Origin of the sequence: Fischerella major NIES-592 (assembly GCF_001904645.1) — a bacterium.
Taxonomy (GTDB): domain Bacteria; phylum Cyanobacteriota; class Cyanobacteriia; order Cyanobacteriales; family Nostocaceae; genus Fischerella; species Fischerella thermalis.
In genome coordinates, this window is record NZ_MRCA01000018.1 from 1 (window position 1) to 57671 (window position 57671).

The following is a 57671-nucleotide window of genomic DNA, read 5'->3' on the forward strand; positions in this document are numbered from 1 at the left end:
ATAAAGCACCTGGCGTCCAAGACTGCGACCCCCTCACCGCTACCGCGTCTACACACTCCTCACACCGCCAATCACCTACTACTTCGGCACCTGCAACCCCCGGCGCTCAAGAATTTGCCGCACCTCTGGACTAGGAGTATAGCTGTAGCCATAAGATGATTTCTCAGAATCATCCATAATTTGAGGTGTAAGTAATACAACTACCTCATTGCGCTGATTCTGTTTGTTTGTACTTCTAAATAGTGAACCAATCAAGGGAATATCACCTAAAATAGGAATCTTGGAGACAGTTGTCCTGTCTGTGTCTTGAATGATGCCACTGAGAATTAAGGTCTGCCCATCACGCAGGCGAATTAAACCGGAATTAAGCGACCTTTGAGAAACTAAGAATATTTGCTGGCTACCTGTACCTAAATTAAGGTTAGTAGCAGCTTGAGGTGCTTTGACAGTAGGAGCCACCGAGAGAGAGACAAATCCATTGTCATCAATCCGATCAACTTTGATAGCTAGGGTTAAACCCACATCTTCTTTCTCTGCTGTAACTGTTTGTGTAGAACTGCCGTCACCTCGTGTAATTTCGTTCTTAATATTTCCCACTACTTGTTGAGTCAAGTTGACATTAGCTGTTTGACCTTCTTGCACAATCAAAGTCGGGTCAGTCAAAATTTTGGCGTTACCACTTTGTACCTGAGATTGCAAACTGAGGAGAAAACGTTTGGGGAACTGGTACAAAGAAGGCAGAGCAGATGTTACTGTTCCTGTACTGCCAGGGGAAACACTGATGGTACCCTCTGCATCAACAGTAATCACATCATTTGTGCCACGGTCAACGTTGGTAATACCTGGTTGTAATGGGTTAGTTGAAGATGGTGGGATTGGTTGATAAGTTGTAGCATCTCTGTTGGGTAATACTGTTGCAGAACCAGGTTGGACAGTAACTCCACCAATTGTAATGGGATTTGAAGATTGGTTAACTATTGTTGTACCCGAACCTCCACCTGGAATAATTAACTCGTTATTTACATCCAAGAAGGGTGTTCCTGTAATTGGGTTGCTGGTTACAGGCGTACTACTCACACTAGTTCTTGCTTCTGCACTAGTAGCTGGTCTAGAACCGCCAAAATTTAAAGCTGCTGCACCGCCGTCATTGACGAAAAAGTTATTGCCAATACCAAAGGAAAAGCTGGTGTTAAAGTCTTTAGTATTTAAAAGGTTAACATCAATAATTTTGACATTAACTGCTACTTGCCGACGGCGTACATCTAGTTGAGTAAGTTGAGCCATTGCAATTTCAACTAATCTTGGTGGCCCAATCAAAGTCAAAGAATTTGTCCGCTCATCTCCGAGTGCCTGCAAACCTCTAAGTAAAGGTTTAGAATCCTGAAAATCTATGCGTTGAGTTTCAACTCTTGTTTCTGTAGTGGTCTGAGTTTGAGTAATCGGAGCAACTCCATTACCCACAGGAACAGCACTGACATTAGTGACTTGGCGTTCGCGGTTAACGGCACTTTCTGCACCTAAGGAGACCAAAAAGTTGAGAGCAGTCCCCACTGTTACCTGATTCAGTCGCAAGTTCCGCATGACGACATCACGAGTGGAATTGGGAAGTCTAGGCCCCACAAAAACTGTACGACCACTACGGTTTGCTTCCAAACCACTCAGACGCAAGACATAGTTGAACACATCCTGTACAGGTTCGTTTTCTATATCCAAAGAAATTGTTTGTCCAGTAGTTTGTCCCCCTTGTCCTCCAGTTGTTTCTGTTCCTGAATAAGCCAAATTCAAACTAGCAGCACGAGCCAACAATGATAATACTTCTCTGACTGGTGCATCTCGCAGCACAAGCCGGGGTACACGTTCTTGAGATCCTAAGTCAACGCTGCTCGGAGAAGCATCAATATTAGAAATGGCAATATCTCCTACTGGTGGTGCAACAGCTCTAGGTAAGAAAGGCGGAGCTTGGGTTTGGACTTGTCCTGGGCCAGCTGTTTGCGCTGGTGTGCCGTCAATACTGACTTGTGGGTTCGGAACAACAGGCGGAACTGATGGACTGAGGTTAGGAGTCGTTGCTTGGGGAGGTGTGGATGCTGATGCTGTGGTTCCTGTACTGGGAGTTAAGCCAAGAGTAATGTCGTTTGTTCCACGCATCAAAGGCTGAGTATTAGGAGCACTGTCAGTACCAATTGCCAATACTCTGATGCTATTGGTATCTAGTTGAGTCACCTCAATCGAGGCAATTCCTGGAATGGGATTATCTTTGCGGAAACTATTACCTTTGGGTAAACGTAGTTGAGTGTTGATAATATCTGCAACTAAAGTTTTGCCCCTCTGGATCGTAAAAATTTGCGGTCGAGAGCCAGAAGAAGTTTTTAAAACAACATTCACTCCGCCATTGACATTTTTTAGCTGCACATCTGTAATTTGAGTAACCTGTGCTTTAACTGGTTGAGCAGCTAAAAAAACTATTGTACTAGCACCTAATATAAAAAAATCTAAACCTTTACCGTGAAGCTGTCTCACAGTTCATTCCTCACATTTCACCAATTTTTTTGACTATTTTTGCGACCAATTTCTTGGTATTTATACGTAAGTGCGATCGCTGCTAATTGTGTTTATAGTTTGTATATTTCCCAAAAATTCTGCTGAGATATCACAGTGTCACTAAATTAAGTGGTTAGTAGTTAGTGGTTAGTAGTTAGTAGTTATTCCCCTACTTCTCACACTCCACCCTTACGGGAAGCCGCTACGCGTCTACACACCCCACCCTTACGGGAAGCCCTCCGGGTACTCTTCGAGAAGCCGGGCGAAGCCCGTCTACGGGGGTTCGCAATCGTGACGGAAAGCGGAGCCAGTGCGGTGGTGAGACAGCGCGGTCTTGGGGGTTTCCCCCATGAGCGACTGTCGAAAGGGTCTCCCGGCATAAAGCACCTGGCGTCCAAGACTGCGACCCCCTCACCGCTACCGCGTCTACACACCCCACCCTTACGGGAAGCCGCTACGCGTCTACACACTGCTCACCACCCCATCACTTCTTCAGTGCTGCTTGAAGGGCTGCGATATCTTCTGGAGTCATTGGCATCAGCGCCTGTAATTGAAAAGATGTAGAAATAGGTGCTGGTCCTATCCGCAATAGCGTTTTGCCTGGTTCTGAAGCTGGTTGGGGAGCTAAGGTAGATTGATAGTCTTTCACTATCAATAAAGGCTGCAAACGCTCAATATTGCGGAGTATTGATTGCGTTTGTTCATAAGTTGCGATAATTTCCACATTCACACTTCTACGTTTCAGTTTGCCGTCTACTTGTTTCCCTAAAGAACCATCATTAATTGGTTCAGCTTTATCTGAAACTGGTACAAATTTCCTCAGTTCGGCTCTGGTAGCATTGATAGCAACTGTGGCGTTGTTAGACTCTACTAAACGATTCAAGTCCAGCAGTAAGGTGTCTAAGGTTTTCTCATTCGCAAACAAACCTAAAACTTGGGTTTGTTGCTGTTTGGCATCTGCGAGTTCCTGTTTGACTTTATCCATCTGTTTGATGGTGGCTTTCTTTTGGTCAACTTGTCCTTGTAGTTCACTTTGTTTAGCTTGGTTTTGTCCAAAGGTTTCCCAAGTCGGCATGACTAAGTTGAACAACATGTAAAGCGCGCCAGCAAATCCCAACACCCCTACTAAGATGCCTATAACTTTGGGTGTAAAGCTAATACCAAAGACAACGGGATAGGCTGATGCAGCCTCTAGTAATTCCCCATCTTCCACAAAATTAATATCTTGACTCAGCGTCATTTTTGAATGACTCCTGTTTTTTGCAAACTGCGAATACGTGCGACTAATCCCACTGTGCCTTTTTGTTCTAATTCTCTGATGAGATCCGAAGCTGGAATGTCGCTGAGAGTAGTTTGAATAGTGTATTTGGCTACTTTTGGAGGTTTAATGACTACACCTGTTTGAGTACCAGGATTTTTTACTGGTGCATCTACTAGTTCTGTGGAAATAATTTTGACATCACTAGCTTTAAAGAAACGAGATTGTTGCAAACTAAGCACAAAATCATTGACATCATTAAAAGAGCGAGCTAAACCAGTAATTTCTACTCCCCCGGCGGGATTTGGTGGTGGCTGTCCCTCGGCTGCGACAGCAGGTGCTATTTGCTTGACATTTTCTATTTGTACTGTAGCTGGAATGCGATCGCGCAAATCTTGTAACATTGCAGACCAAGGACGAATCTGATCAAATACAGCCACTAAAGATTGAGTTTCCGCCTTAACTTTATTGGTTTCTTCCTTAATCTTGTTAATACTACCGATTTGGGCATCTAAGCTTTTGCTCTCCTCTTCCAGCTGTGCAACTATTTGCTCCAACTCAGCATTTTTTGCTTGCAAAAGCCACCAACCAGTTGCTACAAAAGCCGGAAAAATAACACCAATCGCCACTCCAATAAACACAGGTGCTAAGTTTCCTGTTTTAATCGCTACTTTTACCTTTTTTTCACTATTTTTCGCAAAATTTGGCCGATCATTGAGAAAATTAATATCTAAACTATACATTTTTCGTCATTTGTAATTGGTTAGTAGTTAGTGGTTAGTGGTTAGTGGTTAGTTGTTAGTAGTTAGTGGTTAGTTGTTAATGGTTAGTTGTTAGTAGTTAGTAGTTGGTGGTTAGTGTTAATGGCTTACTACTCCTCACACTCCACCCTTACGGGAAGCCGCTACGCGTCTACACACCCCACCCTTACGGGAAGCCCTCCGGGTACTCTTCGAGAAGCCGGGCTTCGCCCGTCTACGGGGGTTCGCAATCGTGACGGAAAGTGGAGCCAGTGCGGTGGTGAGACAGCGCGGTCTTGGGGGTTTCCCCCATGAGCGACTGTCGAAAGGGTCTCCCGGCATAAAGCACCTGGCGTCCAAGACTGCGACCCCCTCACCGCTACCGCGTCTACACACCCCTCACACCTCCCGCATCCCAAGACCCAGCACTATCCCCAACCCAGGACGTTGCACACTGGGAAACTTTTCTTCGTCAACTTGCAAAGACAAAGATCCTATCGGGTCTATTTGGGAGGTCGGTAAACTCAATCTTTGTGTGAAGAACTCATCTAACTGTGCCAATCCTCCACCCGGACCTGACAAGAAAATTTGTGCTACCTCTAAATTTTCAGTTTGGTTGAGATAAAAATCGATGGAACGGCGTAGTTCATCTGTCAGTTCTCCCAACACCCGCATCATTGCTGCGACACCAGAATTAGCTTCGGTGACACCCGTTTTTGCGCCTTCCATAGTATTGAGAGGAATACTCATCCCCTGCAATAATTCCATATCTCGTGATGCAGGTAAACTCATTGCTCTGGCCAGTGCCATTTGCATTTGATAAGTTCCCAAGGGGACTGTCCGTGAAAATTGTGGTACTCCGTTGACAATAATGGCAATTTCTGTACTGTCGAATTCTATATCGACTAAAACTGCTGCTTCCTGTGGCCCGTATTGCCGCAACTGGTCACGAATTGTCCGAATCAGTGCAAAAGAATTGATTTCTAAGACATCAATTTGTAACCCTGCCTGCTCGAATGTATTTATGTAGGTATCAGTAATTTCCTTGCGAGTTGCAACCAGTAGCACTTGTACTTTTTCAATCCCATCTTCATCTATAAAGTACCCAAGTTTCTGATAATCTACATCAGCTTCTTCACGAGGATAGGGTAAATATAAGCTTGCTTCATGGTTTAACACCATCTCGCGTAGCTCTTGATCATCTAATTCTGATGGAACGGGTATCAGGCGCACAATTGAATCTCGTCCTGTGACAGCAGTGGCAACCCGAGAAGCTTTTATTTTACTCTCTGTGAGTGCCTGCTGAATGATTTGTGCCATTGCTGGAGGATCAGCAATTTGACCATCAACAAAAACACCTTCTGGAACCGGTACTGATGTTAAAGCGTCTAGTTTCAGACCTTGGCGTTGTTTGCGTAAACGAGCGACCTTGACGCATTGTGGCGCCAGTTCGATGCCAATTCCACTTCTAGATTTGCTAAACAGATTATTGATGCTTTTAACCACTGTTTTGTCCGCATGAATGCTAAATTGAAAAGTTTAAATATTAAAAGTCAATTGTTAAGAGTCGTGACCATTGACAATTGACCACTCATCAACTTTTCACCCTGATTTAACTGAAAAACTATAAGCACAATGATTCAAGTTCAAAAATTCAAAAGATTAACTATTTGGGCGTTAGTTGGCTTACTGACAAGTTGGATTGTCAGCTGCAGTACAGGTAACGTTAACCCAAGCACAAAACAGGCATCTTCAGGAGCGGCAAAAATTGAGTTTTGGACTATGCAACTCAAACCTCAATTTACCGACTACTTCCAAAGCCTAATTGCGACTTTTGAATCGCAAAATCCAGGTGTAAAAGTTAACTGGGTGGATATACCTTGGGCGGAAATGGAAAACAAAATTTTAACAGCTGTCTCCGCAAAAACGCCACCTGATGTTGTGAACCTAAATCCGGATTTTGCATCTCAGTTAGCAAGTAGAAATGCTTGGTTAGACTTGGATACAAAAGTCCCAAATAACGTACGCTCTTCATATTTACCGAATATATGGAAAGCTAGCACACTGAATGGTAAGAGTTTTGGAATACCCTGGTATCTCACCACACGGCTAACTATTTATAACACTGATTTATTAAAACAGGCAGGTATCAATAAGCCACCTGCTACTTATACTGAATTGGCACAGGTAGCTCAACAAATTAAAGATAAAACTGGTAAGTATGCCTTTTTTGTCACTTTTGTTCCGCAAGATTCTGGTGAAGTTTTAGAATCTTTTGTGCAAATGGGAGTCACCCTAGTAGATGCCGAAGGAAAAGCTGCTTTTAACTCTCCGCAAGGTAAAGCAGCATTTCAGTATTGGATAGATCTTTATAAAAAAGGGTTACTTCCCAAAGAAGTATTGACACAAGGGCATCGTCATGCTATAGAGTTATATCAATCTGGAGAAACGGCGTTACTAGCTTCAGGTCCGGAATTTCTCAAACAGATAGCTAATAATGCACCTGCGATCGCTAAAGCTTCTGCGATCGCACCTCAAATTACTGGTGACACGGGTAAGAAAAATGTCGCTGTGATGAACGTAGTTATTCCTCGTGACACAAAGCAACCAGATGCTGCTGTCAAATTTGCGCTGTTTCTAACCAATGATGAAAATCAGTTAGCTTTTGCGAAACAAGCAAATGTCCTACCATCCACAGTCAAGGCTTTATCTGATAGCTATTTCAAGAATGTATCAGCAAATGCCTCAACAATAGATAAAGCTAGGGCAATTAGCGCTAGTCAAATGCAACAAGCAGAAGTTCTAACCCCTACTTTGAAAAATTTCAATATTCTGCAAAAGGCTATTTATGAAAACCTGCAAGCAGCAATGTTAGATGAGAAGACTGTGGATAAAGCTGTAGAAGATGCAGCACAGGAGTGGAATAGCCGTATTTAATAGTCAATGGCCATCTGATTTTGGATTTTGGATTTTGAATTACTCCCACAGAGAAATCTACTTTCTTGTACCATCAAGGAATTATAGGTCATAGATATGTAAAAGTCATTTTGTTTAGAAGCATTCAAATCCTGATTTTGCGAATTTTACCGCCTTGGAATAAATTCCAAGGCCAATAGCTAAAGTCATTTTTAACTGACTGAAATCAAGACAAATTTAGCTTGAACCCCCTTTAGCAGGTTTTAGCTATCAGCCGGAACTTTAGTTCACGGCGATTTTATTTTTAACTATTGGCTCTTAATCCTTTTAAAAAATACCCAATTAAATACAACGAACCACATAAAACAACCAAATCATCTGTCGAGGAAAAAGCGGCTTCTAGTGCGGATGTGACATCTGGAAAAGTATTACAAATACTCAATTCTGGACAAATATCCCTAGCTAGCTTTGCTAATTCCTCAGGATTAGCTGAACTATGATCGGGTACTGGTACTAAATACAATTGGTCATTTGGTCGGAGTAAGGCTTGAAAAATTTCCTGATGATCCTTAGTTGAAAGCATTCCCATTACCCAAGTTACACCGATTTTGGATGGGGTATCAGAGAGTGGGAGAATATCAGTTTCTTCAGGCTTTAATAAAATATCTACATAATTTCGCAAAACTTGAGCAGCTGCCGGGTTATGAGCGCCATCAAGCAATAGTTTATAATTTTTCCAATTAATCCATTGCATTCGCCCCGGCCACTGGGTTTTAGCCATACCATTAATAATGGCTTGCTCAGAAATCTGCCAACCCTTTTGTTGCAAAATTTCCAAAGCACATAAAGCTATAGCTGAATTTGTCAACTGAATTTGTCCCTGTAGCGGCAAAGGGTATTTGATAGGGTGATCTTTCTCCCCACCACCCAATCTTTCATATTCTGCCCATCCCGCATCAATTTGACGGGCTGGTTGTGGTGTGTAGATGGGGCATTGTAATTCCAAAACGCGCGATCGCACAACTTGTTCTGCATCTGGTGGCAAGGGGCCAATCACAGCCGGACATCCCACTTTGAGAATACCCGCTTTTTCTCTAGCGATATCGGCAACGGTAGGGCCGAGTCGCTGCCAATGTTCGCGACTAATGGATGTAATGACGGTAATTAGAGGTTGTTCACAGACATTAGTAGCATCTAAGCGTCCTCCCAATCCAACTTCTACTACCGCTACATCAACTTTTTCCTGAGCAAAATATAACCAAGCTGCTGCGGTAATCACCTCAAACTGAGTCGGTAAGTCATCATTCGGGAAAATAGCAGCTTTAACTTCTTGCAATAATTTGCAAAATTCCTTAGAAGAAATTGGCTGTTGATTAATGCAAATACGTTCTGTCCAATCAACTAAATGGGGGGAGATGTAGCGTCCCGTGCGATATCCTGCCTCCGTAAGAACTGAAGAAATATAGGCACAAACAGAACCTTTGCCGTTAGTACCAGCAACATGAATTACTGGAACTTGATGATGGGGATTACCAAGATTTGCCAACAATTTTTGGCTGGTTTCAAGTCCCAAACGGACGCCAAACTGTTGGAATGGTTGTAATAAGGAGTCGATATCCACAAGTTTTTAAAGGTTGGTGCTTGATGGTTGATGGTTGGTAGTTGATTGTCAACAAACAACCAACAACAAACAACTAAATAATAAAACCGACTGCTTTGATGAGAAACAGCCGGTATCAGACTGATGATGTTGAGTATATTTTATGCTTCTTTATTCAAAAAGCTTTGTACTTGTCTTAAAGCAGCAGCGCCAATATTAAACAATGCCCAACCAGCCGCGATCGCAACTGGCGCTAATACGATAACCACACGCATATCTAAGTCCATATTTAATACCCCTCTCTTAAGTACAACTTAAAGTATTGTCAACACTTCTCATTTTTTTATTTTTAGCTGAAGTGGACAATTTTTCCCAAATCATATGTAAAGATTCTTTACAAACTTAGTCAATTGTCATTTGTTGGTTGTTGGTTGTTGCTGGTTGGGAGTTAGTGGTTAGTGGTTAGTTGTTGGTTGTTGATTGTTAGTAGTTATCGATTTACTACTCCACCCTTACGGTAAGACCTCTGGGTACTCTACCTTGAAGCCGATGGGCGCGTCTACACACTCCTCACACTCCACCCTTACCTTAAGCCGCTACGCGTCTACACACCCCTCACACTCCCTTACTCTCTTCCTAATGGGTGAATATTGAATTTTGTTTTCTCCCCTCACCCCATCACCCCATTGCCCCCCAACCCCACCTTGTGGGGACCCCTAGCCCCCACTTCCCCATCTTCCTCACTCTGCGCTAAAACCAATATCAGTCCCTTTCCCAGCATGGACTAAAGCTAACTTTTTGTAACGTTCAGCGTGTTCAATCAATTCTGCTGCCTGAGTGTCTGTGACTTGACGTAATACCTTTGCAGGAGTCCCAACTACAAGGGATTGAGGCGGTACATCTTTGGTGACAACTGCGCCAGCCCCTACAATGCTGCCAGCCCCGACTCTGACTCCATCTAAAATAATTGCCCCAATTCCAATCAAACTTCCACGTTCAATGTAGGCTGAATGTACCACAGCACGATGGCCTACGGTAACATGGTCTTCTAAGATTGTGGGCTTACCCGGATCTCCGTGTAGAATTGCTCCATCTTGGATGTTGGTGCATTCGCCAATTTCAATCCGTTCTACATCTCCCCTAATGACTGCTCCATACCAAATGCTCACCCCTGCCGCTATATTCACTGAACCGATAACAACGGCGTTAGGTGCAACGAAGGCAGCTTGAGAAATATTAGGAGAAGACCAGTAGAAAGTGTTAGACACGATAGAATATGAATATGAATATGGTACTCAGGAACACTGGAAAATTTCCAACCTTGGAGGCTGGTCGCAAAACCAGAATATCATGGCTTCGAGCCTGTTCGCTGAGGCAGCAGTCAGTAAATACGCTTATGATGTGGCGCAGAAGTGTAACAAAAACCAACGTCACTGGTGAAGACAAAACCATTCTTCTTATATGCACTTCATGATGAATCCAGGCTTGCAGTACCCAATATTTGGCCCTGAAATACAGTGTCCCCACTGCCGACAGACAATACCGGCACTTACACTGACAGATACCTATCTGTGTCCCCGTCATGGCGCATTTGAAGCCAACCCTAAAACCGGAGAGTTGATTCATTTGCAGTCTGGACGACATTGGCGCAGATGGAATGGAGAATGGTATCGGCAACATACTCATCCCGATGGCATTCGCTTTGAAATTCACGAAGCCCTAGACAAGTTATATACACAAGGTTATAGAGCAACACGGGTGATTATCGCTCGCCGCTATCTGGAGTTGATGAGTGGGTATTTAGAACGCAGCACTCCTTGGCGGGGAGGACAGTCGGAAGGGACTGCGGCACGGCTATATGGTTTGCCAGTAGAATTTAGCCCAGATTCCACAGAAGAACCCTGTTGGGAAGTAATTAATTTTGATTTGGAAAAAGAACCTGGCGTGCCTGTGCGCTACCCTTATTTTCGATTGTTTGAATAATAGTTATTAGTTCGTTGTAGGTGGTTGGTAGTTGTACAGACGTGCCATGGCACGTCTGTACATTGGTTATTGGTTAGTGGTTAGTAGTTGGTTGTTGTTTATGGAGTATTCCCAATGCCCAATTACCAATTACCAATTACCAATTACCAATGCCCAATTACCAATTACCAATTACCAAATTATGCACCACGCTTCCATTCGCACTGCTAATATCCATAAAGCGATCGCCTTCTATGAACAACTAGGGTTTACAGTTTGCGAACGCTTCACCACCGGTTATACTCTTGCTTGTTGGATGGAAGGACTAGGCGGCAGAATAGAGCTGATTCAAATACCAGAACCAAAACCAGCGCCAGATGCCTTTACCGATGAACATTATGTAGGCTACTATCACTTGTCTTTTGACCTGACTGAAGTTACTCCCGATTTACCTAGCTACTTGAAAAATTTAACAGAATCTTTTGCTCTAGCTGCACAAGAGCAACCAGAATATCTACAACCACTGAAGATTTTGTTAGAACCCACACAACAGCAAATAGGCGATCGCGTTTATGAAGTCGCTTTTATTGCTGATACTGATGGCTTACCCCTGGAATTAATTCGAGTTTTAGCAACACTAGGAAACAGGGGATAGGGAATCGGGAAAAGGGGAAAGGTAAAGAACTTAGACTCGTCCCCCTTCCCCAACCAAAACTTCACCCCTCAGCTAGTTGTCATTTTATTACTTTCTCAGTAGAATATTCTTTCTCTGTAGTGTTGCTGAGGTAACAAAATCCCTAGCAGTAATACACTATAGTCATAGAAAATTCTGTAATTTAATTTACAGATACATTAAGCAAATACATGTCTGTGTTTAACAAGTTGCATAGATATCGTCTTTCTATTTTTGTGTTAACTCTCTGGTTAATTACGGTTTTGCTACTAAGTGATGGATCAGCTACTAGTCACACGACCGCAAATTTTTTCAAAGTAAAATCACTTAAAGAAAATGTTTTAAAAAAGACAATAAAAAAATACGTGACAGAGAACGTCTCCCAGACAGTACTGGAAAATGGTTTGATGGTGCTGACAAAGGAAGTCCATTCAGCACCAGTGGTATCGGTACAGATGTGGTATAAGGTTGGCTCGCGCAATGAACAACCAGGTGTAAATGGTATTGCCCATCAATTAGAACATATGATGTTCAAAGGCACAAAAAACCGTCCAATTCAATTTGGACGTTTGTTTAGTGCTTTAGGTAGCGACTCCAATGCTTTCACTACCTATGATCAGACCGCATACTATAACACAGCAGAACGTGACAAGCTCAACGCTCTGCTGATATTAGAAGCAGACAGAATGCAAAATGCTCTAATTGATGCAGAGAAACTAGAAAGTGAAAAACGGGTAGTGATTTCTGAGTTGCAAGGCTACGAAAATAGCCCAGAGTATCGCCTAAATCGTGCGGTATTACAAACAGTATTTCCTGAACATCCTTATGGCTTACCTGTAGGTGGCACTAAAGTTGATGTTGAGAAATTTCAAGTTAAACAGGTACAAGAATACTATCGGAAATTCTACAGTCCCGATAATGCTGTTTTAGTAATTGTTGGTGATTTTGACACAGCCAAAACCCTGAAAGTTGTGAAAGATATATTTGGGAAAATACAGAAAAGCCAAGTATCAAGTGTCAAAAGTCAAGTATCAAGCGTCAAGATTCAAAAAGTTTCCCACTCTCCTATAATCTTGCGCGAACCGGGAGCAAACGCATTGTTGCAAGCGATATATCCTTTACCAGATGTAAATCATCCTGATATACCAGCGTTAGATGTGATGGATTATATCTTGACAGAAGGGCGGAACTCTCGGTTGAATCAAGCATTGGTGGAATCTGGTATAGCAACCGATGTGACAGGTTCCATTGTGAGTTTGCACGAAGCTGGTTGGTATGAATTGTCTGTGACTGCTGCACCCGGCGAAAATTTGAAAAAAATTGATACAGCGATGCAAAAAGCGATCGCATCTGTTGCTGTGCAGGGAGCAAAAGCAGAAGAAGTGAATCGCGCCAAAGCACAGTTAGAAGCTGCTGTCATTTTGAATAACCGTGATATTACCAGTCAAGCAATGCAGCTGGGTAACGACCAAACAACGGCTGGTGATTATCGCTACACAGAACGCTATCTAGCAGCCGTCCGTCGGGTAACAGCTACAGATGTGCAACGTGTCACAAATAAATATTTGCAACAGAAAGCACGTTTTGTTGGCAATTTTGAACCCACTCAAATCCAAGCATTAGAAAAGAGCAACACTAAATTACACTCTACACTCATCACTGAAAATTTCTCTACTGGTACACCAGAAGTAGCTTCCGAGGTGGTGAAATATTTGCCACCCGTGGATATGAAAACAGTTCCCACTGGGCTATCCCTAACTCCACCAGAGCAATTCAAATTATCTAATGGCTTGGAAGTGTTGTTGTTGCCAGACAAAAGTACGCCAACAGTGACTTTGAGTGGCTATATAAAAGCTGGTAATGAATTTGACCCAGAAGCGAAAGCCGGACTCGCATCTCTTGTGGCAGAAAACTTGATGAACGGGACTAAAACGAGGGATGTATTGGCGATCGCAAAAGCTTTGGATGAACGCGGTGCTAGTTTAGATTTTGAGTCATATCGTGAAGGTGTAGAAATTCAGGGTAGCAGCTTAGCAGGAGACTTACCTGTTGTTGTGCAAATCTTAGCAGATGTAGTCAAAAATCCGACTTTTCCCAGTAAAGAATTAGAACTGACTCGACAACAAGCTTTAACAGACTTGAAAGAGGAATTAGACGATCCGACAGAAGTTGCCAAAAGAACATTTGTGCAATCTGTGTATCCGAAAACTCATCCATTGCACAAATTTGCTACCCAAAAGAGTTTGCAGCGCATTCGTAGAGAAGATTTAGTTGCTTTTAAAACACAACACTACCGTCCAGATGCAATGGTGCTAGCACTGGTGGGAGATTTTGATCCTCAACAAGTGCGATCGCTCATCGAAGCTGAATTTGGTAACTGGCAAGTTAGCGGTCAAGCTCCAAAATTAGCATACCCTGTAGTATCACTACCAGACAAAATTGTGCGTGTGAATCCGATGTTACCAGGTAAAGCCCAAGCTGTTACTTATATGGGTAACACAGGGATTAATCGCCGAGACCCGCGATATTATGCAGCATTGGTGTTAAATCAGATACTGGGCGGCGATACTCTATCCAGTAGACTAGGGGCAGAAATACGCGATCGTCAAGGCTTGACCTACGGAATTTATAGCACCTTCCAAGTTGGAAAAAACGTTGGTATATTTTTAATTGAAATGCAAACAGCACCAGAAGACACAACTCGTGCCATCAACAGCACTCGCCGACTTCTAGAAGAAATTCATCAGCAAGGTGTCACCCCTGAAGAATTGGAAACAGCAAAGCGTACTTTGATCAGTAACTACAATGTTTCGCTTGCCAATCCAGACGAGTTGTCATACAGAATATTGATGAACCAGGTGTACGGGTTAGATAAAGAAGAATTGCGCTCTTTTGTTAGTAAAATTGCCTCAGTCACCCTTGAGCAAGTCAATCAAGCAGGTCGTGAGTTACTCCATCCCGATAAAATCGTTGTGGTGACTGCTGGGCCAACTATAGTAGCGGATAGTCATTAGTCATTGGTTATTGTTTATTGGTTAGTAGTTAGTGGTAAATAGCTAATAACTAACAATCAACAAATGACAAAGAACAAAGGACAAAGGACAAATGACAAAAATATTCCTAAAGATTTTACAATTTATATGCATTGTACTGGTGCTACTAAGTTTCACTATTGTCACAGCTATTCCAACAGAAGCAGCAAGTTTATCTGGGGATTTACTGAAGCAGCCGCCTACAGAAATTACAGTTAGCCTTGGTAACTCTGCCAACGAACTGAAATATGAGCCAAATCATCTAGAATTTTTGGCAGGTAAACGTTACAAGTTAAAGCTGATTAATCCTAGTAATCAAAAGCACTACTTTACTGCCAAAGACTTTGCTGATGGAATTTGGACACAAAAAGTCGAAGCTGGCAAAGTAGAGGTAAAAGGAGCTATTCATGAAGTGGAACTGAAGCCAGGGGCTGAGGCTGAGTGGGTATTTGTACCGATTAAGCCTGGTAAGTATGGCTTACGTTGTCCAATTGCAGGACATACTGAAGCTGGGATGACAGGAGATATTGTTATTCAGTAAACAGTTATCAGTTACCAGTTGCTAATATGCGAATGGTGAAAAAGGCGGAAGTCACAAGGTAAAAATACGTTAACTTAAAATATAGATACTATTTCCCAACTAACCTTAGCCTGCTCATACAGTAGTTAGTAGTTGCTTCAAACAACAAATAATGAACAACTAACAACTAAAAATGAAAAAAGCAGCAAGGCGCAAATAACTACTAATTCCCCATGAACATTCTAAGTAACCTGCTTTCTCAACCAACTCAAAATAACCGTCCCAAGAGACAACGCAGAGGTATTGAAATTAAGTCGCCACGTGAAATTGAAATTATGCGGCAATCAGCTAAAATTGTGGCAACTGTGCTGAAAGAAATTTCTGAGTTGGTACAGCCAGGAATGACCACAGCTGACTTAGATGCTTATGCGGAAAAACGCATTCGGGAGATGGGTGCAACACCCAGCTTTAAAGGCTATCACGGCTTTCCTGGTTCTATCTGCTCCAGTATCAATAATGAAGTGGTGCATGGCATTCCTAGCAAGAAGAAAGTTATTCGATCTGGGGATGTTTTAAAAGTAGATACAGGAGCTTATTATGAAGGTTTTCATGGTGACTCTTGCATTACTATTGCTGTCGGTGAAGTCACTCCAGAAGCTGCGAGATTGATTCGCGTTGCTGAAGAAGCACTTTATAAAGGTATCGAACAGGTAAAAGCAGGAAATTACCTGATGGATATTGCAGGTGCCATTGAAGACCATGTGAAAGCTAACAAGTTAAGCGTAGTAGAAGACTTTACTGGTCATGGTGTCGGTCGTAACCTCCATGAAGAACCTTCCGTGTTCAATTTTCGGACTCACGACATGCCAAATGTGAAGCTACGGGCGGGAATGACACTGGCAATTGAACCAATTTTAAATGCTGGATCTAAGTATACACGGATACTAGCAGACCGTTGGACAGCTGTAACTGTAGATAATGCTTTGTCGGCTCAATTTGAGCATACTGTGTTGGTGACAGAAACAGGCTACGAAATCTTGACAGACCGTTCTCTGGTCTAATTGTTGTACCGATTTGAAAAAAAGGGCATTGCTGAATCAAGATATGAATTTACAATTCACGGATATGTAGAGACGTAGCAATGNCTACGTCTCTACATAAATGTATACAAACATAATTCATGACCAGATTCAGCAACGCCATACAAGCGATCGCTCAAATAAGATTTTAGTAATATGTCAACAATTTAGCTACGCGTTAACATCCATCAATCGCGATGTTTGTAATCTATCCATCCACTTTTCTAAATAAACTCGGTTAAGTTCCTGTTCTTGTGGATCTTGAGTATCCGCAGGGTAAGGCATAAGTCCCAAAATAGCTGCTGTAGTCACACAGAACATAGACTTTTGGAAACTCATACATATTTGTACTCGCAAATCATCTTCTCCCCGAAGACTACGGCGATATACTTCATGCAAATACTCTGGCAAAAAGTGACGCATATCTTGCATTAACAATGTGGGGGGAATACCCGCGCCGCCGATGGGTAGAGGATCAGCATACAAAGCACCGTACTGAAATCTACCTTGATCTGGTGGAATTTGATATGCTTGGGCATTGTAAGAAACTGTGCCAGGAAAAGGTGTTCCTCGAAAGAAGACAGCTTCTACATAGGGAATTGCTGTATCTGCAAGGAATGTTAAGCCAAGGCTAGCGGGAAGAATTTCGTAAACTTTATCCTTAATTTTGACAGAGTAGGTAATCGGCTTATGTGCAGCTTTTACTAAACCAAGTTTGATGTGATCTACAACTTGCGGAATTGATTTAATTTTGCCTTGATCATAGAGGTCTGATAAGCTGAGAAAAATATCAGCCATCACCCGCCAAAATTGACCTAACCCACTGTAATAACAAGAAACGCGCAACTGCTCAATTAAAAAATCAGGAAAAAGTTGATGGATTCCCATCATTATGGGATTATTTTTAAACTTAGCTGCAATCACAGCTTCAGCTCTTTGCTGAAAATCTTTTGTGTCTAAATATTGATCTAGTCCACCCCCACCATGCCAAAACATGGCTTTCATGCAATATTCGGCGTATTCAAAATTAATGCGATCATGCCACCAGTGACGCAGTAATTTCTGGAAAGAAATTTCGCCATTAAAATATTTGAAAAAAGGGAAAAAAACTAAAAATTGATTTTCAGCAATATAGATAAGATTTTTTGAATAAGCATCTAAAACAACGCCGTAGCTTTTGAGAATACCAACTACTTCTAATACATTTTCTGGGGTGTCGCGAAGTAGCGCTTTGCCTGTTTGCAACCGTTGAATAAACTCCGTTAATGGATGGCGAGTACGATTATTTGTAGTAGTTACCATTGCAGTTCTCCTGATTAAAGGGAGTGGGGACAGGAAGTGCGGGGAGTAATGTAGAGACATGCTGTTTGAAGCGTCTGGGAGTGTGAGGAGAATAAATAGTGACAAATAACCAATGGATCACTAATTCCTGATCCCTTGCACTGAAACATGAGCAACAACGCTTTGAGTATTGGCTATTGCTGTTGTTGTTGCTTCACTCCAACGGGTTAACCAAGCAGGTTGGATACCTAAAATGACAATCAATACCGCTAGAATGATGGCTGGAGTGCGATCGCTCCAATATACTCTTGGTAGGTTGATGACTTGTGCTGATAAGCGCCCAAAAAAGGCGCGGTTGGTGAGAAGTAAGAAGTAAACCGCAGTTAATCCTGTACCGACCATGCATAACAAAGTTTGCACTGGATAAACTGCAAAACTGGCACGAAAAACGACGAATTCTGCAACAAATCCTACCATTCCTGGAATGCCCGCACTAGCCATAACTCCAATTACAATCAAGCTACCAACTACAGGCATTCCTCGTTCTGGGTTAAACAGTCCCCGCAGTACATCTAAATCACGGCTACCCGCTTTTTTATACACTACTCCCACTAATAAAAACAGTAGTGCAGAGATTAAACCATGACTAATCATTTGCATGACAATTCCCAATATGCTTAATGGGGTAGCAGCAGCAGCAGCTAACAAGATGTAACCCATGTGTCCAATTGAACTGTATGCCACCATTTTTTTCATGTCTTTTTGGGCGATCGCACAGGATGCACCATAAAGTACACTAACTACTGCCCAAGTAGCCAAAGCGGGAGCTACATATCTCCAAGCATCTGGTAATAAGTACATGCCAAAACGCAGTAAGCCGTATGTTCCCAACTTTAACAATACCCCAGCCAACAGGACTGAAATTGGTGTGGAAGCTTCTACGTGAGCATCTGGTAACCAAGTATGGAAAGGAACTAAGGGAATCTTGATGCCAAAACCAACTAAAATCCCTGCCAACAGCAAAATTTGGGTTGCTAAAGGTAAACCCTTGCTGTTGAGACTTTCTAGGGCAAAGCTAGGGGAACCACTCAACCACACTAACCCAAGAAAACTTGCCAAGATTAAAATGCCAGAAAAAGCGGTGTAAATCAAAAATTTAGTCGCCGCATAACCGCGCCTTTGACCGCCCCAAATGGCAATTAATAGATAAAGAGGAATCAGTTCTAGCTCATAAAACAGGAAGAATAGTAGTAAATCCTGTGCTAGAAATGCTCCACTGACGCCCGCACTTAACAGCAATAGTAAAGAGTAATAAAATCGTGGGCGTTGTATATCTTCGTCTGTACTATAAATGGCAATGCCAGTTAAAAGTCCATTCAAAAATAATAAAGGCAAAGATAAACCATCTATACCCAAGTGATAGTTTAAACCCAAAGCATCTATCCAAGGTAGGAATTCAGCAAATTGTTGACTAACTATGGTGGGGTTAAACTGAACTGCGAGGAAAACTATCCAGGCAAAAGCCAAACTAGCAAAGACTAGAGCAATAGTACGGGATAGTTTTCCATTTATGCCGACAGGCAAGAAACCAATTAAAGCCGCACCTAATAACGGCAGTAAAATTAAAGCACTGAGCATAGGGGATTGGGGATTAGGGAAGTAAAGGGAGGTGGGGAGATGGGGGGAGTGTATGGACGCGCCGTGCGCGGCTTCCCGTAGGGTGGAGTAGTAAGCCATTAACCACTAACCACTAACCACCGTAGGCCGCGTGCATTTGTAACAAGATATTTAGTTTTCAGCAAAGATACTTATACAAATGCTTCGCCCCTACTAACCATCAACAACCAACAAACAACAATCAAGCATTGACAATTGACAATTGACTAAAAAGGCAATTTCTCTAATAAACCTAGTGACCAGCTAATGAAGAAACCTAGTATACTGATGCCGACAAGGATAGTGAGTAAATACCCTTGTGATTGCCCAGATATGCTATATCTCAAGCTTTGTCCACCGAAAATTGCTGCAAATCCTATCAAGTTAACCAGACCGTCTACTAGATAGCGATCGCTCCAAGCGGATATTTTAGAAAATAAGGCAACTGCACCAACTACTGTAAATTTATAGATCCGATCTATGTAAAAGTCGTATCCCAGCAAATCTTGTACCAGTCTCCAAGCCAATATTCTAGAACGTGACCAAGCTTTGTGCAGGTACATTGTAGAGCCAATACCTACTCCTAAGAGAGTAGACAACACCAGCATCGCCACTACATACCAATTGACGCTTTCCCAGGTAGGTAGGAGATACCACTGCTGCAACATCATGGGTAATAATAGGGTAAGAATTGTGAGAGTTACCATCGGGAAAGCCATTGGCCAAGGCGCTTCTGGGGCGCGACGGGTCTTTTGTTGTGGTTCTCCCCAGAATACTAACCGGAATACTCTTGTTAAATTTAATGCTGTGAAGCCATTCACAATTACTAGTACCCACAGTACCCAAGGGGTGACTATTGCCAAGCCGTCAGCCCACGACAACATCGCCCAGAAGCTTCCTAAGGGTAACAGACTTACCATCCCAGCAGAACCAACTACAAAAGCGGTCGTAGTTGCCGGCATTCGTGACCATAAGCCGCCCATTTCTGTTAAATCTTGACTGCTGGTGGTGTAAATTACTGAACCACTACTCATGAATAATAGTGCTTTGGCTATCCCATGGGTAAACAGTAAAATCAGAGCCACGCCTCCTTGCTGTAAGCCGACTGCCAAAAACACCAAACCCATGTATGCACTAGTGGAGTGAGATAGTGCCCGTTTGATATCAGTTTGAGCGATCGACACTAAAGATTCACCAATTGCCGTTACTGTACCAATAATTATGAGAGTATTGAGAGCAAAGGGCGATAGTGCTAAGATAGGCTGCATTTTGTAAAGCACATAGGCCCCACCAGCTACTACCATTGAGTTCCGCATCACTGAAGCTGGATTCGGCCCTTCCATTGCTTCATCTAACCATAGGTGGAGCGGGAATTGAGCACATTTACCCGCAGGTCCTGCAATCAATGCTAATCCTAACAAACTTGAAGTTAATGGGCTAAGGTGCACTGTTTGCGCCCATTCATATAAATCAGAAAAATTCAAACTCCCTGCTTTCGTAGACAGAGTTACCACCCCCATTAGCAACAACAAGTCTCCTACACGCTTAGTTAAAAACGCATCTCGTGCTGCTGTGACTACCAGTGGTTGAGCGTACCAAAATCCTACAAGCAAGTAAGTCGAAAGAGTCAGCATTTCTAGCAACGCATAGCTGAGAAATAGGGAATCACTTACTGCTAAGCCGCTTAGGGCTGCTTCAAAAAAGCCCATTAAGGCAAAAAACCGAGCCAATCCCCAGTCTTTTTCCATATAACCCAAAGCGTAAGTTTGTGCCAGGAAACTTAGCCCTGCAATTAAAACTGTTGCCCCAACACTGACTGGTGAAATTTCCAAAGCAAAGGATATATTTAAATCCGCAGCACTAAACCAGTTAATTACAAAATATTCTGGTTCTCGATTCCAAATATCCTTGAAGACCAACAGGCTATGGATAAAAGCCAAAAAAGTCGTCAACAAATTAAAATATGCTGCGGGTCTTGGGCCAGTACGGCGAACTATTCCCATTGCCCAAGGCAAGGTCAAAATTGCTCCTAATAAGCTATAAAACGGTATCCACCAAGTTGTTGAGAACAAAAACTCATTCATTTAATTTGTCCTTGATGTCTCAGCTTGTAATTCTTCGCCTTGCTAAATGAAATGGATAAGTAAGAGTCTATAATTAAAGCGTTTAAATTTCATTAAACAGCATTATTTGACTTTTGCTGTCTAATCAATAAGAAATAAAGAGCAATCTTTACCTATAAATATTTTTTCATTTAAATCTATGCTAACCTCCATTTATTAACTAGAGATTTCTAATGCGAAAATAAGCATTTATATCACTGATAATAAAAACTTATAATTCCATTTTTAAATTATCAGGCACAAATAGCAAAAGGTGAGGAAAGACACCAATACTGCTTTGTAGCTTGCTTGTCATTCCCCCAGAGACTGGATTTACGTCTATATGAAGTTGTTTCAGGAAATATTATAAAAAAATTATAAAACAGAAGTAGCTACTCTAGGAATCCGTGAACATTGGTTGAGTAGAATACACATAATCAAAAAATATTAAGTTTTTTTAAACTATTTTATTATAAACTATTATACTAATTTATATTGTCAGGGAAGCCAAGCTTTCTTATGCTTAAGTTGAGAACAGTTAATTAGCTCAAGATGAGCATCCCCGTCAAAAATTTCCACAAAAGAGTACTAATTGCATTAATTGTGTAGGAGTCCTGCGATGCCTATTGCGGTTGGAATGATTGAAACAAAGGGTTTTCCGGCAGTAGTTGAAGCTGCTGATGCGATGGTGAAAGCCGCTCGCGTTACATTAGTAGGCTATGAAAAAATTGGTAGCGCTAGGGTAACAGTGATTGTGCGGGGAGACGTTTCTGAGGTGCAAGCTTCAGTAGCTGCAGGAGTTGAAGCAGCTAGAAGAGTCAACGGCGGTGAAGTGGTATCTACCCATATCATTGCTCGCCCCCATGAGAATCTAGAGTATGTTCTACCGATTCGGTACACCGAAGCCGTGGAGCAGTTCCGCACTTAACATAATTGTTTTGCGAAAAGCGAAGTTCCTCGCGTAGCGCGAGGCTTAAAGCTTTTCAAAATGGATTTTAGATTGACTTCGCAGGCAAACGCTTCAAGGGGTAATAGATTGAGAGAGATTTGGCTTGAGATTTAGCAAACCCTAATCCAAAATCTAAAATCTAAAATCTAGAATTTTTGTGGCTTTGCTTGTTTTTGTTTGTTGGAAGCTTCTTAAGGATTGAAAAGAATATGTCAATTGCAGTCGGAATGGTAGAAACGCTGGGCTTTCCAGCAGTAGTGGAAGCAGCAGATGCGATGGTAAAAGCCGCTCGTGTAACCTTAGTGGGTTATGAAAAAATCGGTAGTGGTCGTGTCACTGTGATTGTGCGGGGAGATGTTTCCGAAGTACAAGCATCAGTAGCAGCAGGAATCGAATCAGTCAAGCGAGTCAATGGTGGACAAGTCTTGTCTACTCACATCATTGCTCGTCCCCATGAAAACTTAGAGTACGTTCTACCAATTCGCTACACCGAAGATGTAGAGCAGTTCCGTGAAAATGTGAATGCAATTCGTCCCTTCGGCAGAAGACCATAAATCATAATGCAAATTGCCAAAGTGCGCGGCACAGTAGTTAGCACTCAGAAAGATCCAAATCTCAGGGGTGTGAAACTACTGCTGTTGCAGTTCGTAGATGAAGAAGGACGCATTCTGCCAAAATACGAAGTAGCCGCCGATAGTGTTGGTGCTGGGGTAGATGAATGGGTACTTGTGAGTCGTGGTAGTGCGGCTCGTCAAATTCTTGGCAATGAACAGCGTCCAGTAGATGCCGCTGTCATAGCGATCATTGATACAGTTTATGTTGAAGATCGCATGGTTTACAGCAAAAAAGAGCAATATCGATAACCTTTGGTTAGTGGTTAGTCGTTAGTAGTTAGTAGTAAAAAAACAACTAACAACTAAAAAATGATAACTAAAAACTAACAGTTTTTGAGGAGGAATCTCGCAATGGCAGCCCGCAGTATCGCGGAGGCGGCTCCCCCAACCCCGTGGTCAAGGAATTTAGCTGAGCCAACAATACATCCATCGGCATTTTTACATTCATTCTCCAATATTATTGGGGATGTCAGGATAGGAGCAAATGTCATCATTGCGCCCGGTACGTCGGTGAGGGCAGATGAAGGTACGCCTTTTTATATTGGTGAAAACACTAATCTCCAAGATGGTGTTGTGGTACATGGTTTGGAGAAAGGGCGGGTAATTGGTGATGACCGACAAGAATACTCTGTATGGATCGGCAAGAATAACTGTATTACCCACATGGCTTTAATTCACGGGCCATGCTACATAGGCGATGACTGTTTTATCGGTTTTCGCTCTACGGTGTTTAATGCCAGGGTGGGAGCAGGTTGTATTGTCATGATGCACGCTTTAATTCAAGATGTAGAAATTCCCCCAGGTAAATATGTTCCTTCAGGGGCAATAATTACTAACCAGCAACAAGCGGATCGCTTGCCAGATGTGCAAGCTGATGATAGGGAGTTTGCCCATCACGTGGTCGGGATTAACCAGGCACTACGAGCAGGTTATTTGTGTGCTGCGGATAGTAAATGTATTAGAGCTATTCGTGATGAATTCAATAATTCTTATACAAGCATAGAAGTTGATGTATTGGAAAGGAGCGACGAGGTGTCTAGCAATAGCTTGGGTGCGGAAACAGTAGAGCAAGTACGCTATTTGTTACAGCAAGGATATCACATTGGTACAGAACACGTAGACCAAAGACGGTTCCGCACAGGTTCTTGGACTAGTTGCAAACCAATTGAAGCGAGAAGCTTAGGTGAAGCGATCGCAGCTTTGGAAGCTTGTCTGAGAGACCATAGTGGCGAGTATGTCCGTCTATTTGGCATCGACCCCAAAGGCAAACGGCGTGTGTTGGAAAACATTATCCAACGTCCCGATGGTGTTGTTCAAGCATCAAGTTCCTTTAAAGCTCCTGCTTATTCTAGTAACAATGGCAGCTACAACGGCAATGGCAGCAGCTACAGCAATGGTAGCAGCAGACTCAGCAGCGAAACAATTGACCAAATCCGGCAGTTGTTAGCAGGTGGTTACAAAATTGGTACAGAACACGTCGATGAACGCCGATTCCGCACTGGTTCGTGGCAAAGCTGTAAGCCCATTGAATCAAGTTCTCCTGGGGATGTGGTTGCAGCTCTTGAAGATTGTATGGATAACCATCAAGGTGAATACGTACGCTTGATTGGTATCGACCCCAAAGCGAAACGCCGCGTTTTGGAAAGCATTATCCAGCGTCCCAACGGTCCAGTTAGTACAACTAGTAATAAATCAACTGCTACAACAACCTCTTATGCTGCTAGCGGCACAACAGCAACAGCAACTAGCAGCAAATTAAGTTCCGAAGCAATAGAACAACTACAGCAACTGTTGGCTGGAGGCTTTAAAATTAGCGCGGAACACGTAGACGGGAGACGTTTCCGTACAGGTTCCTGGGCTAGCTGTGGACAAATTCAGGCTAATAGCATCAGGGAAGCGATCGCAGCATTAGAAGGCTACATGAACGAATACCAAGGCGAATACGTGCGCTTGATTGGTATTGACCCCAAAGTCAAGCGTCGGGTATTAGAGCTGATTGTTCAGCGCCCGTAATTAGGGGTATGAGGGGTATAAGGGGTATGAGGATAAAATATTTGTTTTACTCCCCCCACTCCCCCCACTCCCCCACTCACATCTATCCTGGCTTCCGAGGTTAAAAATTCCATGTCTGTGCCGCCACTGCGCCTGGGTAATAACTTTGACTCCTACATCAGTGGCGAGGTAATGATTCATCCGAGTGCTGTGATTGCGCCAGGGGTGATACTGCAAGCGGCTCCAAGCAGTAAGATTATTATTGGATCAGGGGTTTGTATTGGTATGGGGTCAATCCTCAAAGTTCATGAAGGAACCCTAGAAGTAGAAACTGGGGCAAACCTGGGAGCCGGTTTCCTCATGATTGGTAGTGGTAAAATTGGTGCAAATGCCTGCATCGGTTCAGCAACAACAGTGTTTAATTGTTCCGTCGCTCCTGGACAAGTAGTTGCACCGGGTTCACTTCTTGGAGACAACAGTCGCCATTGGAGTGATTCTGTCGCAGTAACTGAAAAAACCCAACAGCCACAACCATCTACTACAAATCCTGCTTCTAGGCAAGAGGACATAGACATACAAGAAGACTTGTGGAACTCTCAATCAAATTCCTCCCTATCTTCCGCTACTCAGGACTCACAACTGGACACTCAGGGTAAACAAGAGCCTACCACTGAATCTCCAAATAATATCGGTACTCACATTTACGGACAGGGAAGCATCCAGCAATTGTTGATCACTTTATTTCCGCATCGGCAATCCTTGAAAAAGCCCTCTTCTGACGAGCAGTCTGAGTAAGTGTTAATTGTAAGTTGTCGGTTTGAATATCCTGGAGAATTCACATGGACGCATACAATGCCCAGACATCTCGTCGAAATATACTTAGGGATAGTGCTTTAGGGCTAGTGTCAACTCGCAGTTTTCCGGCCATAGTAGGTACGGCAGATATGATGCTTAAATCCGCTGGGGTTCACCTAGTCGGATATGAAAAAATTGGTAGTGGTCATTGTACTGCAATTGTCAGAGGAGCGATCGCTGATGTCCGTCTAGCGGTAGAAGCTGGTGAGCAAACTGCTAAACAGTTCGATCAGTTTGTTTCTAGCTTAGTCATTCCTAGACCATTTCCCAACCTAGAAATAGTGTTACCGATCAATAGTCGTCTCAATGCAATCACTGAAGATGGTACTTATAGTCGTTTGAGTAATCAAGCAGTTGGCTTAGTAGAAACGCGGGGTTTTCCTGCAATGGTAGGAGCTGCTGATGCCATGCTCAAAGCTGCTGATGTCCAGCTAGCAGCCTATGAAAAAATCGGTTCAGGTTTGTGTACAGCCATTATTCGTGGCTCTGTAGCAAATGTTGCAGTAGCAGTAGAAGCAGGCATGTACGAGGCAGAACGTATTGGAGAACTAAATGCTGTAATGGTAATCCCTCGACCGCTTGATGAATTAGAGAAAACTCTACCAGTCGCAAGTTGCTGGCTAGAAGAACGTCAACCTGTGAGATTGCCACTCAATATTAAAGAGCCAGTTGCTGAGGCAGAATTACTCCAGTTGCCAGATTTATCTACATTACCTGTAAAAATACAGGAGGAATCATAACAAATGTGATGAATAAAAAAACGTTGTACACACCCAGTAGGAAGAGGTTAGTACAACGTTGTTTACTATCCCCAAAAAGCACCTTCTAAAGTGTGCAACGTTGGCTGGAAGGCATCTTACGCTTTGCTTGTTGTTCTGATAATAACTTTTTAATTCTATAAGTTAAATACCTATCTAATAATAACAGGCATAGATTAATATCTATATTTACAACTCATTACTTGAAGTTGCCATTAGTAGAGGAGAATCACCCTTGAACCAAGCGACGTTGCACCAATTGAAGGTGTTTGAGGCAGCGGCGCGACACGGTAGCTTTACACGTGCCGCTGAAGAACTATTTCTTACCCAACCTACTGTTTCTATGCAAATCAAGCAACTAACGAAATCAGTAGGTTTGCCGTTATTTGAACAGGTAGGTAAGCGCCTGTATTTGACGGAGGCTGGACGGGAATTATACGCCACTTGCCGGCAAATTTTCGATACTATAGCCCAGTTTGAAATGAAGGTGGCGGATTTAAAAGGGCTAAAACAAGGACAATTACGCTTAGCAGTAATTACCACAGCTAAATATTTTATACCACGTTTGTTAGGACCTTTTTGTCAACTTTATCCAGGGATTGAGATATCACTACAAGTGACAAATCATGAAGGCATTCTGGAACGCATGACTAACAATATGGACGACTTGTATATCATGAGTCAGGTGCCAGAACATTTGGATGTAAGTTATCAACAGTTTTTGGAAAATCCCCTAGTTGTTTTAGCACCAATTAATCATCCTCTGTCGAAAGAAAAAAATATCCCTATCCAACGTCTGGCTGATGAACCTTTTATCATGCGGGAACCAGGTTCAGGAACACGCCGTGCTGTGCAGCAATTGTTTGACCAGCATGGGGTAACTGTAAAGGTTAAACTAGAATTGGGAAGCAACGAAGCAATTAAACATGCCATAGCTGGTGGTTTAGGAATTTCTGTTTTATCTCGTCATACCCTGCTACCAGATAGCGGAGATTTAACCATCCTAGATGTAGAACACTTTCCCATTAAACGAGACTGGTACATGGTCTATCCATCAGGGAAACAACTATCTATTGTTGCTCGTACCTATTTTGAGTATCTACTAGATGCAGCTAAACAAATTGTTGAGCAAACTGCTGTTTCTAGTAGTGAGAAGCATGAGGAAAGCGGCATCAACTAAAGTTTGCAATTTGCAAGTTTGGATTTTCACTAGGAAGGTTAAAAATGAAATTCTGTAGTAATTTTGTCTGACTTGCAAACAGGGGAGACATAGAAGGAAAATGTCATTTTTCTTGGCTATAACCTCCCCTATACAGCAACCTCAACTTGAAATAGATGTGGATATAGTTAGTACAGTTTTGCTTAAAAGCATAGCGTTATTAAACGCAGAGGGTCGCAGAGGATGGCGCAAAGGGACGCAGAGTTTTGGTATAGGGATTTCGCTATGAATTCACGGAAGCAGCAGTTAATCAGGGAGCCATTTTTTATTTTACCCTTTCTAAGGGGTAGAAGTGGAAGTGTGAGGTGATGGGGTGATGGGGAGTGTGAGGGGTGTGAGGGCTGTGAGGGGTGTGTAGACGCGGTAGCGGTGAGGGGGGTCGCAGTCTTGGACGCCAGGTGCTTTATGCCGGGAGACCCGTCCACCGCACTGGCTCCGCTTCCCGTCACGATTGCGAACCCCCGTAGACGGGCGAAGCCCGGCTTCTCGAAGAGTACCCGGAGGGCTTCCCGTAAGGGTGGGGTGTGTAGACGCGTAGCGGCTTCCCGTAAGGGTGGGGTGTGAGGGGTAATAAAAACCACTAACCACTAACTACTAACCACTAACTACCAAAAACTAAATCTTGACGGTTAGACCTGTAAACCTGCAAAATTAACCAGCACGTCTATATAAAAACATAGGGGGAAACTGGCAGTGGTGAACCCAGAAATACCATCTGTGCAAAAAATTGTAACAAGTCAGATTGTGGCAGTGACGGTTTACTCTGACAAAGCTTTGGTAACAAGAAGAGGTATTGTATCCTTAACGGGGCAGGAAAAAGAATTAGTAGTAACTCCACTGCCAGATATTGTGGAAACAGAGTCGGTAAGGGTTAGTGGAAAGGGAAAGGTAGCAGTGCGCTTGTTGGAAGTGAAATGCGATCGCATCTTTTCTACCGAACCTGTAGCAGCAAAAGTTGCTCAATTGACTCAACAAATCCAACAACTAGAAGCAGAATGGCAACATCTGCAAGCACAAGTTGATGCTTTAGCGTTGCAGTCGAGTTTTATCCAAGGTTTGCGTGAGAAAACAGAAGAACAATTTTCGATCAGTCTGGCTCGAAAAAATCTCAATCTGAGTGAGACTTTGGATTTTGTTAACTTTTTGGGAAGTCAGTATACAGAGTATGCGATCGCCACAGCAGAATGCAAAACCCGTCAGCAAGAATTAGATAAACAATTACAAGCACTCCGCCAGCAGTTACAAACTATCCAAACACCCCATCCCAAAGAAAGTTTAAGCTTGAGTGTCGGGATAGAACCTGCGGGTGCAGGAGAGTTTGAGCTAGAAGTATCTTACCTAGTTAGTCGTGCCAGTTGGACTCCTTTGTATGACCTGCGGGTAAGTAGTACTAGTAATGTTGTCAACCTTGGTTATTTAGCAGAAGTAACCCAAAGCACAGGCGAAGATTGGTTGGGTGTAGCTCTGACTCTTTCTACCGCCAAACCTGGATTAGGTACACTGCCACCAAAACTTGAACCCTGGTATATTGACATACCTATTCCGAGACAGTATGATTACGTCATGACGGCCGCACCTATGCGTGCTAGGCATCAGTTAGGAGCCGCAGAAGTGGAGACTGCTATGCCAAGTCCAGCACCAGGAAGCGAAGAAGTAAAAGAAGACATAGCAGCCGAAACTGTGGTAGCAGAAGTATCTAGAGAAGGGAGTGTAGTTACTTTTAAACTGAGTAGTAGCGGGAATATACCTAGTGACGGCACACCCCACAAAACTACAATTTTCCATGATGATTTTCCATGTACTTTTAATTACATAGCAATGCCGCGCTTGGTGAGTTTTGCCTATCTGCAAGCAAAGGTCAAAAATAGTTCAGAAGGTGCGACTTTGTTACCTGGTAAAGCAAATATTTACCGCGACAATATTTTTGTGGGTATTACTCAGCTAGAAAATATTGTACCAGGACAAGAGTTTAATGTTAACTTAGGTATCGACGAAGGTTTGAAAATTGAGCGTGAGTTAGTTGAGCGGCAAGTTGATAAAAAATTAATTGGTAATAACCGCAGAATTACTTATGCTTATCGATTATTAATTACCAATTTGCTCAACCAACCAGCAACTTTAAAATTAACTGAACAACTACCAGTCAGTCGCAACGAACAAATCAAAGTACGACTAACTCGCAGCAACCCTTCAATTCAACTTGGTGAGATGGGGATGTTGGAATGGGATTTGATGATTCCTGCTCAGGGGAAACAGGAGATATATTATCAGTTTATGGTTGAGCATCCGCCGCAGTTAACAGTGGTGGGTTTAGATGTTTAAGGAAGAGGATTAATGCGTTCAAGCAATACTGGATATTGAGCCTCATATTGTATAACTGCTACCCTAAACTTACAGCACCCATACACTTGCAGCTATGTCCGTTGCTAAAGAGATAGAAACCCCAGAATTAGAAACACCGGAAGATGCTATTATATTTCCTCCTGGTGATTTAGACAGTGATGAACCGCCTTTGGAATCTGATTTACATCTGCGGCAAATAATCTTGCTGCTTCAATGCTTAGAATTGTGGTGGCGAAACCGCACCGACTTTTACTGTGGGGGAAATCTTACCATCTACTATAGCCCTCGTCAGCGCAAATCTGAAGACTTCCGGGGACCTGATTTTTTCATGGTATTGGGAACTGAACGCAAACCGCGTAAAAGTTGGGTCGTTTGGGAAGAAGATGGTAAGTATCCAAATTTAATTATTGAACTGCTCTCAAGTTCAACAGTAGCAACTGATAAAGGCTTAAAAAAACAGATATATCAAGATATCTTTCGCACACCGGAGTACTTCTGGTTTGATCCGCATAATTTAGAATTTGCTGGATTTATCTTAGTTGGTGGAACTTATCAACCGATTGAACCCAATCCTCAAGGCTGGTTGTGGAGTCAACAACTAAATTTATTCTTGGGAATTTATCAAGAAAAATTACGCTTTTTGACAGCAGCAGGGGAACTGGTTCCCACTCCAGAAGAAGTTGCAGAACAGGAAAAACAAAGAAGCGATCGCCTGGCGGCAAAACTGCGAGAATTAGGTGTAGACCCAGATTCGATTTAAAAACTTTTAATAAAATTTACCCCTCTGGAATAGCAAAATCAAAGACTGAAAATGCTGAAGGGGTAAGAAGACATCACCACTACAAAACTAATTTAAGAGCATTAATCTTCTGGTAATATCCATTTTGGTGGTTCCATGAGTTTTTTGAGTCTTGCAGCTTCAGCAATCTCATGCATTTTGTCTAAAGAAGTCTGTTCAATAAACTTAGAAGTCTCCTCTAAATAAGCTTTCTCATCCTTGACATTCTCTTTGTCGCTGGCTTGGGGATTATTTGTTTTACCCTCTTCCACGCTGACCTCCTTGATTACAGTCATGATTGCTGCTAAGCAAAAACACTTTAGCTCCTCTCATAAATCTTAACCTTGTCACTGCTCCTAGAAACATTGATGTAATATTTCTAAAATCATGACCGCCGTGCAGAGTCGAAAGTCATTAATTCACAGACTTTTCGCCCATAATAAGATGATAATAGGATTCCTCCTACACTCTTATACCCTTACACCCCCACACCCATTTCAAACACAGGCGACTACATAAACTCACTACAATCAGACAATAGACTCAATTCCTGATTCCTGAAAAAGGCGCTGATGTCGGAAATTTTTGCCACAACTGGAACCATTGCTGCGATCGCAACTGCTATTGTCCCCCAACAAGGTAGCGTTGGGATTGTGCGCGTATCTGGTTCAGAAGCAATACCCATTGCCAAAACCCTTTTTCATGCGCCTGGGCGTCAAGTTTGGGAAAGCCACCGCATTCTCTACGGTTATATTCGTCATCCCCGAACACGACAACTGGTCGATGAAGCACTACTGCTGATTATGCAAGCGCCCCGCTCTTATACCCGTGAAGATGTTGTAGAGTTTCATTGCCACGGGGGAATTATGGCAGTACAGCAGGTGTTGCAACTATGTTTAGAAAACGGTGCTAGACTAGCGCAGCCAGGAGAATTTACCTTGCGGGCGTTTTTAAATGGACGGCTAGATTTAACCCAGGCCGAAAGTATAGCTGATTTAGTCGGAGCGCGATCACCCCAGGCTGCACAAACTGCTTTAGCTGGTTTACAAGGTAAACTCGCTCAGCCAATCCGACAACTACGGAGTCAATGTTTGGATATTTTAGCGGAAATTGAAGCGCGGATTGATTTTGAGGAAGATTTAGCTCCGCTGGATGATAAAACTATTATATCAGAAGTTGAGAAAATTTCAGCAGAAATAGCTAAGTTACTGGCAACTGCCGAGCAAGGCGAACTGCTACGCACAGGTCTAAAAGTCGCGATTGTCGGGCGTCCGAACGTGGGAAAATCAAGTTTGTTGAATGCCTGGAGTAGAAGCGATCGCGCCATTGTCACCGATCTACCTGGTACAACTCGTGATGTTGTGGAATCACAATTAGTCGTTGGTGGAATTCCTGTACAGGTCTTAGATACTGCGGGTATTCGAGCTACAGAAGACCAAGTAGAAAAAATTGGTGTCGAGCGTTCCCGCAGTGCTGCACAAGCTGCCGATTTAGTCCTGCTCACCATTGATGCTTCCGCAGGATGGACAACAGACGACCAAGAAATTTACGCACAGGTAAAACATCGTCCCTTGATTTTGGTGATCAATAAAATTGACCTAGCAGCAGCAGAAACAGTGCAGTATCCCAGAGAAATTAGCCAAGTTGTAAAAACAGCAGTGGCACAAAATCAAGGAATTGCAGCTCTAGAAGCAGCGATTTTAGAGCAAGTGCAAGCAGGGAAAATCCAAGCTGCTGACATGGACTTGGCAATTAATCAAAGACAAGCCGCCGCACTCGTCAAAGCAAAAACATCTTTAGAACAAGTGCAGGCAACAATTGCTCAGCAATTACCTCTTGATTTTTGGACAATTGATTTACGTGGAGCAATTCACGCTCTAGGGGAAATTACAGGAGAAGAGGTAACAGAATCTGTCTTAGATAGGATTTTTAGTCGGTTTTGTATTGGTAAATAATTAATTTGTCATTGGTCATTGGTCATTTGTCCATTGTCAATGGTCAACCATTAATTAACAACCACCAACTAACTAAAATGTCACAAACTGTAGTGGTTCAAGACTTAGTGTATGCGTATTCTACACGTGAACCAGTTTTACGAGAAATTTCTTTTACCTTAAATGCAGGCGATCGCGTCGCACTCATGGGACCGACTGGTTCGGGTAAAAGTACTCTGCTTGAGAACCTAATCGGCTTAAAAGAACCCCAAGCAGGGAAGATTTGGATTAATAATATTCCCTTAGAACCAAAAACCTTAGCCCAAATACGTCGTCAAATTGGTTTTGGTTTTCAAGATGCTAACGATCAGCTATTTATGCCCACTATTCTTGAAGATATTACCTTTGGACCACGTAATTATGGTGTATCACCAGCGATCGCCATTGATAAAGCTAGAAATCTATTAGCTGATTTTGGTTTAGAAGCTTATGCCAATCGTTCTGCTCATGAACTGTCTGGAGGACAAAGACGCCTTGCTGCCTTAGCTGCAATTTTAGCATTGGAACCAGATATTTTGATTTTGGACGAACCAACCAATGGTCTTGATCCCGCATGGCGGCGTCACTTTGCTCAAATGTTATTAAAGTGGCAAGGTAAAGTCATGTTAATCGCCTCCCACGATTTGCACTGGTTAGGGAAAGTTACTCAACGTGCTTTAGTGCTTTCTGGAGGACGTATTCATATAGATGGTGATATTCAGCCATTATTACAAGAAACTGATACTTTGGAAAGATTAGGTTTACCTGTAGATTGGTAAATACTTGATGCACATCTTGGACATTCTATAGCGATCCCACTAATTCATATTTCTATTCTCAAACGCCGCGATCGCGCTTTATGATAACGCACGCGACTACTAAGGTTTTCTATCGATAGCATCTAAAAAAACCCCGGCTTAAGTACCGGGGCGAAGAGGAGAAGTATGAATGACGGTGAAAATTGCAGCTTGCTGTTAACAATCAGTTGAGTGCTTAACCTCGGTTTTACCATTATTCTGGCGCACCTCAACACGCGAACACTGACGCTGATCGCCCGAGGTGTACTCAGATGTACGTGTTTGCTGTACTTGCTCATTCTGTTGAGTGGTACAGCCGATTAAGGTAGCGATCAGCATGTAAGACAAAAGTTTGTTGAATAATCTATGCATGGACTGAGGTTGATACGAATCAGATAGCCGTGATTCTTCGGTTTCTAGACCAATTCAGCAATCAATAAAATTCAACTCTTTCTTATTGTTCACTCCTAAACAGCGATCGCATTGGTCTATATGAATATCTACAACTTGACTGCTTGCCTTTCCAGAAAACTTACTATTTTTTGCCGATATTATAATTAGGAGACGATCTTCGAGAAGCTGCTAAGTGTTTACGCACCCCACAACAAAAAACCCCGGTGAAACCAACCGAGGTAACGCAGAGAAGAACGAATGACAATAAGAGATATCGCGAGAAAGAAAATCTTAACTAACGCTAAAAGCAACTAAAACCAAAGTACTGACAATGGCTGAAGCAAAAACAGCTTGGATAACGTATTTGCGTTGTTCCCAAATTGCAGGATACTCGGCGTAGTACATCTTGGGTTCAGTTGCGTAATTGTTGAGAACGCCGTCTTCATTAACAGTGGTGTACATAGCTTGTTTCCTTTATTTGTTTCTTTATGTAAATAAATATAACAATATTGTTACAAAAGGTCAATAAGACTTGACAAAAAAGTTTGATACCTCTGGAAAGAGTCACTTATCAGAAAAAAGAGAGTTATACCATTTCACAAAATTCTTGATACAAATCCCCTTCCTTATCTCCCTTGTCTGCCTTGTCGCCAAATGTATCAGACTTATGGTGAAACGGTATTAGGTGATGAATAGACCTGCAAGATAGGTCTAATGTCCAATCCACAACGGGGTTCGCGAAATTGTCCGTAGGGTCTACAGTCGGGAGATGAGTTTAAATATATAAAATCACTTTAAATTTTTTCGCGCTGGAATGCTGCTCATCGTTTAATCTACTACTAAATATATTTCACGCAGGAAATGTAAAAAAACATATGGCAAAATACAAGCGTATTGGCATTCTTACTAGTGGAGGAGATTGCTCTGGTTTAAATGCGGCCATCAGAGCTGTTGTTCATTGTGCTTGTGGAAAAGGTTGGGAAGTACTGGGAATTCGTCAAGCAACTCTAGGATTAATGGCGCGTCCACCGCAATTTATCAAACTGGAAATCGACCAAGTTGACCCACTGTTAACTTCTGGTGGAACAATGTTAGGAACCACCAACAAAGGCGATCCCTTTGCTTTTCCTATGCCTGATGGTACTGTATGCGATCGCTCTGAAGAAATCATTGCAGGCTACCATCAACTAGATTTAGATGCTTTGATTGGGATTGGTGGCGATGGTAGCTTGGCTATTCTGCGTCATTTAGCCCAACAAGGCGGCATTAATTTAGTGGGTATTCCCAAAACAATTGATAATGATATTGGTATTACCGAACATGCGATCGGTTTTGATACGGCAGTTAACATTGCCACAGAAGCACTTGATCGCTTACATTTTACCGCTGCTTCTCACAGTCGAGTCATGATTTTAGAAGTCATGGGTCGTGATGCGGGACATATAGCCATTGCTGCGGGAATTGCTGGGGGAGCAGATGTGATTTTAATTCCAGAAATTCCCTATACGATTGACCAGATTTGCTCCCAAATTAAACAGCGCCAAGACCAAGGCAAAAACTATTGCTTAATTATTGCTTCCGAAGCGGTTCGTACTCAAGATGGTGAAACTCTCACAATGACAAATCGTTTGGGTCAATGTCGATATGGTGGTATAGGTCAATACTTAGCCGATCAACTTAGCGATCGCATTGGTGTAGAAACCCGAGTCACAGTTTTAGGACACATCCAACGCGGTGGAACCGCTTCACCACTAGATCGACTTGTGGCAGCTGCCTTTGGTGTAGCTGCGGTAAATCTTATAGAAGAAGGTAAGTACGATTACATGCTAACATGGCAAAATCGCCAGGTTCTCAGTGTACCTATTGCTGAGGCGATCGCTCAATATAGAGCTGTCAACCCAGAGGATACTTTAGTGAAAACTGCTCGTGGTTTGGGTATTTATTTGGGAGATTGACGTGGTTAAGGATTTTCACGATACAGTCGGGTCATCGTTAGGTTTGAGCTGACGTAAAATCTCTTGAATTCGTTCTACCTTTCGAGGTTTATTTTGGGCTTTAAAAGCACTCAATGCTTTTTCTAAAGATGCGATCGCTTCTTCGCGTTTACCAACTTCCCAAAATGCTTGAGCTAAATTAGTCAGTGCATCACCATAATTGGGATTAATTGCTAGTGCTTTATTATATTCTGCAATCGCTTCTTCCCATTGTTCTTGACTGGCAAAAACAAGTCCAATACCATTGTGTGCAAGCGCGTATTTAGAATCTAAGCGAATTGCTTCTTGATATTGTTTAATTGCCTCGTCTTTTTTCTCCTGACGAAACAAGACATTACCTAACTGGTAATAGCCAAAAGCATCTTTGGGATACTTCTTAATTAATTTACGTAAATTCTCTTCTGCACCAGCTAAATCACCTTGGCTAAATAAAGTATTTGCTGTTCTAATTAGTTGCGATCGCTCTTGCTGTCCACTGTTAGCGTCGGAAAATTGCGCTAGTATTTGCTCCTGGGTGTGTTGTTTAGCAGTACCAGGATTACGTACTTGTGCAAAAGCAGACTCAAAGGTATTTGTGACAATCAAAATACCCAAACTCAAGTAACAAGCAGTTTGAGCCAATCTTGGCTGAAAAGAATTGTTTGGCTTCATCACGCAGTAATTTTTCTATTATTTGGGATTTATATATAAATAAATATGTTAACAATTTTCCCATCTCTACTCTTCTCTGGTGCGTTCTCTGTGCCTCTGTGGTTAAATAAGTTACATTAAACTGCACAGACGCAGAGGACACAGAGTAAAAAACTAGCAGTGCTACGCCCCTTCTCGCAGCTTATCTAACACACTTCTATCCTCCAGGGTAGAAGTATCACCTGATACTTCCTGTCCGGCAGCAAGATTCCGCAATAAGCGGCGCATAATCTTACCAGATCGGGTTTTAGGCAAAGCATCGGTAAAACGAATTTCTCCGGGACGAGCGATCGCACCAATTTCACTAACGACGTGCTGTTTGAGTTCTTTATTGAGTGCTTCACTCGGATTATTACCACCCTCTAAAGTCACAAAAGCAACTATTTCTTCCCCTTTAAGTTCATCTGGTTTACCTACCACAGCCGCCTCAGCCACCGCAGGGTGGGAAACTAAGGCTGATTCAATTTCCATTGTTCCCAAACGATGCCCTGATACATTAATGACATCATCAACACGACCCATTACCCAGAAATAACCGTCTTCATCTCGTCTTGCACCATCGCCTGCAAAATAAATATACTGCCCATCTTTTGGGGGAATATGTTCCCAATAAGTACGGCGAAAGCGTTCCGGATCGCCGTATACTGTCCGCATCATCCCAGGCCAAGGATAGCGAACTACCAAATAGCCACCTTCATTGTCGCCAACAGAATTACCTTCCAGATCCACCACATCGGCTAATATTCCCGGGAAAGGACGAGTTGCAGAACCAGGTTTGGTAGGAATAGCCCCTGGAAGCGGTGTAATCATGATTCCACCAGTTTCTGTTTGCCACCATGTGTCGACGATCGGACAGCGTTCGCCACCAATCACCCTGTGATACCACATCCAAGCTTCCGGGTTAATGGGTTCACCTACAGTTCCCAGCAAACGCAGAGAAGACAAATTGCGGGCTTTGGGTAAATGTTCACCCATTTTGATAAAGGCACGAATCGCTGTAGGTGCAGTATAAAAAATCGTCACGCCATACTTTTCAATGACATCCCACATACACCCAGGATTAGAAGCACGGGGGGCGCCTTCATACATTACCGTTGTGGCACCGTTGGAAAGCGGCCCATAAACAATGTAACTGTGTCCCGTAATCCAACCGACATCCGCAGTACACCAGTATACATCGGTATCTTGCAGATCAAAAATCCATTTGGTGGTCATGTGAGTATACAAATTGTATCCAGCAGTTGTATGCACAACGCCTTTGGGTTTGCCGGTACTACCAGAAGTGTAGAGAATAAACAGCATATCCTCGCTGTCCATCTCTTCGGCGGGACAATCTGCGCTCACACCCTTTTGCAAATCATGCCACCAATGGTCACGTCCTGGTTCCATGTTAGTTTTTTGATTGGTACGACTGACAACTAAGACGTTTTGCACAGTCGAGACAGTACCATCTGCTAGTGCTTTATCTACTTGTTCCTTGAGGGGAACGATCGCATCTTTACGCCAACCACCATCAGCAGTGATTACTAGTTTCGCTTGGGCATCTATTAATCGATCTCGTAAAGCTTCGGCACTGAAACCACCAAATACAACACTGTGGGGTGCGCCAATTCTCGCACAGGCTAACATCGCGATCGCAGCTTCGGGAATCATCGGCATATAAATACCAACGCGATCGCCCTTTTGTACTCCCAATTGTTTGAGCACATTGGCAAATTGACAAACTTCCCGATGTAGTTGGGCGTAGGTGAGGGTGCGTGAGTCTCCTGGTTCTCCTTCCCAAATGATCGCAGCTTTATTTTTGCGCCAAGTAGTTAAATGTCTGTCAAGACAATTGTAAGAAATATTAATTTTACCGTTCACAAACCACTTGGCAAACGGTGGTTGCCAATCTAAAACTTTCTCCCACTTCGCAAACCAGTTTAATTCTTGTTCTGCTAATTCTGCCCAGAATTGTTCAGGATTGGCTTTGGCTTTTTCGTAGAGGTGCTGATATTGTTCTAAGCTTTTGATATGGGCATTCTGGGAAAATTCTGGAGTTGGGTAAAATAAGCGTTTTTCTTGGAGGATTGACTCTATCGTTGGTTGAGACATAATCGCTTCAATGGTGTTCTGGAAACTATTGTGTATGCAGATTTACCACAAATGTTTTGATTGTTATGAAGATTGATGTAAAATGCAACGATCAATAGAAAAAATGTAGGGTCGTCGAGATGGCATTGAGCGACGACAACTTAAACGCCGACGAGATGAGCTATTGCAACCATGCAAGCAAATAATTGACAATGCAGATATGCGGATACAGGTTTGCAAGGTTTATGAAGCTGTACTTAGTGTCTTAGTGTCTTAGTGTTTCAAAAATAATCTTTTTCACCACAAAGACACAAAGACACCAAGAATTTTCTTACCACACTACGAGCGATCGCTCATGCACCACTCGCTGATATACTTCTTCTGTTTGCTTGCCTAATTTCGGCCAGCTAAAGCGTCGTTCCAAATCTTCGTAAGCGTTATCAATTAGCCATTGGCGATAACCGGGATTTTTTAGAACTTCCAAAATTCCCCATGCTAAAGAATCAGGGTTATTGGTATAGGTGACAATGCCTGTTTTTGTATGCTGCACTACTTCTGGAAAACCGCCTGTATCAGATACTACTACTGGTACACGAGAAGCAAAGCTTTCTAAGGCAACGATTCCAAAGGGTTCATAAAGGCTGGGAAAAACAGCACAGTCGGCAATGGTTTGAAATTTATCTAAGTACTCATCAGAAATAAAGCCGGTAAAATAGCATTTATGCCAAATCCCCATATCCCAAGCTTGTTTTTTGAGATGATCAGTGTTGCCACCACCGATAATCACAAACTTAACGTAACCCCCCATTTCTTGCAGTACTTTAGGAGCAGCGGCTAAGAGCAAAGATACACCTTTTTCGTAGGTCATGCGACCGACATAGTAAACAATTTTTTCGCCGTCTTCAGCAAATTGGCGACGAAAGTCTTGGGCGTGAAAGTCTTCGTGATGGCGTTTTTTTTCTGGACGAATACCGTTATAAATAACGTCAATTTTATCCCAAGGACTATGTAAGGCTCGTTCTACTTCTCGACGCATGTAGTCGGTGCAGACAATAATTCGCCAAGCGTTGTAGGCTAATAGTTCTTCTTTACCACTGATATAACGTTGGGTATCTGTGTAAATACCGTTGTAGCGTCCGTATTCAGTAGCGTGGATTGTTGCAATTAGGGGAATTTTAAAGGTATGCTTGAGAGCGATCGCCGCATCTGCAACTAACCAATCATGAGCATGGATGAGATCAAAGGGGCCTTCTTCCGCGATCAATTTTCCCCCATGGCTGCCCATGCTTTCATTCATGTTTACTACCCAATGGAAAAAGTCGTTACCACTAGCCACAGGAATGCGATGCACACGCACTCCGTCCACGACTTCAAACATGGGTGCATGACCAAATTCAGGCGTAATTAGATGAACTTCATGCCCTAAATTGGCGATTTCTGGGTACAGTTCTGAGACATGGCGCGCAATTCCTCCAACAATACGGGGCGGAAATTCCCAACTCAGTACTAATATTTTCATTTGATGCAATCCCCCAAGCCTTTAGATTTATCTAAAATTTGTCATTGGTTATGTGGTTAGTGGTTAGTGGTTAGTGGTTAGTGGTTAGTGGTTAGTGGTTAGTGGTTAGTTGTTATTCCTCTACTCCCCATCACCCAATCACCCCATCACCCTTGTCCTCCTTATCCCCGATCTCCTTCTGCTAACTCTTGCCGGAATTGTAACCAAGCTGCTTTTGCTTGTGTGTCCGAACTGGCAGCTTTTTTTAATAAAATGACGCCATCTTCAAAGCCTATGATTCCATATTCGCCATTATTTATGAGCTGGTCAATCAGTGGGGTTAAATCTTTTAATAAACTGCGATCGCTTTTAAATGCAACTTGATATTTTTGTAATTGCCAAAGATCAGCGATCGCGTAATCTACTTTAATTACTTTTTGGGCATCATTACGCAGTTCCAAGGCAGGTAAACGCAAGATTTCCCGGCGGCTAGAAAGATGGGGAACTATGTAGGTAGTTGCAGATACACTCGCATCTGGGGGAATTTGTGCCAGCAGGGGGCGCATCTGACTTACATGTTGCCATTGTTGTGGCAATGAGACATATACTAGTGGTTTGACTGAATCTGGAATGACAAAATAAAAAGTGCGATTGGGATTAGATGTAAAGGTAAAAAATAGAGACAGACAAATACAACCTATCCACAAACGGCGAAATGCAGGTTTAAATTTTTGTTGACGCTGCGACCACCAGAGAATAGACCCGTAAAATAATCCTGGGACGACGGTTAAAGCGTAACGGATGGTAATAGATAAAACAGATTCTCCTTTGCCTAGTAATAATTTCAATAGGGGAAAACTAGCGATCATCCAAGAACCAGGGGCTACAGCAGGTACAAATGCTAAGGGCAACCACTGTCCTAATAAGTATTTAATAGTTCTATCTAGTGGTGTAAATAACTCTACTAATAAACGCAGCGGATTGCTAATCATCCCCCAAATAATTTCTATGGTGGAAGCTTCCTCACCATCGGCATATTGTCCAAATCGTTCCAACATAAACCGTTGCGAAATATCTTTAGAAAACAACGGCATGATCAAATTAGTTAATACTAATATGTAACCAAAACTGAGGATACATACAGCAACGCCAGCGCGGGGAAAGCGTTTACTCAAAATCATGTAAACTCCAACCCCAAATAATCCTATACCTGCATCTTCCCGTACAGCTAAAATCAAAACTGCCAGCAACCAAAATAACCACCACCAGCGTTTTTCCATTGCTAGCAGCAGGGTAAATACAAACAAGGGAATCTGGCAAATGTCGTGAAAGTTACTCAGAGTCGGCCCGATCACCGCGTTAGCACCGTAAAAGCTGGCGGTAATCATGACTGCTAGTGGTGGTTGGAGATATTGCCTAGCCAGTACGTACAACACCAAACCCGCCGCCGTGATTAGTATAACTTGCAAAACAGTTAAAGTGGCAGGAGAGGGAAATAAGGCATAGATGGGTAGCCACAGCAATAACGCCGGCGTAAAGTGTTGTCCGAGTCGATGATAATATACTGTGGGAACTTCGCCAGCGTGAACTACATTAGTCGAAAGACTAGAAGAAAGAGAACTTTGAAAAAAACGACCATGCAGGTTATTCCAAAAAACTTGGTTAAAAATGCCTTGGTCAAAGGAAGCGTAAAAGGTATAGTAGCGGTGCAGGGTAAATAACAAACACAGGAAAAAAAAGATTCCTGCCAACAGCAAGACTGTCTTGCTGGCATTACCTGCCTTTAACTTAAATATTTTTGGCAGCTTTGCTTGCATTTTTGACAACATCAACGATAAAGGCTTCCCGTACACTCTATGGCGATCGCATTAAAAAAGAATACAAGATAAAGGATCAAAAAACACACTTTATATTTCACGTTTCATTCTAGAAGTTTCACGCTTTATTCTTGAAGTTTCAGCCTTTATTAGAGAATATAAACAAGTCCTCATTGTTCCTATCTGCCAAATGCCTACCTTGCTTGTGGATGTGCAAAATTTGCTTTCTGACTTACTGAAGCGTTATGCATCTAAGGTGGATTATTTAATGATTCGCCTAGAAGAAGCTGAAGGTACAGATATACTGTTGCGTGGCGACAAAGTAGAAACTCTCAGCGAGGCTATTTCTATCGGTGGACATATTCGTGCTACTTATAGGGGCGGATGGGGGTTCAGCAGTTTTAACCGCTTGACATCAATTGCTGAACGCATCGAAGAAGCAATTGCTGCTGCGAGGATGGTTGGTGATGAAGAAACTATACTTGCTCCCATTGAACCAGTACAAGCAGTTTGTCAATTACCCTTGACAGGTACTGATCCCCGGCTTGTTTCTTTAACTCGTAAAAAAGAATTATGCGATCGCTATTGTGATCTCCTCAAAAGTGTAGACCATCGCATCAGCACCACATCTGTACGCTACAGTGACACCAGTCAAAGAGTAATTGTTGCTACCAGTGAAGGCGCTTTCATTGAACAGTCTTGGGTAGATATGGAAATGCGCTTTGCTGCCACTGCAAGAGATGGTGATACTGTGCAAACTGGTAGAGAAACCACCGGTTCTCGCCAAGCTTTTGAAGATTTAATCAACCTAGATACACAAGTCAAAAGCGCTGCCGAAAGGGCAGTAGCAGCTTTAACTTTACCATCAGTCAAAGGTGATACCTACACCGTAGTTATTGATCCGATTCTTACTGGTTTATTTGTTCACGAAGCCTTTGGACATCTATCAGAAGCAGATATGGCTTACGAAAACCCAGATTTGTTAGAGGTAATGACCTTTGGACGCAGGTTTGGCCCGGAAGAATTACAAATTTTTGATGGTGCAGCCCTAACTGGACATCGTGGTAGTTATTTTTACGATGATGAAGGCACACCTGCAACAATTACGCAGTTAATTCAAGATGGGATTTTGGTAGGAAGATTGCATTCCCGTGAAACCGCAGGTAAGTTAGGAGAAACAGCAACAGGCAACGCTAGGTGTTTAAATTATCACTATGCCCCCATTGTCCGCATGACCAATACATGGATAGAAAGAGGTAAAACACCTGTGGCTGATTTATTCAGTGGTATTAAACAAGGAGTTTATGCGCGTAACTGGTTGGGTGGAATGACCAATGGGGAAATGTTCACCTTCAGCGCTGGGGAAGCTTGGATGATTAGAAATGGGAAAATAGCTGAACCAGTCAAAGATGTAACTCTCTCAGGAAACGTGTTTCAAACCCTGGCAGATATAGAAGCAATTGGTGACGACTTTTACTGGGACGAGTCTGGTGGTTGTGGTAAAGACGCACAAAATGGTTTAGCTGTAGGTTGTGGCGGGCCAAGTCTGCGGATACGTGATGTGGTTGTTGGGGGAGAGGCGTGAGTGATGGGGATTGGGGATTGGGAACAAGGGAAGGAGGAGTGTGGGGAGTGTGGGGAGTGTGGGGAGTGTGAGGAGTGTGGGGAGTGTGAGGAGTGTGGGGAGTGTGGGGAGTGTGGGAGGGTGGGGAGAATAAATACTTATGCCCAATGACCAATCACCAATCACCAATGACAAATGACAAATGACAAATCACCAATGACAAATGACACAAGCCAGAGGCATACGAGCATTCCTAATCCAAAATCGAAAATCTAAAATCCAAAATCGTATTGGGTGGTTCTCAGGTGCCTTTCTTATTACCACCTGTCTCATACCTACGATCATTCCCCGCCCTGTCTTGGGTGCAGAACGGTTAACCCTGTCCTACGGTCTGTTGGAGCGTTCTGTATCAGTTCAATCTCTAGAAGATTACGCCAGAACAGGCAAAATTGATGATGAATTGGCTGCTTATTTTCAATATACACCCAAAGAGCGACTAGAGCAAATCAAACAGGTATTACTAACTCCTATTCCCTTAAATGCGGTACAAGTTTCCCAGTTTCTCTACACACCAATCGGGGAAAGATTGCTAGAGAATTTGGCAACAGTGATTGAGGGTGAAACTCGGGCTACTGGTTTATACGGAATTCGTGCAGCATTAATTTTAGCTGCGGCTGAACCGGAAGGCTTGACTTTATTAAATGTACTACGCAAGTTTCCCTCAAGTCGGCTTTCAATTAATTTAGCCCGCGCCCTACAGCTAGCCAACTTAGCCCAGAGTTTTCTCAACCAGACTCAACAAGCGATCGCCCTGATTCAAAAAGAAGCTAACCAAGAAGCAACCACTGCTTCACCAGAAAGTATTAGTAACACTATAAATTTATTGCAACCAGGATCTTATCAATGGCAAAAGCAAACCATTAACCTCAATGATCAGTCTCGCGATCGTATCTATCCTGCCGATATTTATTTACCACAAGTTTCTCAGCCTAGACCAGTTATTGTCATCTCCCACGGACTTGGTTGTGATCGAACTAGTTTTGTTTACTTAGCTGAATATTTGGCTTCCTATGGGTTTGTTGTGGCGGTTCCTGAACATCCTGGTAGCAACGCTCAGCAGTTACAAGCATTACTATCAGGTAGAGCAGCTAATATTACAAGTCCCAGGGAGTTTATTGATCGACCTTTGGATGTAAGATACCTTTTAGATGAACTTGCTCGCCGCTCACGGTCTGAACCAGCTTTCCGAGGACGGTTCAATTTGGAACAGGTAGGCGTAATTGGTCAATCCTTTGGAGGTTACACAGCTTTAGCATTAGCAGGCGCACCAATTAACTTTTCCCAAATCCAACAAAGCTGTCCACCCCCACAAGATACCCTCAATGTTTCGCTTTTGCTCCAGTGTTTGACTGCGGAATTATCCTTACCTGAGGAGTATGACCTATCTGATTCACGCATCAAAGCAGCGATCGCTATTAACCCAATTAATAGCATTGTTCTCGGAAAAGATAGCCTCAGTCAAATCAAAATTCCGGTCATGATTGTCAGCAGCAGTAATGATACAGCTGCCCCAGCTTTGCCAGAACAAATTCAACCTTTTACTTGGTTAACAACTACTAATAAGTATTTAGCATTAATTAGTGGCGGTACGCACTTTTCGACAATCGCAGAATCACCAAACTCTGTCATCCCTGTTCCCGAACAAGTGATCGGCCCAAATCCGGCTTTAGCACAACGCTATGTTAAATTTTTAAGCCTGCCCTTTTTCCAAAGCTATGTAGCTAACCAACCAAGTTACCTGACTTATTTAAATGCAGATTACATTAACAGAATTAGTCAACAACCATTGCCACTGTCATTAGTGCGATCGCTTAATTTGAAAACTGATAATACTTCCCTATTAAAAGTTACGGCTGATATAGAGATGGAAGAAACATTGCGTTCGGTAAAAAATAGTTTTTTTGAGAAATCGACTACTCTGTTGGAAAGCTTTGAGGTTCCCTGCGGGACGCTGCTTTGTAGACGCCCGTAGGGCGGCTTCAAGAAAGAGTACGCCCCAAGCCCTAGCTCAAACTTTCCGCCAATGCACACTAGATCCTGGCAAAAATATTTTTACCCCACCCTAACCCTAAGCAAAATCTGGGAGGGGAATAGAGGGGGGTTAATTTGACTTTTGCAAGAGGTCTTTAGTGCCAAACAAACACCTTGGCTTCGTAAGGGCCAATATCAATCATGATGCCATCATCGCCAGCTTCAACATCATAATTTCCTGTCCATTCGTGCCATGTACCACCATTAGGGAAATTAGGCACATGATAGCCAGCAAGGAAGTTTTCTGAGAAATTAGCGACAACAACCACACGGGAACCTTCATCATTCCAGCGACTATAAGCTAATACTTTTGCCTCTGGATTTTCGTGGATAAAGTCAATATTTTCTGTGTAAAGCGCATGATTTTGTTTACGCAGGTTAATTAAACCTTTATAGTACTCAAATAAACCGCGATTCAAATCATTACCTAGTAGTGTCCAATCAATTTTTGCTGATTCTGGAGTCTTAGGTTTGTACTCACCAAACTCTTCACCCATCCAAACTAAAGGTACACCAACAGCAGTCATTAAAATCGCCACACCCAATCTGATTCTTCTGAAAGCTTCCTCATCAAAAATGTTGCGATCGCCTAAATCAACCATCAAATGATTATGATCATGATTTGTCACGTAATTGACAACATTTGTAGCGCCCATGAAGCCTTGACGTTTACAGTCGATGACATCTTTGAGTCTTTCTAAATCAAAGGTTTGACCACAGATATGTTCCTTAATACAGTGGTAGAAACTATCATGCCAGCAACCATCCATCGGTCCATCAACATTAGTGATGCTGGTAGTTTCAGGAATGTGTTCAGCAACATTATAAAAAGGTTTCGCACCAGCAGTTTTTTTCGCTTCTTGTACAATCCAGTGCATGAAATCATAATTCGCAATTTGCCGCGCTGCGTCGTAGCGAATACCATCAATATGATATTCTTCAATCCAAAAACGCACTGCATCACCAATAAATCTACGAGCTGGGTAAGTCTCTAAATTTTCATCATATAATTCGTAATTAAACTCAGGTCCCCAGCTATTATCAGGGTCACGCGGAGAGTGATGATACCAATAATCGTGGTTTATCTGAGTTAATGGGCTTGATGCTTCTGAGTGATTATAAATCCCGTCCATAATGACGCGAATTCCTCTAGCATGGCACTCATCAATCAGATTTTTTAACCCAGCTGTAGAACCATAGCTAGATTCTGTGGCAAAAAAATAGCGGGGGTTGTATCCCCAGCTATGATCACCTGGATATTCTTTCACAGGCATTAACTCAATAGCGTTAATGCCCAATTCACATAGATAATCTAATTTTTCAATTACATGTTTATACTTACCACGTGCATAAGGATCATCTTCACCACCGGAAAAGTCCCCGACATGCAATTCATAAATTACTAATTCATGGTCAGCAGGTAAAGGTTTATCGTCATGCTGCCAAACGTAAGTATCAACTATTCTTTGTCCATCTTTGATATGTACGATCCCATTATCTTGACCACTTAATTCATCTATATCTACAGCATATGGATCTGTAACATCAACCCATTGGTCTTCTTCCAAAAACCAGGATTTCGACTGTACACGGAATTTATATTGGTAATCTCCATCTTCTAATTCAACTGTTGTACGGAAATCACCATCATCACCTTTTTCCATTGGAATCTCTTGCCAATCACAAAAAGAACCAATTAAAGCTGCTGCTTTGTTATAGGGCGCAAATAGATTAAATTCAATTGGCTTCGCCATAATTTTTTCAGTTTATTTTGATAGTGAATCTTTGCATAAATATTCTCTAATTTTCAAAAATAAAAGCCAATATTTCCCTAGAAATAAATAAATAACAATTACCTCTGTCTTCAGGAATAAGTATTGAATAAATAATCAAAATTAATTATTAATAATTAGTACAATAGTGGTTAGTAGTTGGTTGTTGATAATTTCCAATGCCCACACTCCACCCTTACGAGAAGCCTATGAGCGCGTCTACACACCCCTCACACCCCTCACACTCCCCACTCCCCCCAACAGCCTAAAATTAAATAGACTTGCACTGATTACTTTGTCAGTTTAAGAATATATAGGGCTATGCACGCGGGGAAACTAACGTGAGTCAAGGATTTGATTATGATTTAGTGATTATCGGCGCTGGAGTGGGCGGACATGGAGCTGCCTTGCACGCCGTTAATTGTGGTTTGAAGACAGCAATCATTGAAGCGGCTGATATGGGGGGAACCTGTGTCAATCGAGGCTGCATTCCTTCTAAGGCATTGTTGGCAGCCTCTGGACGTGTACGAGAACTCAGAGACGCCCATCATCTCAAAACGTTGGGGATTCAAGTCGCAGGTGTACAATTTGATCGGCAAGCGATCGCCGACCACGCTAATAATCTTGTTGCGAAAATTCAAGGAGACCTAACCAACAGCCTCAAGCGTTTGGGGGTTGATATTATTCGGGGTTGGGGCAAAATCGTCGGCGCTCAAAAAGTCAGTATAATAACAGAAAGTGGTGAAAAAACCATCACTGCTAAAGATATTATTCTTTCTCCTGGTTCAGTTCCCTTTGTCCCTCCCGGGATTGAAGTAGACGGAAAAACAGTATTTACCAGCGACCAAGGGGTAAAATTAGAATCATTACCAAATTGGGTCGCAATTATTGGTAGTGGTTACATAGGTTTGGAATTTTCTGATGTTTACTCGGCTTTGGGTTGCGAAATTACTATGATCGAGGCACTCGATCAATTAATGCCAGGATTTGATCGTGATATTGCCAAACTTGCCGAACGGGTGCTAATCACTCCCCGCGATATTGAAACCTATGTAGGAATATACGCCAAAAGAGTCATCCCGGGTTCCCCAGTGGTAATAGAATTAGCCGACTTCAAAACCAAAGAAGATGTAGATGTGCTAGAAGTCGATGCTTGTTTAGTGGCAACCGGACGGATTCCAGCTACCCAAAATCTCGGTTTAGAATCAGTAGGTGTAGAATTAGACCGCAGGAATTTTATTCCCGTCAATGACACTATGGCTGTGTTAAGTGGGGGTGAACCTGTGCCACATTTGTGGGCAATTGGCGATGCCACTGGCAAAATGATGCTAGCCCATGCTGCCTCTGCTCAGGGTATTGTGGCAGTAGAAAATATCTGTGGTAGACACAAAGAAATAGACTATCTTAGTATCCCCGCAGCAGCTTTTACTCACCCCGAAGTGAGCTATGTCGGGATGACAGAAGTACAAGCCAAGGAAAAAGCTACAGCCGGAGGTTTTGAAATCGGAGTGGCAAAGAGTTACTTCAAAGGTAATTCCAAAGCCTTGGCAGAAGGCGAAGCCGATGGTATGGCAAAAGTAATTTATCGTAAAGACAGTGGTGAAGTTTTAGGAGTCCATATTTTTGGAATGCACGCCTCCGACCTCATCCACGAAGCTTCAGCCGCGATCGCCAACCGTCAATCTGTCCACGCCCTTGCCTATTTGGTTCACGCCCACCCCACACTCTCAGAAGTGCTAGACGAAGCTTATAAACGCGCAGTCGCCCTCTAAATGCTGAATGATGAATGATGATGAATTATCAAACCTTCATCACTCATCATTCATAATTCATAATTCATAATTCATAATTCATAATTTCCCATGCAAATCCGTCGCCGTCCACCAAATCCAACTGTTGCAGTGTCTAATTTAAGATATCAGGTTGCCACTCCTGATGCTGAACCAAGAAACATCCTCGAAAAAATTGTTTGGCAAAAAGAAGAAGAAGTAGACCAAATGCGGGAAAAGCAACCCTTACAGGAGTTGCAAAAGCAAGCTTTAACTGCACCGGCTACCCGTGATTTTGTGGCGGCGCTGCGAGATGGAAAGACTAAACCAGCTTTAATTGCTGAAGTCAAAAAAGCTTCTCCCAGCAAAGGTGTGATCAGAGAAGATTTTGATCCAGTGGCGATCGCTTTGCAATATCAACAAGGCGGCGCTAGTTGCATTTCTGTATTAACAGATGAAAAATTCTTTCAAGGTAGCTTTGATAATTTAGCTAAAATCCGCACTGCTGTGGATTTACCGTTGCTGTGTAAGGAATTTATTATCTATCCCTATCAAATGTATCTAGCCCGCGTTCTTGGTGCAGATGCAGTTTTGCTGATTGCAGCTATCCTCAGCGATCAGGATTTACAATACTTTGTTAAAATTGCCAATACTCTCAAAATGGCAGCATTAATTGAAGTCCACACTTTAGCAGAACTTGACCGTGTGTTAGCTATAGATGGTGTTTCTTTAGTAGGTATTAATAATCGTAACCTCGAAGATTTTTCTGTTGATTTACAAACCACTTGTGAGCTTTTATCAGCAAGAGGTAAAAATTTGCAGGAACGGAACATTATTGTTGTGAGTGAGTCAGGACTACATACACCTGATGACCTGCATGTGGTAAAAAAAGCAGGCGCTTCTGCTGTCCTGATTGGTGAATCATTAGTTAAACAACCAGATCCAGAATTAGCGATTGCTAATCTTTTCACCAAATATTAATTACTTGAGTCAAGCCAGTATTCCAGCAAATATTTGTTGTCTAATGTATATGAACATAATTAAACGTAAAATGCTTATGCCCATAAACTAGATAGATTCAGCCTTTCTCCTTGTGCCATCTGCCTTCTACTTATGTAACAATTTACTGATTAACAAACAGTCTTGGATTGGAAATCAAAATAAAAAATAAACTTCATGGAGCAAATTCCTCTGCCTTCACCCATCCACTACGAACTTATACTGCAATTACTAGAAAGACAAACAATGTTAGCAGTAAGTAATAATCCAGAACTGCGAAATCAAGTCAATCAGCTAATTATTACTCTCCGCAAAGCTGCTGTGCAACAAAAACATCTAGAAGAAATTTGCCAAGGTTCATCAATGACTGTTGATCACCGTTGGTCACTTAATCATCTGAGTGGCGAACACGTATCTTCATTTGAATAAGCAAAAGCAACAGAGACTGCGTATGGTAGGGGAAGGTGAACCCCGACCAACGCAAACTTCATCCAGTTATACTAACTCTGTGTAAACTGAATTAGTATAACTCCAGACTAACGAGTATATTTTAGGCTCTCTATCTTGCCTAAGAATTTTTCTGTGAAAATACTCATCACAGTCCGTTTACGAACATTGATATTAGCGTTCAAAGACATGCCAGACTGGAGAGGGATTTCTTTGCCGTTAACGTTAATCGATTGTTTTGATAAGCGAATTTCAGCCGGGAAACGGTAGTATGGAGTGTTTTGATCAGGTGGTAAAGCATCAGAACCAATCCGAACTACTTCGCCTCGAATATCACTAAATTCTGTGTAGGGGAAAGAATCAATCCGCACATCAACGGGCATTCCATTTTTGACAAAGCCAATATCATTGTTGGTGATAAAAACTTGAGCAACAAGATTTTCTGGCGGCACGATTTTGAGAATGGATTCGCTGGTATTGTAGACGTAACCAGAACTACGAGGCTTAAGATCAAAAACAATTCCACTAGTTGTAGCTCGAATTTCTTGATATTTTAGGGTCGAAAGAATTTCGCTAATTTCGCCATCAATTTCTTGGATGCGTTTTTTATTTTCGACCATCACTTTGGTGAGTTGACTATCTATTTCAGCAATGCGCTTTTCGTTCTCAGCAATTTTACTGAGTAAATCTTCTTTAGATAGAGCGATCGCATTTTCTAATTTTTTTTGTGATTGTGCGATCGCCAGCCGCAAACGTTGTTCTTCTTGCACAAGGCGGTTAACTTCAGCTTTGCTAGCGTCTGCTGTTTGGCGCTTTTCTAGATAAGGTAAGCGAGCAAAGGCTCCTTTTTGCACCAAAGTGTTTAAATTATCGGCAATTTCCAAATTTGTTGCCAGACTACCCCTCGCACTCGTTAATTGGACTTGCACTTGATTTAACTGCTTGGTTAATTGTTCTACATCTAGCCGTGCTGTGGCAAGGCGAGAGTCTCTTTCTGTTTGTCTGTTAATCAAACGTTCTCGCAAGTCTGGATCAAGGTTACGTATTGCTGTCTCACCCAGCAATTCTGCACGATAAAGTTCATTTTCCCGTATCAAGGCAACACGGTTTTCTGTGAGTGATGCTAGCTCTGGTGATATCTGGAACTCTCTTGTAGTAGAATTAGCTGTTGCACTTCGCATCTGGGTACGGTAAAAATTATTTTCTCGTACTATGCTGGCTCGCACTTGTTGCAGTGAGCGTAGTTTTGCTTGGGCAACTGTGGGGTCAAAACTAACCAAAAGATCGCCTTTTTCGACTCTTTGTCCTTCCTGAACATGAATTTTGTTGATCACTCCCCCCACTGGTGCTTGAATTTCTTTCACTAAACCTTTGGGTTCGAGTTTACCTTGCACGGGAACAGATTCATCGATTTTGGCAGTACAAGCCCAAACCACTGCAAAACTGGTCACACCGACGATGCTCCAAACAATAGCATGTGACCAGACACGGGATTGTTTTAAAATGACTGGCTGATCAAAGTCATGTGTCTCACTAGGTGTATCACGAGGTATGGTAATTCCCGAACTGAAAATTGCTGTACTTCCTTGCAACAGCAATTGCCATTGACGTTGGGTTTTTGGCAGACGCTTCCAAATAAATACTAATCCCCCAGCTGTCAGCAAAAACATGAAACCACCCAAAGGCAAGAAAATAGATGTTTGGCTTGGGGCTGCTTCTAAGTAATTTACATGGTAATTGTTGTTTTGATTTGCGTTTTGATTTGTGTTTTGGCGATCGCTCTGATCTACAAAATTATCTGCTTGACTTGTGCTTGAATTTATGCTTTCTTGGCTGCTCTGAGCTACAAAACTATCTCCAGGGCCAGTTTTAGTAGTTTTAACCTTGGGTGGGGATGGTTGGAGGGAGTGCCAAGTTACAGCATCAACAACACCACCGGCAGAGTCTAATACTTTCTCTTCCTGAAATTCAATAACTGCTGCTTGGGTAAGTACACCGAATTTACCATCAATTGCACCGTGATAATGTCCCAATTTTTGCAGCTGAGTTTGCAGTTGGGAAACAGCTGCGCCTTGACTACCAAATTGCAATCTCGGTTGGTTTGATGATGAAAAACTTACTTTAGTGGCTTCCGGTTCAGTCACACAGTTATGCAAATCTGGGTTTGATGGAGTTGTTGTTTCATCTACCAGAATTTGCTCACAATGATTAGCAGGTGTTTCGGGGGTGTTAAGTGACGCTTCTGAACAGTTTGTACAAGCTAGCAGCAAAAAAGATGGATCAAGCATGGTTTTGTTTTATGTACAGGAGGTGTAGGAAGTGGGAGGTGGGGAACTCGGGGCCCCCACTCCCCCAAGGGAGTGGGGATTAGGGGCAGTGGGGAGGTGGGGAGTGGGAGGACAAGGAGGACAGGGGGGACGACTTGGGAGACAAGGGAGAAAAACTAATACCATTGACAATTGACCCTTGACAATTAACTACTCTTCTTGTCCTTGTTGTTGATAGAGACAGTAATATCGTCCTTTCATGGCCATGAGTTCGTCATGGGTTCCTTGTTCAGCGATCGCACCCCGATCCATGATGATGATGACATCGGCATTTTTGACGGTGTTCAGACGGTGGGTGATGAAGAAGACAGTGCGACCACTAAAGACTTCCATGAGGTTGCGACATACTTGTTGTTCTGATTGGTAATCTAAAGCGCTGGTGGCTTCGTCTAAAATCAGTAGTCGCGGATTTTGTAAAATTGTACGGGCGATGGCGATACGTTGCCGTTGTCCACCCGAAAGGGCAGAACCCCGTTCTCCCACGCTGGTGTTGTAGCCGTTGGGTAGTGCCATGATGAAATCATGGGCGGCGGCTGCTTTGGCAGCTGCAATAATTTCTTCGGTAGTTGCTTCTGGGCGAATGAGGGCGATGTTTTCTTGAATCGTTCCTTCAAATAATAGGGTATCCTGTAGCACCATGCCAATTTGACGGCGCAGGGAATTTAACTCTACTTTCCTAATGTCATAACCATCTATCTGAATTTGCCCTGTCAATGGTTCGTAGAGCCTGGGTAATAGTTTTGTCATTGTACTTTTACCGGAACCACTTTGGCCGACGATGCCGACGAAAGTACCAGGGGCAATATCAAGATTGATATTGAGCAGTTGCAAAGCATCGTCAGGATTGAAACCAAAGGAAACGTTTGTGTATTTGACTGCGCCTTGAATTTCCGGTAAGGGGATATTGTGGCGATCGCGTATGGGTACTTCTGGCGCAGTATCTAAGACATCACCCAGACGTTCGATGGATAATGCGACTTCTTGAAAGTTCTGTGAAAGTTGAATCAGACGTAACAAGGGACTGGTAACATAACCAGCAATGATGCGAAAGGCGATTAATTGACCAAGGGTAAGTTGATTCGAGATCACTAAATGAGCGCCTACCCACAACAATACAAAACTAGAGAATTGATTTAAAAATCCACTGATGGAGTTGGCGGTGCTGGAAGTTAGTACGTTTTTGAATCCAGCACTGATGTAGCGGGTATAGCGATCGCGCCATTGCCAACGGGATTTTAATTCAATATTCTGGGCTTTGACTGTTTGAATGCCGGTGAGTACCTCAACTAAATAAGATTGGGTATCAGCATAGCGTTCGGCTTTTTTGCGTAATTGTCGCTGCACGACGGGAACCACCAAAGTTGTCAACAGGGCAAACAATGGGACACAAGCCAGTGCAACTAGTGTCAGCACCCAACTATAAAACAGCATGACGGCGATATAAATCACCGAAAAAACCGCATCTAGAACCACTGTCAATGCTGTTCCTGTAAGGAAAGAACGAATATTCTCGAGTTCATTAATCCGCCCTGCCAATTCACCGACGCGGCGACGTTCAAAGTAACTCAACGGCAATCGCAACAGGTGTTCAATGACTTCTGAACCCAGGCGGATATCAATCCGGTTGGTGGTATCGGCAAATAAATAGGTGCGCAGACTCGTCAAGATGGCTTCAAATACTGCAATGACAAGCAAAAAAATCCCCAAAATATCCAGAGTATCGAGGCTTTTCTGCATCAAGACATTATCGATGATGATCTGGGTAATGATTGGGTTTGCCAAGCCAAATACTTGGACAAAGAACGAAGCAACTAGAACCTCAATCAATACCAAGCGGTATTTGTAGATGGAAGGTAAAAACCAACGCAGACTAAATTTTTCTGGACGTTCCTCTTCTGGTTTTTCGATAACCAAGACTTGTCCTGATTGTCCCCAGATGTTGCCAAACTCCCCCAGAGAATAATAAGAAATGCCTGTTTCTGGGGCAGCAACGACGATTTCATGTTCTGTGATTTTATACAGTAAGGCCAAGCTTTCTTGCCAGTAAATGATGGCTGGCGCACTCAAACGATTGATGACGTTAGCAGGAACTTTGACTAATTGGGCTTGCAAACCCATCATTTCGACAATAGCCCCTGCTACTTGTAGGGAAATCTGCTTGTTCGATTTGAGTTGATTTGTCAAGACTTTGCGAATTAAATCCCGGCGAAAAGAACCCCCTAAGATGCGATGTAACATCTGGAAACACGCCAAGGAAACATCAAGGAGTCCTTGTCCTGATACAAAAATGCTGTCTGGTGGTGCGATATGTGCGACAGCAGGATTCGGTGGGTATTCTGGGGCGGGGGAGATTGCCAGAGTGGAAGTATTGTCTTTGTTAGCCTTCTCGTTATTAGACTTCCAGGGAATACCAATTAAGCGAATTTCGGTGTCACTGTGCCAAATATCTGGATGGTTATTATCTATCAACAATCGACTACCAACGCTCATTCCATCGAACATACCAGCGCTGATTAGCCAGAGGTGGTCATTATTAAATTTCTGGGAATCTACTTTCCCTGGTGGCAGATTCACCACCGTTATTTGTTGCCAAAGCTGACGGACTAAGTCTTTTAAATCGGTAGCTGCATCTGCTTGTCGTTGGAGTTCCAAACTCAGGAGGTCAAAGACTTCTGTGATCTGAGGACGCGATCGCACTGCTTGGGCAAACTCTGGTTCTTTGGCCATTAATTGCAGAAATTCTTCTGCTTCCAGAGTAATAGCAATGACTTCGCTAGAAGCGATCGCTGCTTCGCAACTGACCCCACGTAATAATCCTAGCCAACCCAGGAACTCTCCTGCCTCTACCACCGTCAAACTCACCTGAGCAGCCCGACGTTGGTCGTAGCCCAATAGCCGCGCTTGTCCTTGATAAATTATCATCACTTGCGCTGGCATTCTTTCCCTCACCAACATCCACTGTCCAGTACGATATTGCAACAGTTGGCATTTCGCTGCAATTGTTTCTAAGGTGGCAGACGATAGTTTGGTGAAAGGGGGAGTGTCGGCTAAGAATTTTATGATGTCGGTTTGGGTAATAGCTGGCTTCATCTAAATTTCTCCTAGAAACTCCCACACAACAAGCGTGGTCTATCCACCAACTTTTAGGTGTCGGTGGCGCATTAGATAATGGGAAGAACATGTGCAATTTTTTTGTCTCCTTTCCTCACAACCTCACTTCACAGTTATCAGTTATCAGTGATCAGTAAAATCCTTGGGTTTTAGTCCTCTACCATACGCCTTGATAACTGCGGTTAGTACTGTTCACTGAATTTAATGTTCCAGATCTCCACGGAGTGGGCAATCTGGGTTTCCCTAAACCTGGGTAGTGTTGGTAATTTATGCTGCTACAGTTTCCATAACGTGGCTGGAAGATTGTAGGCGCGTTTGAACTTGTTTTTGTATCCAGGTTTCAAAGAGTTCATCTAATAACTGCTGCTGCATAGCGTCATTTAACTGTGCAGGCATTAATTTTTCTAGGCGAATGATGACAAACCACTCGGCTATAGCCCGTGGTTCCCAGAGTTGACCCGGTTGACTGATCGATAAAATTTGTTGAATGACTGGATGGGGTTGAGATAAGGGAACTGGCCCCAAAACTCCTCCTGTTTTTGCTTCTGGTCCTTGGGAATATTTCTCGGCGGCACTCGCAAAAGATTGTTCTCCTTCACAAATCCGAAAATACAATTCCTGGGCTAGTCCTTCGTCTTTGGTGCGAATTAGAGAATACACGACCTGATCTAGGTTGGCTTTGCGTTGCAGAAAGTAAGACTCTAATTTTCTGCCCCACATGAGAAGTTGAAATTTTTTGATCAGCACCGGACGGATTGCTAATTCTTGCATTTCTGCTTCTGTTAGCTGGTGCTGTTGCAACCATGCTTGTTGTTCCTCTGGTGAGGTGATTTGATAACGCGCCCTAAAACTGGCGATCGCTGCTTGCTTCTCTGCTTCTGTGCAATTAAAAGGCGCGATCGCCTCGTCTATGACTTTGGCGCGTAATACCTGCGGCAACAACTGATAACGATGTAGCAAAGACAATAATTGATTTGCCTGAAGTACTTCGTTACCCACTTGCAAGGTTTGTATCGTCATAATTCCGGTTCTTGCGCGATTCGTTGTTCTCAATGTTTGAAAATCTGAAATGTCTCACCAAGGGCAAGACTAGTCAGAAAGTCAATCTACAAATAGTTAATAGTTAGACCCTGTCTCTATTGATTTACATCGAGTTTTTGATTGCATCAGGAAAATTTTTAATAAGACTTTGTCAATTTTTTACCCTGACTCTCGGGAAACTTTACCAAAACATTACATTCTATACTGATTTGCAATTTTTTTGACAAAAGCTTGTTACTCTTTTTGCGGTAAAGACTTTCTTAAAAATATTTTTTTTGTAATTAAAAGTACTTGATAGAGCGATTTTTGCTTCCCTGATTGGCAGATATATTAAAAGCTAATTATGCAAAATGGCCGAATAATATCAATTTTCCGATATAAAAGGACATTCAAAATATATGTATAAATTGTATTTTTGCCGTCTTGTGACAGTTGAATGACCGTCAC

General features: G+C 42.7%; 45 protein-coding genes. 23 read left to right on the forward strand and 22 right to left on the reverse strand.

From position 1 onward, the window contains the following. Positions 1–78: 78 nt before the first annotated feature. The 4 genes from NIES592_RS21460 to pilM all read right to left on the reverse strand — a co-directional run bounded on the left by NIES592_RS21460 (position 79) and on the right by pilM (position 6045). Positions 79–2520 (reverse strand): type IV pilus secretin family protein, encoded by a 2442-nt coding sequence (locus tag NIES592_RS21460; protein WP_073556835.1) that lies wholly within the window; start codon positions 2518–2520, stop codon positions 79–81. Between the two features lie 505 nt (positions 2521–3025). Further along, positions 3026–3781, reverse strand: coding sequence for a hypothetical protein (locus NIES592_RS21465; protein WP_062247848.1), 756 nt, complete (start codon positions 3779–3781; stop codon positions 3026–3028). Continuing rightward, a complete protein-coding gene (locus NIES592_RS21470; RefSeq protein WP_073556836.1) occupies positions 3778–4542 on the reverse strand; it encodes a PilN domain-containing protein in 765 nt (254 codons plus the stop codon). Before NIES592_RS21470 ends, NIES592_RS21465 begins: the two co-directional genes overlap by 4 nt. Before the next feature lie 396 nt (positions 4543–4938). Further along, entirely contained in the window at positions 4939–6045 is a 1107-nt protein-coding gene (gene pilM, locus NIES592_RS21475) for a type IV pilus assembly protein PilM (RefSeq protein ID WP_073556837.1), read from the reverse strand. 129 nt (positions 6046–6174) lie between these two features. Between pilM and NIES592_RS21480 the strand changes: the two genes are divergently transcribed. Beyond that, positions 6175–7476: an ABC transporter substrate-binding protein gene (locus NIES592_RS21480; protein WP_062247843.1), complete on the forward strand. Its 1302-nt coding sequence runs from the start codon at positions 6175–6177 to the stop codon at positions 7474–7476. A 283-nt stretch (positions 7477–7759) separates the two neighbouring features. On the opposite strand, the gene NIES592_RS21485 is transcribed toward NIES592_RS21480, so the two are convergent. The 3 genes from NIES592_RS21485 to NIES592_RS21495 form a co-directional block, all read right to left on the reverse strand. Next, on the reverse strand, positions 7760–9076 hold the full coding sequence (locus NIES592_RS21485; RefSeq protein WP_073556838.1) for a bifunctional folylpolyglutamate synthase/dihydrofolate synthase: 1317 nt from the start codon (positions 9074–9076) through the stop codon (positions 7760–7762). A 140-nt stretch (positions 9077–9216) separates the two neighbouring features. Further along, a complete protein-coding gene (locus NIES592_RS21490; RefSeq protein WP_009457343.1) occupies positions 9217–9342 on the reverse strand; it encodes a photosystem II protein Y in 126 nt (41 codons plus the stop codon). Positions 9343–9795: 453 nt separating this feature from the next. Next, positions 9796–10323: a gamma carbonic anhydrase family protein gene (locus NIES592_RS21495; RefSeq protein WP_062247840.1), complete on the reverse strand. Its 528-nt coding sequence runs from the start codon at positions 10321–10323 to the stop codon at positions 9796–9798. Positions 10324–10528: 205 nt separating this feature from the next. Here NIES592_RS21495 and NIES592_RS21505 point away from each other — a divergent pair, with 205 nt between their 5' ends. From NIES592_RS21505 to map, 5 genes are all read left to right on the forward strand, one after another. Then, positions 10529–11038 (forward strand): TIGR02652 family protein, encoded by a 510-nt coding sequence (locus NIES592_RS21505; RefSeq protein ID WP_016865016.1) that lies wholly within the window; start codon positions 10529–10531, stop codon positions 11036–11038. 181 nt (positions 11039–11219) lie between these two features. After that, entirely contained in the window at positions 11220–11672 is a 453-nt protein-coding gene (locus tag NIES592_RS21510; RefSeq protein WP_062250667.1) for a VOC family protein, read from the forward strand. A 209-nt stretch (positions 11673–11881) separates the two neighbouring features. Further along, positions 11882–14704, forward strand: coding sequence for a M16 family metallopeptidase (locus tag NIES592_RS21515; RefSeq protein WP_073556840.1), 2823 nt, complete (start codon positions 11882–11884; stop codon positions 14702–14704). 91 nt (positions 14705–14795) lie between these two features. Beyond that, positions 14796–15263, forward strand: a complete 468-nt coding sequence (locus tag NIES592_RS21520; RefSeq protein WP_073556841.1) for a cupredoxin domain-containing protein — start codon at positions 14796–14798, stop codon at positions 15261–15263. A gap of 212 nt (positions 15264–15475) precedes the next feature. Continuing rightward, positions 15476–16303, forward strand: coding sequence for a type I methionyl aminopeptidase (gene map / locus NIES592_RS21525; protein ID WP_062247835.1), 828 nt, complete (start codon positions 15476–15478; stop codon positions 16301–16303). Positions 16304–16492: 189 nt separating this feature from the next. Here the strand turns inward: map and NIES592_RS21530 are convergent, their stop codons facing one another. The 3 genes from NIES592_RS21530 to NIES592_RS21540 all read right to left on the reverse strand — a co-directional run bounded on the left by NIES592_RS21530 (position 16493) and on the right by NIES592_RS21540 (position 21342). Then, the gene (locus tag NIES592_RS21530; RefSeq protein WP_062247833.1) at positions 16493–17623 is read right to left on the reverse strand and encodes a CO2 hydration protein; all 1131 of its coding nucleotides are present in this window, start codon (positions 17621–17623) and stop codon (positions 16493–16495) included. 120 nt (positions 17624–17743) lie between these two features. Then, positions 17744–19240 carry an NADH-quinone oxidoreductase subunit M gene (locus tag NIES592_RS21535; RefSeq protein WP_073556842.1) on the reverse strand — a complete coding sequence of 499 codons (1497 nt, stop codon included), beginning with the start codon at positions 19238–19240 and terminating at the stop codon, positions 17744–17746. Between the two features lie 245 nt (positions 19241–19485). Continuing rightward, entirely contained in the window at positions 19486–21342 is a 1857-nt protein-coding gene (locus NIES592_RS21540) for an NAD(P)H-quinone oxidoreductase subunit F (RefSeq protein WP_062247830.1), read from the reverse strand. A 637-nt stretch (positions 21343–21979) separates the two neighbouring features. Here NIES592_RS21540 and NIES592_RS21545 point away from each other — a divergent pair. The 7 genes from NIES592_RS21545 (at position 21980) to NIES592_RS21575 (ending at position 27708) form a co-directional block, all read left to right on the forward strand. Next, positions 21980–22288 (forward strand): carbon dioxide-concentrating mechanism protein CcmK, encoded by a 309-nt coding sequence (locus NIES592_RS21545; protein WP_009457333.1) that lies wholly within the window; start codon positions 21980–21982, stop codon positions 22286–22288. 230 nt (positions 22289–22518) lie between these two features. Further along, the gene (locus NIES592_RS21550) at positions 22519–22863 is read left to right on the forward strand and encodes a carbon dioxide-concentrating mechanism protein CcmK (RefSeq protein WP_009457332.1); all 345 of its coding nucleotides are present in this window, start codon (positions 22519–22521) and stop codon (positions 22861–22863) included. A gap of 6 nt (positions 22864–22869) precedes the next feature. Then, a complete protein-coding gene (locus NIES592_RS21555) occupies positions 22870–23172 on the forward strand; it encodes a EutN/CcmL family microcompartment protein (protein ID WP_009457331.1) in 303 nt (100 codons plus the stop codon). Between the two features lie 102 nt (positions 23173–23274). Continuing rightward, positions 23275–24936, forward strand: a complete 1662-nt coding sequence (locus tag NIES592_RS21560; RefSeq protein WP_073556843.1) for a ribulose bisphosphate carboxylase small subunit — start codon at positions 23275–23277, stop codon at positions 24934–24936. A 111-nt stretch (positions 24937–25047) separates the two neighbouring features. Next, complete coding sequence (locus NIES592_RS21565; protein ID WP_073556844.1) at positions 25048–25710, forward strand: transferase; 663 nt, start codon at positions 25048–25050, stop codon at positions 25708–25710. 44 nt (positions 25711–25754) lie between these two features. Then, entirely contained in the window at positions 25755–26510 is a 756-nt protein-coding gene (locus NIES592_RS21570; RefSeq protein WP_009457328.1) for a BMC domain-containing protein, read from the forward strand. Between the two features lie 253 nt (positions 26511–26763). Beyond that, positions 26764–27708, forward strand: a complete 945-nt coding sequence (locus tag NIES592_RS21575) for a LysR family transcriptional regulator (protein WP_009457327.1) — start codon at positions 26764–26766, stop codon at positions 27706–27708. A 318-nt stretch (positions 27709–28026) separates the two neighbouring features. Here the strand turns inward: NIES592_RS21575 and NIES592_RS24755 are convergent, their stop codons facing one another. Further along, a complete protein-coding gene (locus NIES592_RS24755; protein ID WP_143168394.1) occupies positions 28027–28335 on the reverse strand; it encodes a hypothetical protein in 309 nt (102 codons plus the stop codon). A gap of 105 nt (positions 28336–28440) precedes the next feature. Here NIES592_RS24755 and NIES592_RS21580 point away from each other — a divergent pair, with 105 nt between their 5' ends. Then, positions 28441–30069 carry a mucoidy inhibitor MuiA family protein gene (locus tag NIES592_RS21580; protein WP_073556845.1) on the forward strand — a complete coding sequence of 543 codons (1629 nt, stop codon included), beginning with the start codon at positions 28441–28443 and terminating at the stop codon, positions 30067–30069. A gap of 94 nt (positions 30070–30163) precedes the next feature. Further along, the gene (locus NIES592_RS21585) at positions 30164–30850 is read left to right on the forward strand and encodes a Uma2 family endonuclease (RefSeq protein ID WP_073556846.1); all 687 of its coding nucleotides are present in this window, start codon (positions 30164–30166) and stop codon (positions 30848–30850) included. 101 nt (positions 30851–30951) lie between these two features. Here the strand turns inward: NIES592_RS21585 and NIES592_RS21590 are convergent, their stop codons facing one another. Next, positions 30952–31164: a hypothetical protein gene (locus NIES592_RS21590; protein ID WP_062247823.1), complete on the reverse strand. Its 213-nt coding sequence runs from the start codon at positions 31162–31164 to the stop codon at positions 30952–30954. 276 nt (positions 31165–31440) lie between these two features. Between NIES592_RS21590 and mnmE the strand changes: the two genes are divergently transcribed. Both mnmE and NIES592_RS21600 read left to right on the forward strand, forming a co-directional pair. Continuing rightward, complete coding sequence (gene mnmE, locus NIES592_RS21595; protein WP_073556847.1) at positions 31441–32823, forward strand: tRNA uridine-5-carboxymethylaminomethyl(34) synthesis GTPase MnmE; 1383 nt, start codon at positions 31441–31443, stop codon at positions 32821–32823. A 77-nt stretch (positions 32824–32900) separates the two neighbouring features. Next, positions 32901–33620, forward strand: coding sequence for an energy-coupling factor ABC transporter ATP-binding protein (locus NIES592_RS21600; RefSeq protein ID WP_073556867.1), 720 nt, complete (start codon positions 32901–32903; stop codon positions 33618–33620). A gap of 195 nt (positions 33621–33815) precedes the next feature. Here NIES592_RS21600 and NIES592_RS21605 read toward each other — a convergent pair whose 3' ends face one another. After that, complete coding sequence (locus NIES592_RS21605; RefSeq protein ID WP_073556848.1) at positions 33816–34010, reverse strand: hypothetical protein; 195 nt, start codon at positions 34008–34010, stop codon at positions 33816–33818. Positions 34011–34322: 312 nt separating this feature from the next. Then, the gene (gene psb34, locus NIES592_RS24760; protein WP_143168395.1) at positions 34323–34493 is read right to left on the reverse strand and encodes a photosystem II assembly protein Psb34; all 171 of its coding nucleotides are present in this window, start codon (positions 34491–34493) and stop codon (positions 34323–34325) included. Positions 34494–34906: 413 nt separating this feature from the next. Here psb34 and NIES592_RS21610 point away from each other — a divergent pair, with 413 nt between their 5' ends. Then, a complete protein-coding gene (locus tag NIES592_RS21610) occupies positions 34907–35986 on the forward strand; it encodes an ATP-dependent 6-phosphofructokinase (protein WP_073556849.1) in 1080 nt (359 codons plus the stop codon). A gap of 15 nt (positions 35987–36001) precedes the next feature. Here the strand turns inward: NIES592_RS21610 and NIES592_RS21615 are convergent, their stop codons facing one another. The 4 genes from NIES592_RS21615 to NIES592_RS21630 all read right to left on the reverse strand — a co-directional run bounded on the left by NIES592_RS21615 (position 36002) and on the right by NIES592_RS21630 (position 42103). Further along, complete coding sequence (locus NIES592_RS21615; RefSeq protein ID WP_009457317.1) at positions 36002–36676, reverse strand: tetratricopeptide repeat protein; 675 nt, start codon at positions 36674–36676, stop codon at positions 36002–36004. 162 nt (positions 36677–36838) lie between these two features. Further along, on the reverse strand, positions 36839–38809 hold the full coding sequence (gene acs / locus NIES592_RS21620; protein ID WP_073556850.1) for an acetate--CoA ligase: 1971 nt from the start codon (positions 38807–38809) through the stop codon (positions 36839–36841). A 310-nt stretch (positions 38810–39119) separates the two neighbouring features. Next, entirely contained in the window at positions 39120–40307 is a 1188-nt protein-coding gene (locus tag NIES592_RS21625; RefSeq protein WP_062247815.1) for a glycosyltransferase family 4 protein, read from the reverse strand. A gap of 161 nt (positions 40308–40468) precedes the next feature. Then, positions 40469–42103, reverse strand: a complete 1635-nt coding sequence (locus tag NIES592_RS21630) for a DUF2079 domain-containing protein (RefSeq protein WP_073556851.1) — start codon at positions 42101–42103, stop codon at positions 40469–40471. Between the two features lie 190 nt (positions 42104–42293). Between NIES592_RS21630 and NIES592_RS21635 the strand changes: the two genes are divergently transcribed. Both NIES592_RS21635 and NIES592_RS21640 read left to right on the forward strand, forming a co-directional pair. Further along, positions 42294–43688, forward strand: a complete 1395-nt coding sequence (locus tag NIES592_RS21635; protein WP_062247813.1) for a TldD/PmbA family protein — start codon at positions 42294–42296, stop codon at positions 43686–43688. Positions 43689–43890: 202 nt separating this feature from the next. Beyond that, positions 43891–45699 carry an alpha/beta hydrolase gene (locus NIES592_RS21640; protein WP_073556852.1) on the forward strand — a complete coding sequence of 603 codons (1809 nt, stop codon included), beginning with the start codon at positions 43891–43893 and terminating at the stop codon, positions 45697–45699. Positions 45700–45853: 154 nt separating this feature from the next. Here the strand turns inward: NIES592_RS21640 and NIES592_RS21645 are convergent, their stop codons facing one another. Continuing rightward, positions 45854–47512 carry an alpha-amylase family glycosyl hydrolase gene (locus NIES592_RS21645; protein ID WP_073556853.1) on the reverse strand — a complete coding sequence of 553 codons (1659 nt, stop codon included), beginning with the start codon at positions 47510–47512 and terminating at the stop codon, positions 45854–45856. A 359-nt stretch (positions 47513–47871) separates the two neighbouring features. Here NIES592_RS21645 and lpdA point away from each other — a divergent pair, with 359 nt between their 5' ends. The 3 genes from lpdA to NIES592_RS21660 all read left to right on the forward strand — a co-directional run bounded on the left by lpdA (position 47872) and on the right by NIES592_RS21660 (position 50727). Then, positions 47872–49302, forward strand: a complete 1431-nt coding sequence (lpdA, locus tag NIES592_RS21650) for a dihydrolipoyl dehydrogenase (protein WP_073556854.1) — start codon at positions 47872–47874, stop codon at positions 49300–49302. A gap of 90 nt (positions 49303–49392) precedes the next feature. Continuing rightward, positions 49393–50280 (forward strand): indole-3-glycerol phosphate synthase TrpC, encoded by an 888-nt coding sequence (gene trpC / locus NIES592_RS21655; RefSeq protein WP_009457309.1) that lies wholly within the window; start codon positions 49393–49395, stop codon positions 50278–50280. A gap of 195 nt (positions 50281–50475) precedes the next feature. Then, positions 50476–50727, forward strand: coding sequence for a DUF5340 domain-containing protein (locus tag NIES592_RS21660; protein WP_009457308.1), 252 nt, complete (start codon positions 50476–50478; stop codon positions 50725–50727). Positions 50728–50834: 107 nt separating this feature from the next. Here the strand turns inward: NIES592_RS21660 and NIES592_RS21665 are convergent, their stop codons facing one another. The 3 genes from NIES592_RS21665 to NIES592_RS21675 all read right to left on the reverse strand — a co-directional run bounded on the left by NIES592_RS21665 (position 50835) and on the right by NIES592_RS21675 (position 57203). Further along, positions 50835–53033 carry an HlyD family efflux transporter periplasmic adaptor subunit gene (locus NIES592_RS21665; protein ID WP_073556855.1) on the reverse strand — a complete coding sequence of 733 codons (2199 nt, stop codon included), beginning with the start codon at positions 53031–53033 and terminating at the stop codon, positions 50835–50837. Between the two features lie 189 nt (positions 53034–53222). Beyond that, a complete protein-coding gene (locus NIES592_RS21670) occupies positions 53223–56162 on the reverse strand; it encodes a peptidase domain-containing ABC transporter (protein ID WP_073556856.1) in 2940 nt (979 codons plus the stop codon). Positions 56163–56450: 288 nt separating this feature from the next. Beyond that, positions 56451–57203, reverse strand: a complete 753-nt coding sequence (locus NIES592_RS21675; protein ID WP_073556857.1) for a peptidylprolyl isomerase — start codon at positions 57201–57203, stop codon at positions 56451–56453. Positions 57204–57671 lie beyond the last annotated feature (468 nt).

Coding starts and splice junctions, on each gene's coding strand:
- NIES592_RS21465 (WP_062247848.1), bottom strand. CDS start 3,781: ATGACGCTGAGTCAAGATATTAATTTTGTGGAAGATGGGGAATTACTA.
- NIES592_RS21470 (WP_073556836.1), bottom strand. CDS start 4,542: ATGTATAGTTTAGATATTAATTTTCTCAATGATCGGCCAAATTTTGCG.
- NIES592_RS21480 (WP_062247843.1), top strand. CDS start 6,175: ATGATTCAAGTTCAAAAATTCAAAAGATTAACTATTTGGGCGTTAGTT.
- NIES592_RS21490 (WP_009457343.1), bottom strand. CDS start 9,342: ATGGACTTAGATATGCGTGTGGTTATCGTATTAGCGCCAGTTGCGATC.
- NIES592_RS21505 (WP_016865016.1), top strand. CDS start 10,529: ATGAATCCAGGCTTGCAGTACCCAATATTTGGCCCTGAAATACAGTGT.
- NIES592_RS21510 (WP_062250667.1), top strand. CDS start 11,220: ATGCACCACGCTTCCATTCGCACTGCTAATATCCATAAAGCGATCGCC.
- NIES592_RS21515 (WP_073556840.1), top strand. CDS start 11,882: ATGTCTGTGTTTAACAAGTTGCATAGATATCGTCTTTCTATTTTTGTG.
- NIES592_RS21520 (WP_073556841.1), top strand. CDS start 14,796: ATGACAAAAATATTCCTAAAGATTTTACAATTTATATGCATTGTACTG.
- map (WP_062247835.1), top strand. CDS start 15,476: ATGAACATTCTAAGTAACCTGCTTTCTCAACCAACTCAAAATAACCGT.
- NIES592_RS21530 (WP_062247833.1), bottom strand. CDS start 17,623: ATGGTAACTACTACAAATAATCGTACTCGCCATCCATTAACGGAGTTT.
- NIES592_RS21535 (WP_073556842.1), bottom strand. CDS start 19,240: ATGCTCAGTGCTTTAATTTTACTGCCGTTATTAGGTGCGGCTTTAATT.
- NIES592_RS21540 (WP_062247830.1), bottom strand. CDS start 21,342: ATGAATGAGTTTTTGTTCTCAACAACTTGGTGGATACCGTTTTATAGC.
- NIES592_RS21545 (WP_009457333.1), top strand. CDS start 21,980: ATGCCTATTGCGGTTGGAATGATTGAAACAAAGGGTTTTCCGGCAGTA.
- NIES592_RS21550 (WP_009457332.1), top strand. CDS start 22,519: ATGTCAATTGCAGTCGGAATGGTAGAAACGCTGGGCTTTCCAGCAGTA.
- NIES592_RS21555 (WP_009457331.1), top strand. CDS start 22,870: ATGCAAATTGCCAAAGTGCGCGGCACAGTAGTTAGCACTCAGAAAGAT.
- NIES592_RS21560 (WP_073556843.1), top strand. CDS start 23,275: ATGGCAGCCCGCAGTATCGCGGAGGCGGCTCCCCCAACCCCGTGGTCA.
- NIES592_RS21565 (WP_073556844.1), top strand. CDS start 25,048: ATGTCTGTGCCGCCACTGCGCCTGGGTAATAACTTTGACTCCTACATC.
- NIES592_RS21570 (WP_009457328.1), top strand. CDS start 25,755: ATGGACGCATACAATGCCCAGACATCTCGTCGAAATATACTTAGGGAT.
- NIES592_RS21585 (WP_073556846.1), top strand. CDS start 30,164: ATGTCCGTTGCTAAAGAGATAGAAACCCCAGAATTAGAAACACCGGAA.
- NIES592_RS21590 (WP_062247823.1), bottom strand. CDS start 31,164: ATGACTGTAATCAAGGAGGTCAGCGTGGAAGAGGGTAAAACAAATAAT.
- mnmE (WP_073556847.1), top strand. CDS start 31,441: ATGTCGGAAATTTTTGCCACAACTGGAACCATTGCTGCGATCGCAACT.
- NIES592_RS21600 (WP_073556867.1), top strand. CDS start 32,901: ATGTCACAAACTGTAGTGGTTCAAGACTTAGTGTATGCGTATTCTACA.
- NIES592_RS21605 (WP_073556848.1), bottom strand. CDS start 34,010: ATGCATAGATTATTCAACAAACTTTTGTCTTACATGCTGATCGCTACC.
- psb34 (WP_143168395.1), bottom strand. CDS start 34,493: ATGTACACCACTGTTAATGAAGACGGCGTTCTCAACAATTACGCAACT.
- NIES592_RS21610 (WP_073556849.1), top strand. CDS start 34,907: ATGGCAAAATACAAGCGTATTGGCATTCTTACTAGTGGAGGAGATTGC.
- NIES592_RS21615 (WP_009457317.1), bottom strand. CDS start 36,676: ATGAAGCCAAACAATTCTTTTCAGCCAAGATTGGCTCAAACTGCTTGT.
- acs (WP_073556850.1), bottom strand. CDS start 38,809: ATGTCTCAACCAACGATAGAGTCAATCCTCCAAGAAAAACGCTTATTT.
- NIES592_RS21625 (WP_062247815.1), bottom strand. CDS start 40,307: ATGAAAATATTAGTACTGAGTTGGGAATTTCCGCCCCGTATTGTTGGA.
- NIES592_RS21630 (WP_073556851.1), bottom strand. CDS start 42,103: ATGCAAGCAAAGCTGCCAAAAATATTTAAGTTAAAGGCAGGTAATGCC.
- NIES592_RS21635 (WP_062247813.1), top strand. CDS start 42,294: ATGCCTACCTTGCTTGTGGATGTGCAAAATTTGCTTTCTGACTTACTG.
- NIES592_RS21640 (WP_073556852.1), top strand. CDS start 43,891: ATGACACAAGCCAGAGGCATACGAGCATTCCTAATCCAAAATCGAAAA.
- NIES592_RS21645 (WP_073556853.1), bottom strand. CDS start 47,512: ATGGCGAAGCCAATTGAATTTAATCTATTTGCGCCCTATAACAAAGCA.
- trpC (WP_009457309.1), top strand. CDS start 49,393: ATGCAAATCCGTCGCCGTCCACCAAATCCAACTGTTGCAGTGTCTAAT.
- NIES592_RS21660 (WP_009457308.1), top strand. CDS start 50,476: ATGGAGCAAATTCCTCTGCCTTCACCCATCCACTACGAACTTATACTG.
- NIES592_RS21665 (WP_073556855.1), bottom strand. CDS start 53,033: ATGCTTGATCCATCTTTTTTGCTGCTAGCTTGTACAAACTGTTCAGAA.
- NIES592_RS21670 (WP_073556856.1), bottom strand. CDS start 56,162: ATGAAGCCAGCTATTACCCAAACCGACATCATAAAATTCTTAGCCGAC.
- NIES592_RS21675 (WP_073556857.1), bottom strand. CDS start 57,203: ATGACGATACAAACCTTGCAAGTGGGTAACGAAGTACTTCAGGCAAAT.